The organism is Bordetella tumbae, from assembly GCF_054780995.1.
The window spans coordinates 57,259-114,184 of the sequence record NZ_BAAGVG010000008.1 but is presented as its reverse complement, the minus strand read 5'-3'; the positions used below and the strand labels follow the sequence as shown (position 1 = coordinate 114,184).

Sequence of the window (56,926 nt, the reverse complement as noted above, 5' to 3'; positions counted from 1 at the left end):
GAACGCGGCGAGATGGTGGCGATTGTCGGCGCCTCCGGTTCTGGCAAGAGCACGTTATTGCACATCCTGGGACTGCTGGATGTGCCGAGCGCTGGCGAGGTCACGGTTGACGGCGTCTCAGCCGCGGGGCTGTCCGAGGTCCAAAAAAGCGCCTTGCGTAATCGCAGTCTGGGGTTCGTGTATCAATTTCACCATCTGCTGTCGGAATTTTCTGCACTGGACAACGTCGCGATGCCCTTGATCGTGCGCCGCGAAAATCGTGACACGGCGCGCGAGGCGGCTCGCAAAGTGCTGTCGCTCGTGGGTTTGGCCGAGCGTGCCGAGCATTACCCAGGTCAGTTGTCCGGTGGCGAGCGTCAGCGTGTCGCGCTGGCGCGTGCGCTGGTCACACGGCCCGCCTGCGTGTTGGCCGACGAGCCGACTGGCAACCTGGATCGTGGCACCGCCCATAAAATGTTCGAGCTGCTGACCCAGGTGAATCGCGAGTCCGGCACGGCATTTGCTATTGTGACGCATGACATCGAATTGGCTGCGCGCGCGGATCGGCAATTGCTGATGGAGCGCGGGCAATTGGTTTCGGGGTAACCCACTCATCGGCACGAGGCTGCCATGTTGATCGACACACACTGTCATCTCGACGCCTCTGAATTCGATCCTGACAGAACGCAGGTGGCTGAGGCGGCATGGGCGGCCGATGTGCGCAGGATCGTGATTCCGGCGGTCGAGGTCGCAAATTTCGCTACTGTGCAGGATCTGGCCGCACAGATCCCGGGCGGCGCGTATGCCTTGGGTATCCATCCGCTTTACGTGAGCCGTGCCCAGGATGCCGATCTGGATACCTTGCGCCAAGCCGTGATCCGCGCGTTGGATGACCCCCGTTTCGTGGCGATAGGCGAGATTGGATTGGATTTTTTCGTCCAGGACATCGCATCAGGCGAGCCGCGCGAGCGCCAGGAATATTTCTACGATGCGCAGCTGGCCTTGGCCGCGGAGTTCGATCTGCCCGTGTTGTTGCACGTGCGCCGGTCGCAAGACATCCTGCTGAAATACCTGCGCCGTCGCACGGACGTGCGCGGAGGCATCGCCCACGCCTTTAACGGCAGTGAACAACAAGCGCATGCCTTTGTGGATCGCGGCTTTGCGTTGGGGTTAGGGGGCGCAATGACTTACCCGCGTGCCCTGCAGATCCGTCGTCACGCTGTGGATGTCGGGCTGGAGCATCTGGTCTTGGAAACCGATGCTCCGGATATTCCTCCTGCTTGGTTGTATGAGCCGCATCGGCGCAATTCCCCCGATCAATTGCCGCGTATTGCTCAGGTTCTAGCCGAACTGCGAGGGCAGAGTGTGTCCGACATTGCCGAGGCGACGACGGCAACAGCGCGACGGGTATTGCCTCGTTTGGCGCTTCAGGACTGACGTTCCTGCGAGCGGAAGGAACGGTAGCGAGTCTCCTATAGGCGATCAGCGCCTATGTACAATCCCGTGGAAAAATCTTTTATTGTCTCGGCGGCATGAGCGATATCTCCGAGCAGCAGGGGGGCGGGTCAGATGAATTTCAAAAGCCTCGAGGTCTTCTACTGGGTCGTCAATCTCAGCAGCTTTAACAAGGCTGCAGTCAAACTGCATACTACTCAGCCAGCGGTATCGCAGCGCATTGCCGCGTTGGAAACGGAGCTGGGCATCAAGGTGCTGGATCGCAGCGCTCGCGCTATTAAGCTGACAGCCAAGGGCCGAGTGCTCTATGACTACGCCGAGCGATTCATGGCATTGCATGCGGAGATGATGCTGAAAGTTGCAGAGGATCAAGCGGTGAGCGGCGTCATGCGGTTGGGTGTTGCTGAAACGATCGTGCACACATGGTTGGTAGAGTTTCTGGAACAGTGCCGTCAGCGGTATCCCAATCTGATTATCGATATTGTGGTGGACATCACGCCGACATTGCGTGAGGCGGTCAAGTCCGGTGAGTTGGACATGGCGTTTTTGCTGGGACCGCAACAGGACGGGGACTTGATTGAAACGGCGCTTTGCAGTTATGAACTGAATTTTTTGTCGGCGCCGTCGTTAAAGCTGGGCAAGGAACCTTTGTCCAATAGCGATGTGACGGCTCATCCATTGATTACCTTTCCCAAGCGGACCTATCCCTACACCTATCTTTATCAGGAGCTGACTACGCCTGAACACGGCTCTCCGCGGATCTTCACGAATTGGTCGCTGTCGACCATCGTACGCATGGCAGAGGATGGGTTCGGCGTTTGCGTGGTTCCTCGCCTGGCTGTGTTGAAAGAGGTGGAGCAGGGACGTCTCAAGGTGCGGCGTACGCAATTGAAGCTGCGGGATTTGAGCTTTGCCGTGGCTTACGCGCGGGGCAGTGACCAAGCGACCAAGGTCGCTTTGGCCGAGTTGGCCTGCGAGGTGGCCCGGCAGGCAGCTGCGGGACCGCGTCGCCGCCCACGCGCCAAGCCGGTCGAACGCTAGGGTTCATACATTAGTGCTTACCCTGATCGCCACTCACTTAGCTGAGCGGCTTGGTGAGGTTTTCCCTGGGAAAGTGGTTATGAATAAGCTTATCTTATTGATTTCCATCCAAAAACAAAATTTGTTGTTATAGGTGTGGCGGGCTGTAATGGCTGAGCAATTTCACATTCAGCCAGGAACAGTCTTGACCACTATCTCAACCACCCCAGACGTTTTTGCTGTGTCGCTTAGCGACATACAACAGGCCCACGAGCGCATTCGCCCGCACATCGTGCGTACGCCACTGTTGGAAAGCGCCGCGCTCAATGACTTGTTGGGCGCCCGCATTCTGGTGAAAGCCGAGTCGCTGCAAAATACCGGCGCGTTCAAGTTTCGTGGCGCCTGCAATCGGCTTCTGCAGCTCAGCCCTTCACAGAAACAGGCTGGCGTCGTGGCGTTTTCGTCGGGCAACCATGCGCTGGCGACATCTGCGGTCGCACGCACGCTGGGCGTTCCCGCGTCGATCATCATGCCTGCCGATGCGCCCAAAGCAAAAATCGAAGGTGCGCGAGCTAACGGTGCGAACGTTATTTTGTACGACCGCCTAAAAGACGATCGGGAGGCTATAGGTGCAGAGATCGCCGGCAAAACCGGCGCAGTCATTGTGCCGCCGTACGATGACCCCGACATCATGGCTGGGCAGGGCACGGTAGGTCTGGAACTGGTCGAACAAGCCCAGGCCTTGGGCGTGACGTTGGACGCGGTGATCGCTGCCAGCAGTGGTGGCGGTTTGGTGGCCGGCGTGGCAACAGCGGTCAAGGCTCTGTCGCCGCAGACTGCGGTCTATGCGGGTGAGCCAGCGGGTTTTGACGAGTTGGCGCGTTCGCTCGCTTCTGGCCAGCCCGAGAGCAATGCACCAGGCGCGCAATCGATTTGCGATGCGTTGCAAGTCGTACGCCCCGGCAAGCTGACGTTCCCTATCAATCTGCATTTTCTGGCGGGTAGTCTGGTCGTCAGTGATGACGATGTCAGGCGCGCAATGAAGATCGCCTATCAGCATTTGAAGCTGGTAGTCGAACCCGGCGGCGCCGTGCCGTTAGCTGCGTTATTGGCAGGCAAATTGGATGTGACCGGCAAGACCATTGCTGTCGTACTGAGCGGCGGCAATGTTGATGCCGCCATGTTTGTTGACGCGTTGACCGCTTGAGTGTACCCGCCATGTTGAATTCTGATTCCACTACTTATCATCGCGTCGCTCGCACGATCGACGATTTCATGCGTGTCGATTACACCGGCGTGGGCCTGATCGGCAATCTCTATAACGCGCTGCAAAAACGCCAGCCTGGTTATGCCTGCATGGGGGCGGCTGAGCGGCTAGTGCAGGCTGTTCAGCAAAGTAGAGGTCCAATCTTGATCGCTACGGGTTTTCCGGAGGGAGGCGGCGCGCCTGAAACCGATGGTCCGATTGGTGCGGCCTTGATGGCGCGCGCGTTTTTTCTCGGGCTGAGCCGCGAGACAGTGATCGTCATCGACGAAGATTGGGAGGAAATGATGGTTGCTACTTGCCGTGGAGCGGGTTTGGCGCCCATGCCGTTTCCACACGATGGCGTGATTAAACCTTTCGATTTCCTACGGCCTGTCTATATCAAGACAGTTCCCAAAGACAATCTTGGGGCGCACGCCATATGCGACGATCTGATCCGCATTACGCAACCCAGTGCGGCCATCGCGATTGAGCGGCCTGGCCGTAACGCCAAGGGCCTGTATCACGGCCTCGGCGGTCGACCCTTGGACGGTCTGGTTGCCAATTTGGACTATCTGTTCGATCAAGCCAAAGCCGCAGGAATTCCGTTCATTGGCATCGGTGACGGGGGCAACGAACTGGGCATGGGAGTGATTGCTGAAGACTTGCCGGGCTTTTCTCCCAAAGCAGCGGACACAGGTATTCCAGGGCGCGGTGGAGTTGCTGCCGTCACAGCGGCAGACTGGCTCGTCGTATCCAATGTGTCCAACTTTGGTGCTACCGGTGTTGTGGCGGCCTTGTCGGCATTGCTCGAGAACCCAGTGGTATTTCATTCTCCGGAGCTGGAAACGCGCAGTACTGAATTATGTGTGGCCAGTGGCGGAGTGGACGGCATGTTCATGGCGCCGGAGCCCGCGCACGATGGCATCGCGATGGAGGAATACGCAGGTATGGTCCGTGCGTTGCGAGGCAGCGTCATGCGTGCGCTCGGACATTCCATCAATTGGCAGGGCCACCAGGGCGACTGGAGGCAGTTGAAATGAGTACCGCCACGCTTTCCGCACGCTTGCGCGAATTGGGGATGACGCTGCCCTCCACAAATCCGCCACGCGGCGCATATGTGCCCGCCATGCGGGCGGGAGATCTGCTGTTTATTGCGGGCCAGGCGCCACGTCTGGATGGGGTGCTGAAGTTCTCCGGTCGCGTCGGCCGTGACATCAGTATCGAGGCCGGTCGTGAGGCTGCACAGATATGTGCGTTGAACGTGTTGGGCCATTTGGCGCACGCCTGCGATGACCAATTGGATCGCGTTGTGGCCGCCGTGCGCTTGGCTGGTGTGGTCAATTGTGCTGAAGACTTCACGGCGCATTCCCAGGTGCTGGACGGGGCCTCTGAACTCATTGCAGCCGTTTTGGGCGATCGTGGCCGCCATGCTCGTATTGCAACAGGCGCGTCTTCGTTACCGTCCGGGATGGCGGTCGAAGTCGAGGCTATTTTTCAACTCAAGTCATAAACGCGAGGCCCGGTTCGCCGGGTACCTATGCAACATTCTCAAGGGATAAACCATGCAGGCAACATTGAATCCACCTGTGCACGCGGGCCAGGCGACTGAGCGCAACGCGGTGTACCGCAAGGTCGCTTTACACATCATGCCGTTCTTGATGCTTTGCTATGTGGCCGCCTACCTGGATCGGATCAATATCGGTTTTGCCAAACTGCATATGCTGAACGACCTGGGTTTCAGCGACACAGTCTACGGATTGGGCGCGGGGCTGTTCTTCATTGGCTACTTGATCTTTGAAGTCCCCAGCAATCTGTTGATGATGCGCATTGGCGCCAAGAAAACAATCTCGCGCATCATGATTCTGTGGGGGGTGATCTCGGCCAGCTTTGCCTTTATCGAGACGCCCACTCAGTTTTATATTGCCCGCTTTTTGTTGGGAGCCGCTGAGGCCGGCTTTTATCCGGGCGTCATTCTGTACCTGACTTATTGGTTTCCTGCCAATAAGCGCGCCAAGATGGTGGCTTTGTTTGTCGGCGCTGTTCCTCTGTCAGGCATGATAGGAGCACCGCTATCGGGCGCTATCATCGAATTGGGGCACGGCGCGCACGCTCTATCCGGTTGGCAATGGATGTTTTTGATCGAGGCCGTACCGTCATTACTGTTGGGCCTGCTTTGTTTGAAGTATTTGGCGGACAGCCCCGCTGTGGCAACCTGGTTGTCATCCAGCGAGCGCGAACTGATCGAGGCCGACCTGTCGGCCGAGAAAGCGTTGGCCAAGAACGATAAGTCCACGGGTTCGCTGGCGGCAACACTGCGAGACCGTCGCGTCTGGAAAATGACCTGCATCTGCTTTTGCTCGGCCATTTGTTCTTATGGTGTGTCGTTCTGGCTACCGACACTGGTTCAGCAACTTAACGTCGGCGACGTCATGCATGTGGGGTTGTACACCGCTGTTCCCTTTACCGCTGCCTTTATTGTTATGTATTTGATCGGCCGCAATTCGGATCGTATGCGTGAACGTCGCTGGCATCTGGTGGGACCGTTCATGTGTGTATGCGCTGGTCTCATTGGTAGTGTCTGGTTCCACGATTCGATGGGCATGGCGCTTTTTGCTCTGACCATTGCGGCAATTGGTGCCTACAGCACGACCTCTATGTTGTTTACGATCCCAGGGCTCTTTCTATCAGGGGTTGGGATGGCGGCGGGGGTAGCGATGATTAATTGCTTTGGTGGATTGGGCGGATTCGTCAGTCCCTATGTCGTCGGGGTTGTGAAAGACGTGACAGGTAGTACGGATAACGGTGTAATTTTTATTGCCTGCATAGCGGTGATCGGTGCGGCGTTGACGCTGACGTTGCCGAAAACGTTGGTGAATCGTTGATTGTGCCAATACTGCCTTGATGTCAGGCATACGCAGAGTGTGCGGATGTCTGACTTTCTGGGAGACGAGTCAACAACCATTCTCAAACCCTGCATAGCAGATTTGTCATTCCTGGCATAGCCAGTTAAAAGACGGTCTCATATCATCCTGTCTAAGAAGGTAAAGCCATATCAGGAGAAACGCATGAAACTGCATTGGTCGCCACGCTCGCCGTTTGTACGCAAGGTCATGATCGTGTTGTACGAGGCCGGCATGGAAGATCAGGTGACGTGCGTACGTACGCCTGTTGCGATGGACAAACCCAATTTGGATCTGGTGCCGGATAACCCACTGATTAAATTGCCGACTTTGGTATTGGACGATGGCACAGGCATTTACGATTCGCGGGTGATCTGCGCGTATCTGGATGGGCTGGCAGGTACGGGATTATTGCCCAGCGAACCGAAAGCACGATTGACTGCCGAGCGCCGCCAGGCATTGGGTGACGGGTTTCTCGATGCACTGTTGCTGTATCGTCAAGAGCGCAATAAATCTCAGGAAAGGCAGACGCCCGCATGGCTGAGCGCTTTTGACTTGAAGGTGAGAGCGGTGTTGGCCGCTCTGGAAAAAGAGGCTCCCGAACTAGAGAAAACTCCTTTTGATTTAGGATTGCTATCGATAGGTTGCGCCCTGTCGTACATGGATTATCGGTTTGCCGATCTGCCATGGCGCGATGATCATCCTGCCTTGGCGGTTTGGCATCGCCGTTTCAGTGAGCGCCCTTCGGTCGTCCGCAGTCAACCAGACGATGCTGCAGTATGAGTGCCAGTGCAGCCAGGAGAATTCAGTGAGCCGTATTCCATTTCCCACGCCCGATACGATGAACGAGGCGCAGCGTGGCGTCTATGAACGTATCGTATCCGGGCCGCGTGGCCGATTGGTGGGCCCGTTGCGTGCTGCGCTGCACAACCCTGAGTTGGCGGAACGCTGGCAGGCCTTTGGCGCTTTGCTGCGATTCGGTACCAGCCTGCCGCCGCGCGTGAGCGAGTTGGCGATTGTCGTTACTGCACGGCGCTGGAACAGCCAGATCGAGTGGCATATTCATGCGCAGGCCGCGCTGGACGCCGGTATCGACGCCAGTGTCCTGGATGCCATCCGCGAACGGCGCGTGCCGGAATTTGAAACGGCCGCCGACGAGATCGTCTACGAATACGCGCGGCAACTGCAGGAAACCAGCCGCGTGGAGTCGGCTCTGCACGCAAAGGCGGTTGCACAATGGGGTGTCGCGGGTGTGGTCGAATTAACGGCCGTCATTGGCTACTACACGCTGGTATCGATGACCTTGAATGCGCATGAGATTCCCATGCCCGACGAGGCGCCGGAGCCATTGGACGTGCCGATCGCCTCTGGCCAACCGAGCTTGAGCACGTTGCCTCCTATCGTGAATCAGGATAAGCCATGATGCTCGAATCGCAGGCGATCTCGTACGTTCCCGAAACCATTGAAACCCCGCGTATGCCTGGCCGGCCGCGCCATGAATTGCCGGCGCAGGCGTGCGACACGCATTGCCATGTGTTTGGGCCGTATGACCGGTTTCCATTGCAGCATGCGTCATCGTACGCAGCACCGGATGCGCCCGCCGAGCGTTATCTGACGATGTTGGACACATTGGGTGCCCAGCGGGGCGTGTTGGTTCAGCCTGCGCCCTATGGGACAAATCCCGCAGCATTGCTGGATGCCCTCGCGCGTGGGCAGGGGCGTCTGCGAGGGGCCGCTGTAGCGGACGCCAGTGTCAGCGATACCGAGCTCCAGAAGATGGCCGACGCGGGCGTGCGGGCGTTGCGCTTTGTCGAGGCGAGAGACCCTGCTGGCCGGTTATTCCCAGGCAGCATAGGTTTTGAACAGGTGGCGGCACTGGCGCCGCGCATGAAGCAGTTTGGCCTGCATGCCCAGCTATGGGGACCTAGCGATGTCTATGAGCGGCATCTTCCGTCACTGGTACGGCTGGGTCTGCCGCTGGTGATCGACCATATGGGCAGCCTGGCGCCCGCACGTGGATACGCCGACACGGTGTTTCAACTGCTACGTGCGCAGTTGGCTGAGGGCACGATCTGGATGAAATTGAGCGTCTGCCGGGTCGGGGCAGCGCCTGATTATGCCGACGTCAAAGCACTGCACGATGCTTTTGTCGCTGCGAATCCGGATCAGGTCTTATGGGGATCGGATTGGCCCTATGTACGCATGGGCGAGAACGCCCCGGCTGCGGATGCGTTGATTGATCTGGCGTGGGACTGGCTGGAAACTGATGTGCTGCGTCAGAAGGTATGGGTAGATAATCCGGCGCATCTGTACGGGTTTTAATCTTGCGGCCAAGGCACGTACGGCTATGGACTGACGTGCCAGATACCCTCATCACCGATTTCTCGCACTAGCGCCTCGATTTGATCTGCGACCTCCTTGACCGTGCGGCCGGGGCCTTTGCTGCGAGCGTAAGCCATGGAAATAATCCGCCCCATGGTCGGGTTGCGCAGTGCGGCGACGCTGAGCCGTCCTTCGTGCACTTCCTGCCATACTGCATGCAGAGGCAGCACCGTGTACATGTTTTCGTGTTCCACGATAGACTTCATCAAGGGTAGCGAATCGGCCTCAATTAGCGGTGATATGGTAATTTTGCGTGCCCGCGCCAGGCCATCCAGCGTATTTCGCAAACCATTCGGCGCGCCCGGCAAAATGAACGGCAGGCCGTCCAGCGCATCGAAATCGATCTCAGCGGATTGCGTGAGCGGATCGTTCGCCGCGCCAATCAAATACGAGTCCACATAGGCCAGCGCTGTTTCCCCGGGCGGGCATTTTTCCGCATAACGATACAGGATCGCGATATCCACCCGGCTATCGGTGAGCCATTCTTCGATCTGCCCGCTGGAGCCCTCGAATATTCTCAGATGGACCTTGGGAAATTGTTTGCGCAGACGTGAGAATAGCCTGCGTATCATGGGGTGTGCAGTCGATGGCAGCAGGCCCAGCCTGACTTCGCCAGCGGGTTCTCGAGCCTGGCCATTGACCTCGAGCTCCAGGCGTTCGGCATCATCCAATAGTGTGCGAACGAGTGGAAAGAGCCGTTGCCCCACCTCAGACAAATGCACGCCGCGGCCGGTACGATTGAACAGGCGAGCATTGCACTCGCGTTCGAGCGCGTTGATGCGGCGGCTGAGCACGGACTGATCTTGATCCAGATGCAAGGCGGCCCGCGTGATGCTGCCCAATTCCGCAATGGCGATGAAAGCACGCCATTTATGCAGGTCGGCAGTCAGGTCCAGGCTTGGGCTAGTGGCTTTGACAGAGGGCATGGTCGTTCGGAGAGGCAGAGGGCGATCACACTATACGGCAGCCTGCAGCGGCGTGCAGCTTTGATAGTGCGCGCCCTAGTAGTCAGGGCAGTCTATTTACTGCAGGCCCAATTTTCCTCGGCGGATGACGTCTCCCCATTTCGTTGATTCGGCTTCCATGAGCGAGCGGTATTCGTCCGGTGTGGTGGCTGCAGGTACGGCGCCCTGGTCGATCATCTTGCGATGCAACTCGGGGTCGGCAAGTGATTCGGCAATCGCTGAGGCCATTTTGTTCACGATGTCCGTGGGAGTGCCCGTCGGGGCAATGACCCCATAGTTCGATTCAACCTGCACGCCGGGAAATCCCAGTTCTTTAGTCGTTGGGATATCGGGCAGGCCCTCAAAGCGTTCGGCGCTGCCGACCGCCAGCGCACGTAATTTGCCGGCCTTGATGAACCCCAGCACTGCCGAAGCATCGCCCAGAAATAACTGCACTTCATTGGCCAAGAGTGCAGTGACAGCCGGCGCGGCGCCCTTGTAGGGAATGTGTGCGATGTCGATACCTGTCTGCTGCTTCAGCAACTCGACCCCTAAATGCGGCGTGGTCACATTACCTGCCGAACCATAATTGTATTTCCCGGGATGCTGTTTCGCGGCGTCGACAAAGGCGGAGAGGGTGGTCTCTGGTAATGTGGGATTGACCACGAACACCATGGGAATACGTGCGACGAGCGAAACGTACTGGATCTTGGAAACATCGTAGGGCACCTTCATCACGTGGGGTAGTCCAGATATCGCCCCTGGAACGCCGAATCCAAACGTCGATCCGTCCGGTGTGGCACGGACGGTGGCATCTACACCGATGGTGCCCGAGGCGCCGGCCTTGTTTTCCACAACGATGGTTTGTCCCAGCTTTTTGCCCAGAGTAGGCGCGAGTAACCGCGCCAAGCTATCGACCGACCCTCCAGGCGGGTAGGGCACGATCAGACGTATCGGTTGATTGGGCCAGGGTTGAGCCGCCTGTGCGGAAATGGGTTGTGCTGCACCTAGTGCCAGGGCAAAAACGGCGGCCAGGATGGCGCGAGGGCTTGTCATTAGTCGTCTCCTTGTGGCGCGATCGTCGCGCGAGTTATGCCACGTCCAAACCCAGAACCTGTTTGGCGTAGATATTGCGTTGTATTTCGTTGGTGCCGCTGAAAATGGTGGCGGCCATGGCGTTGATATACGGGGCTAGTGCGTACACCTTGCCATGTGCCTCTTCGATTGCCGCGCCGCCATACTCTTCGGTGGCTTGAATCAGCAATGCGCCCAAGCGTTCGTGGGTTTCGGTCGCCCAGATTTTTAATAGCGATAGCTCGGGCGGCAACGGCTGGCCTGCCCGTGCCATGTCGGCAAAGACTTCGTACATTGCGGTCAGGTCAGCCGCATCCATGCGCAGTTCCGCCAATCTGTCGCAAAAGGCGGGATCCGTCAGCAAGCCTCGCTGGCGCGCGAGGTGGAATATCTGCTGCAGCGTGTGATTCGCATGCTTGGGGCTGCCGCTGAACAAGCGTTCAAAGCCGAGCAAGGCCTTGGCAATAGTCCAGCCGGCGTTGAGCTCGCCTACGAGGTTGCTGCGCGGGACACGGACTTGGTCAAAGAACACCTCGCAGAATTCTTCGTGGCCTGCCAGTGTCCGGATCGGACGGCGAGTGACGCCCGGTGTGCGCAGATCGACCAATAGGAAACTGATGCCTGCCTGTTTTTTGACTGTCTTGTCGGTACGCACCAACATGAACATATGTGTCGCATCCTGCGCCAACGTAGACCAGGTTTTCTGCCCGGTGACGATCAGGTCGTCGCCGTCAATGACCGCCTCGCAGCGGACCGCCGCCAGATCGGAGCCCGCATTCGGTTCTGAATATCCCTGGGCCCAGACGTCTTCACCTGACAGGATGCCGGGTAGAAACCGGTCGCGCTGTGCTTGAGTGCCGTAGCGAAACAGGATGGGCCCGAGCATGATCAGGCCTTGATCCGGGGCGCGTGCTACGCCGTAGCGTTCGGCTTCTTCGATGTAGGCGATCAGCCGTGCCGGAGACAAGGCCATGCCGCCATGCTCCAGCGGCCACGACGGTGCAATCCAGCCTTGGCGGGAAAGTGTGAAATACCAGTCTTTGATTTCACTCCAGTGCAAGCGCCGCGCCACATGGCGCAAGTGCGGCGGGTAATAGCGCCGGAAAAATCGCTGAAGCAGGGCGCGAAACTCTTCCTCCGGCATGGTGTTCCAGTCGGCATGGCGGGGAAATGCTTCGTCTATGATTGAGGTCTCGTGGTCCTCGTCGTCCGTTTGCGGGGGAACAGGCGTCAGCGCCTGAAACCGCTGCCGATGTGCCGTGGCGTTGCCCAGCCACGAGGCCAGATGCAGCACGTTGTTGAAATACAGACTGACGTCGCATTCGTCGGTGTATCCGATGGCGCCATGCAATTGCACCGCTTGGCGTCCGGCTTCCAGTCCGGCCTTGGCGGCGCGTGCTTTTACGCGGCTGGCGGTGGCTCGGATAGCAGCGCGATCACCGTGCTCGAGGCTGTTCAGCGCATTCAATAGACTCTTTGCCGCCAACTCGACTTGCAGCGTGGTATCAACGAGCCGGTGTTGCAAGGCCTGAAACGAGGCCAATGGTTTACCAAACTGTTGACGCGTATTCAGATAGGTTACCGTGTCCGCCAATACCTGACGAGCTGCGCCTATCAATTCGGCAGATTGCATCAGACGACTCAAGTCCAATGCCGTATCAATCGCGTCTGCCACGCCGTGCCGGGCTATCAATGCTTCTGGCGATACAGCAACGGATTCCAGTATCAAGTGGCAGGCTCGGCTGCCGTCTGCGCGCATATAACGGCGGACCTGAACGCCAGGTGTATGGGCCGCAACGTAAAACAGTGCGAGGTCTTGCTCGCCGTCGGCGGACACGAGCCAGCCGTCAACATCGTCGCCTGGGATGACATGGCGTTTTTCGCCATTGAGCACATAGGTGTTTTCGAGCCAGGTGACGTTGACACCGAACGCGCCGGCGGCTTCTTCGGTCTCCAACTGACCATCGGTTTCCTGCCACGCGAGTGCGACGATACGCTCACCGTTGCAGATGTCTTTCAACAACGATTCGCGGAACTGTGCGCCCTGCGGGTCCTCCAGGCGCGTCAGGACTGCGGCAGGCAATATGGCAGCGCTGATCAGAGGTTCGGGCAGTTGGGCTCGACCGGCTTCCTCCATCACGGTTGCCATCGCATGCCAGCCTAGACCCAGCCCTCCATGTTGTTCGGGCACTGCCAGCCCTAGCCAACCGACGTCCGCGATGGTGCGCCAATAGTCTCGGTCCAGTGGTGCATTCAGACGTTTACGCTTCTTTTGATCCAGCCGTTGCAGAAAGTCTCGTGCGCTATCGCGGATTTCTTCGATCAGAGAGGGGTCGGGGCAGGTCATACGATGCCGTCCTGTTGCAGTTGCGCGATCTCGTCTGAAGTGAGTCCGAGTTCATCAACCAGGACCTCGGCCGTGTGTTCGCCCAGTAATGGAGGTGGCCGGTTCGTTGTCACTGGCGTGCCGGAAAAATGAATCGGGTTGCGAATGAAAGGCATCGAGCCCAGGCTGGGATGCGGCATCTGTCCCACTACCTGCCGATGTTTGACTTGAGGGTCTTCGAAGACTTGATCCATGGTATAGATCGGGCCGCACGGCACCTTGGCCTGTTCCAGCGCGACGATCCAATCACCGACTTTTCTCGTGAGCATGGCCGGCTCTATCAGGCTGGAAAGCTCGGTCTGTGCCGCAGCGCGTTTGGGATTCGTGACAAAGCGCGGATCGTTGGCCAAATCAGGCAGGCCGATCACGCTGCAGAAACTTTGGAATTGGGTGTCGTTGCCAACGGCTACCATGAGATGCCCATCTGCGCAGGCAAAGGCCCTGAACGGAGCCGTGATCTGGGAAGACGACCCCGTACGCCTAGGCAGCGTGCCCGTTGCCAGATAGTTCATGCCGATATGCGACATCGCTGCGATCTGGGCGTCCAGCAATGCCAGATCGATGTGCTGTCCACGGCCGGAATGCTGATCGCGATGGTGCAGGGCAGCCAACATGGCGCACACGGCGTAGAACCCGGCAGTGAGGTCGGATACCGAATAGCCGGCCTTGACGGGGCCGGCACCTGGTTCACCGTCGGGGACGCCGGTCACGCTCATCAAACCGCTCATCGATTGAAAGATCGGGTCGTATCCGGGCATATGGCTATAGGGGCCATCCTGCCCGAATCCCGTAATCGAGCAGTAAATGAGCCGCGGATTCAGTTCCGATAGCGCCGCATAGTCCAAGCCATAACGGCGTAAGTCGCCGGCCTTGAAATTTTCAATCAGAATGTCCGCATTCTGCGCCAGGCGGCGAATCAAGTCTTGGCCTTGCGGGCGCGAAATATCGATGGTCAGCGACTGTTTACCCCGATTCATGGCTACAAACGACGATGTTTCACTGCCGGGGGTGCCATCAGGGCCTGGCATCTTGTAGCCCTGATGGCGCACGTCATCACCGCGGCCAGGACGTTCGACCTTGATGACGTGTGCACCGAAATCCGCCAGCATCTGCGCCGCCCAGGGGCCAGAAAACACACGGCTCAGATCCAATACTTTTACGCCGTCCAGCGCTCCTGACATGATGTCTCCTTGTTTGTTGGACGCGTGTCGAGCAAAACCCTATGCAGGCCTTGTCTCGTTACCCGTGAACGTTCTGCGTGAACGGATCGGATGTCTTACCGGCCTTGGAAAACCGGCGGGCGTTTTTCCAGAAAGGCGCGCCGCGCTTCTTGTGCATCTTCCGTTTTTGCGATGGCAGCCGTCATATCCTGTTCGTAGCGATAGCCATCGCGCAGACTCATTTCCTCAATGGCATTGAGCGTTTGTTTCGCCAGCACCGAGGCGAGCGGGCTCTTGGAGGCAAGCTCGCGCGCCAACGCCATGGCCTCGTCCATCAGTGTTTCGGCCGGCACGGCAGCCTCGACAATGCCCAATCTGTATAGCTCGTTGCCATCGACTCGCAAGCCCGTCAGCATCATGCGGCGCAGGCGCGAGTGGCTGAACAAGCGCATGCCGTGACGGCCGCCTCCCAATAGCCCGACATTGATTTCCGGCAGGCCTACCGTGGCAGTCGTCGCGGCAATCAGGATGTCGCAAGAAGCCACGATCGCCAGACCGGCACCCAAGGCCGGGCCATTAATCGCTGCGATGACCGGTTTGGCGCATTCCCGAATGGCGTGAAAACACTCCCGCGTCCTGCGCGAGTGCTGAGGCAGATCGCCCGGTCCTTTGATCGTGGCGGCACGGTTTTTCAGATCCGCGCCGGCGCAGAACGTCTTGCCTTGTCCCGATAGCACGACCGCTCTGACCTCTGGGGTCTCGGAGATGCGGTCCAGCACCCACGACAGCTCGTTCATCATCTCTGTCGAGAGTGCATTGACGGGCGGGTTGGCCAGGAGAATCACGGCGACACCGTTGTCCAGCGTGATATCCAGGGCGGTATAAGGACCTTGCAGAGCGGGGGGCATAGTCAAAGCTGTCTCCTTGTGATGGATCAGATAATTTTGCGGGCGCGCAAATCCTGGATACGTTCGGTACTCATCCCCAGTTCGTTGAGAATGTCGTCCGTGTGTTCGCCCAATAACGGCGGGGCACGATCCACACGCAAGTCAGAGTGGCCGAAACGCAGGGGGTTCATGACTTGAGGGACTGAGCCCGCGACGGGATGAGGCAGGTGGCGCAGCAGGGCGCGATGCTGCACTTGCGGGTCGTCGAAGACCTCGGCAACGTTGTTGATAGAGCCTGCAGGCACGCCTGCCTGCTTGAGCTTGTCCAGCCAATATGCTCGTGGCTGGCTTGCAAAGACGGCATCCAGTATCGGATCCAGGCTTTCCAGGTTTTTGACGCGCTGGCTATTGGTTGCATAGCGGGCGTCCTGGGCCAACCCTGGCTGTTCAATGACATCGCATAGCGTCACAAATTGCGCGTCGTTGCCGACCACAATGATGATGTCGCCGTCGGCGCAACTGAACGTGCGCTGCGGTTGAATGTTGGGGTGAGCGGTGCCGGTACGTTTGGGGATACGGTTACCCAATAGAAAGTTCATTGCTTGGTTAGCCAGCAGACCTACCTGCACATCCAGCATCGAGACATCGACGTACTCCCCTTGACCCGTCTGGGTGCGGCGCAGCAATGCCGCCACAATACCCAGTGCGGCGTAAACCCCGGTGCTGAGATCCACAATAGGAACGCCGACTTTCTGTGGGCCGCCGCCGGGTTTATCATCCCGCTCTCCGGTCACGCTCATCAAACCGCCCATGGCTTGGATGAGAAAATCATAGGCGGGCTCTGCTGCGCGGGGGCCGGTCTGCCCAAAGCCGGTGACAGAGCAGTAAATCAGCCGCGGATTGATAGCAGACAGCGCGGCATAGTCCAGGCCCAGGCGTGCGAGCGTACCGACTTTGTAATTTTCCAGAACCACATCGGCGTCGCGGCATAGTGTTTTGACGAGCTCTTGCCCCTCCGGGGTCTGCAGGTCAAGGGTGATGGAGCGTTTGCCGCGATTGGTCGCAATGAAATATGCCCCATCGCTGGTGTCCTCGCCCGCGTTGTTTTTCAGAAAGGGTGGCCCCCAGGATCGGGTATCATCCCCGCGCCCGGGGCGTTCTACCTTGATGACGTCTGCGCCCAGATCGGCCAGAATCTGGCTGGCCCACGGGCCTGCCAACACCCGACTGAGATCCAGCACTTTGATATTTGACAACAGCGCAGGCAAGACCCTCTCCTTGATTCCTGTAACGTGTTGCCAGTCTAGGAATTCCCGGTACGAGAAGGCAGGGGTCTGACAGACAAAGCTGTTATGTGCTTGGCGTCAAGAAGGGTCGATGATGAGCAATGGAGCCATAACGAGAGGCGTCCGGATATGAGGCCAGGACTTGAGTGCGTATCGCGCACCGTTGACCAGAATAAATTCGACCGCAAAGACCGGGGTGTCGCACATGAGGCAGGGTTTTTATACTGATCTCATCCCTTTAAGTCTATGGAGAGGCATACCGTTGAGAGCCACCGCCAAACGCGAACGACCTGCCTTGACCTGCAATTGGGCGGACATCGAACATTCGCTTGATACTCATGGACACGCCGTACTGCCCAGGCTATTGAACGCAGAGCAGTGCGAAGCCCTCGCTGCGCTTTACGCTAAAGACGACGCGTATCGCTCGCGCATCGTCATGGCTCGCCATGGGTTCGGGCAGGGCGAGTACAAGTATTTCGCTTATCCTTTGCCGCCGGTGATAGACCAACTGCGTCACGAGTTGTATCGCGGCCTGGCACCGATCGCGAATCACTGGAATCAGCAACTAGGGATCGATGTGCAGTATCCAGACGAGTTGGATGCCTTCTTGCAACGGTGCCAAGATGCCGGCCAAACCCGACCAACGCCACTGATGCTGCATTACACCGAGGGCGGTTACAACTGTTTGCATCGGGACTTGTACGGCGAACATGTTTTTCCGCTGCAGGCGACCATCTTGTTGTCCAGGCCTGACAAGGATTTCGTCGGTGGAGAATTCGTGATGACAGAGCTTTCAGCGCGAAGCCAACGCGTGGAAGTGGTGCAGTTACGCCAAGGGGATGCCGTGGTGTTCGCCGTCAATGAAAGGCCTGTGATGGGGAAACGAGGCACACGCAAGGGCGCGATGAGGCATGGCGTCAGTCGTATCCAATGTGGTGAGCGATACACCGCAGGTTTGATTTTTCATGACGCTCAATGAGCCAATGAGTATGCTGTGAGTGAGGCAGTTGCCTTCAACGTGTTATCGCCATGACCTAGATATCAGCCAGGTGATCCCGTTGCCGCTGCAAAACGTCATCAGCGTCCTCTCCCGTCAATTCTCGATATACAGATGGTGCTGTGGCGCCCTCTGTATTTATCAATAGCACGCGAGATGTTCCGTCTATTTTTAACCTGCCCGTTGCAATTTCCTGAGTGAGGATATTGCACAGACCGGCCAGCCCTGCAGCGCCTGATTCGCCCGAGACAACCGGAACGTCAGGGCAGCGGGCGAGGGCCGACATCGCGGTGACGGCTTCGTGATCCTCGATTGTGATGAAGGCGTCAATAGAACTCTCGAGAAAAGTCCAGGCCAATGGCGATGTTTCTCCGCATGCCAATCCTGCCATGACCGAGTCCACGGATCCGGTGGCCTTGGCTGCTCGGCCGAGCATGGCGCTTTGTTGCAGGCAGTCGGCCTGCGTGGGTTCAACGACGTATAGAGCGGGCCGTTTGTCACCGAGTTTTTCCCAAAAATAGCTGGCGATGCCTGCAGCAAGCCCTCCGACGCCTCCCTGTAAAAATACGTGGGTATAGCCCTCGTGTCCCCGCGCAATGTCTTGTTCAAAGATTTCGTCGGCGATGACGCCATAACCCTGCATCACATCCCTGGGAATGGTCTCGTATCCCTCATAGGATGTATCGGAAATGACTTGCCAACCGTTCTGGGTCGCCTGTTCGGCAGCGACATTGACGGAATCGTCATAGTTACCATTGATTCGAACGATTTGTGCTCCGAAATCAGCGATGGCGCGTTCTCGTTCCTCGCTGACATGGGCATGCAAGACGATGACGCAGCGGCACCCCGCATCGCGTGCTGCGGCCGCGAGGGCGCGCCCGTGATTTCCGTCTGTGGCGCTGATCACTGTTTCGCTCGCTAAGGTGCTGGCGTATTGTCCGCGCAGTACTTTAGCGGGATCCATGCCCTGGTCTTTATATTTGCACAATATGTACCGAATCAAAGCCGCGGGTGCGCCTAACGCTTTAAAGCTTGCTAGTGGCGAACGGACAGATTCGTCTTTCAGTGCCAACTGACCTATTCCAAGGCGGTCGGCCAGCATGGCCATGTCATAAAGCGGTGTCGGACCAGACCTGAGCCCTGTCCATGCTTGAAGCCATGTTCGAGTTTGACGCGCTGTCTCGATGTTCATCACGCGTTGCAGTGAGCTTGGATACGGGCTCAGTTTCGCATTGGGATTCAGATAGAGCATAGGTCTGGTGTGCTTTTGATGTATTGGATTTATCAGGGTACTGCGGATCAACCTTTCAACATTTCGGGAATGCTAACCACCTTGAGTATCTGCGCTCAACATGCATAGAGACCGTTTTCTGAAATCTTTACCCGGCTAGAGAATTCGTTTCCAGCCGTTTGTAGTAATACGTTGTCCCGCTCAACGTGCCATCAGGCATCAACGCATAGTCCGGCACGCTGCCTACGCGTTGCCAGCCCGCCCGCGCATACACGCGTTCCGCGTCCCCGCCCGTCGTGGTGTCCAGCACCAGCACGGTCTTGCCCTCATGTCGGGCGATCTGTTCAATCTCGGCCATCAATAGCGCGGCAATGCCTTGGCGGCGTGCGCGGCGGTGGACCAGCATTTTTGCAATGTCGGCGCGGTGCGGTTGATTCTCTGGCTGATCCATGATGAGCTGCACCGTCCCGACGACCTGCCCGTATGTGTCTTCTGCAACGAGTAGTACCCGTTCACCGCGCGCGACGCTATCCATCACGTTTTGCCAAAACCGTATCGCCTTGTCGCGCGATAGCGGCAGCATAAAGCTGACCGAGGCGCCGCCTTCTACGCAATCAATCAGAACGTCGGCCAAGCCTGGTATGCAGGCGTCGGCGTCATGGTCATCGACTCGGCGTATATTGATTGCGCTGTTCATGATGGTTTCCGGGGTTTATTAAACCCCAATCGAGCCAGTGCCACGAGATATCGCGCGGGCTTGTTGGTGGGGTTGTGGTAGACGATAGGGCTATCCAGGCGCATGGCGAGGCAGTCGCCACGTTTCAGTCGCCATTGTTGGGCGCCGACCGATATGTCCATGGTGCCCTCGATCAGCCAGACTTGCTGATAGATATCCGTATCGGGAATGGCGGTGTCATAGGCGACGCGTTGCCTGGCCGGAAACTCGACTTCCACCAGTTGGATGGGCGAAGGAAACGAGGGCGATAGATTGCGGCGGATGTAACCCGAGGACGGATCGGACCACGAATGCTGTTCGTCGGCACGCGACACCGGTGAGGGGGCGGCCTCGTTTTGACGCGCCTCGGGCTCGAACAGCGAGGCCAACGGCACATTCAGCGCCATCGCGAGTTTGTCGAGTACGGTGGCGGTGGGACTGCTTTGTGCCCGCTCTATCAGCGAGATAGCAGAGCGGCTGACCGTGCTGCGTTCCGCTAATTCGTCGAGAGACCAGCCCTGTGCATCGCGCAATTCGCGCAAGCGCCGGGCGATCAGGCTGTTGACGTCTTGAGGTGAGTCGGGCATTTCTACAATATTGGAATTTAATTTCTAGTATTCTAGAAATTAAAAGTGAGCCTTGTCAACATTACGTTGCTGGTTGCTGGAGCGCGAGTTTCATGAGGCTCTGCTCAATTTTCCGTTGCACTTGATCGAGACGACTTCGGCGTTTCGCAATATTCCCTCCAATCTGCGGGATTTACGGACGGACATTTCCATTCACTGCTTCTACCAACGATTTGGCTCAACTCCTATGCTGTGTGATTTGGGAGTCGGACATTACTGGTCGTTTGCTGTTGTTGGGGGTTGTCGCGGGGGCGGGATGGGTGCAGTGCTTGCCGGCATTGCCGCAGCAGCGATGGTTGGCGCCGATGGTACTGGCGTCGGCCGTTATTGCAGGGGTAGTGTGGTCCATCGCACGAATGGTTTTTTCAGGCGCGGCCGCGGTCGTGTCCACCCCACGATCTGCATTGCTGTGGCGTCTGGCCCGTTTAGGCATGGCGTCAGTGTTAGGTCTGTGCATCGGCGCAGCGTCAGCTATGTGGCAAGCTCAGCTCCGCTTGGACGATGCGTTGGCCGGGGCTCATCATGACGTGGTCAGCCGCTTGATTGTGAGGATCGTTGATTTGCCGCAGGGTGATGGAAAACATTATCGATTCATGGCGGATATTGATGAGCCTCGTCCCGAGGGCATCCCGTCGCGTATTGCCGTGAGTTGGCATGCACAGTCTGGTGCCCCATTGCCAGCGTTGAAACCCGGTCAGATCTGGCGCATGGCGTTGGTACTGCGTCAACCTCATGGTGCGCGCAATCCTCATGGTTATGACGCTGAGGGACGATTATTCGCAATGGGGATTCGCGCGACGGCGACGGTGCGTGGCGTGCCACGCTTGTTGGGGGACGAGCCTTGGCATAGTCCTGGCATCCTGATCGAGCGTGTCCGTCATTGGATGCGAGATGGCATGCAACAGGCGTTAGGGAACCGCCGTTATGCACCGGTATTGATCGCCCTGGCTATGGGAGATCAAGCCGCCGTTGAGCGTGTCGATTGGCAGATATTCAACCGCGCGGGCATCACGCATCTGGTGTCGATCAGCGGCATGCATGTCACCTTGATTGCGGCAGTGGGTGGGGTGGCGACGGCTTTTTTATGGCGGCGCGTGCGCTGGCGAACCGTGCGGGTGGCCGAGTATTTGCCTGCGCAGGTCGTAGGCGCAGCCGCTGCGTTGTGGGTCGCGTTGTTGTATTGCCTATTGGCAGGGTGGGGCGTGCCCGCACGCCGTACTTTTTTCATGCTGGCGGTAGTGGCCTTGGCTGCCATGGTGCGTTTGCCTTTGTCGCCCACGCGGATTCTGGCGCTGGCAGGTGCTGTGGTGTCGCTGCTGGATCCGTGGTCGGTGCTGGCGCCAGGGTTTTGGCTGTCATTTGGCGCTGTGGCGATCTTGTTGCGGGTAGGCGCATCAATGGATTCAGGCGGGCGGCGCGAGCGTCCCAATTGGAGGGGGCGGCTGCGCGCGATCCTCGTAGAGTTCGGCTGGGTACAGTCGGCAATCACATTGGGTCTGGTGCCATTGCTGGCCTATCTGATGCAACAGGTGTCTTTGGCATCGCCCTTGGTCAACGTGTATGCCATCCCTATCGTGAGTTTTCTGGTGACGCCACTGGCGTTGGCCTGTGCTTTATTGAGCACCATTCCCGGATTGCAATGGTTGGCTCATGGGGCCGGCGTTCTCGGGCATGTGATTTTCGATGCCATGATGCTGCCGGTGAAGTGGATGAGCACCTCGAACTGGGCCGTGTTGGATGTCGCCGCTGCACCATGGCCCTGGATGGCGTTGGCCTTGTTTGGCGTCGCGTGGGCCGTACAGCCGTATGGCTTGCCTTTGCGTACGGCCGCATGGTTGTTGATGTTGCCGATGTTGTGTTGGCGGCCTGAGCGGCCTGCGCCTGGATACTGGACGTTGACGGCGCTGGATGTGGGGCAGGGTAGCGCTATCGTGATCGAGACGGCGACACAAGTGTGGCTGTTCGATACGGGACCGATGACGCGGCAGGGGAACGATGCTGGAGAACGCGTTGTCGTGCCATTTTTACGTGCCCTAGGATATCGGGCGCTAAACGGACTCGTGGTGTCTCATGCAGACATGGATCATGCCGGTGGCGTGCGCAGCGTGTTGTCCTCGGTGGTTGTGGACCAATCCTATAGCTCATTTGATTTACCCGCGTTGATACGCAAGCAGGGTGCAGGCAAAGCGGCATCGGCGCTTTACGCCGAGATACGCATGCCTCAATCCATGCAACATTGTCAGGCTGGACAAGCATGGACCATAGACGGAGTGCAGTTTCGCTTTTTGCATCCCGATGCCGCGATAAAAACCGATGGCCCGGGCAATGCACGCAGTTGTGTGCTGATGATCCAAGGCAAAGCGCATACCGCATTGCTGCCTGGCGATATCGGCGTTGCGCAAGAGCGTCGTCTGGTACAGAGTCTGCCGCGTGTCGATGTCGTCATGGCGCCGCATCATGGCTCAGCGACATCGTCCGGTGAGGCATTGGTGAGGGCGGTCGATGCAAAGCACGTCATTGCGCAGGTCGGATACATGAACCGGTTCGGACATCCTGCAGCCGCGGTGCAAGCGCGTTGGCGCGAGGCAGGCGCGGATTTCTGGCGGACCGATCATCATGGCGCGACTGTGGCTATTTCTGACCCGAAAGCAGGGCTGCGCATCGAGACGCAGGCGCATGTATCGCGCCGATATTGGCATCGCGACCTGCCGTAGAGGATGTGCTTGTGTGCTACGCTGCCCATGCGCCTCATCCGGCGTCTCGATTAGAAAACATGTCCTATCGCACTACCATCTCTCTCAAGAGCACGCCCTCTATCAGGCAGTTGCGCGCGTTCGTGGCTGTCTATCACACCGGCAGTCTGTCGGCTGCTGCCGAGACCTTGGCATTGACGCAGCCGGCGGTGACGTTGCTGTTGAAAGAGCTGGAAGACAAACTGGGCATCAAGCTATTTGACCGCACGACCCGCTCTTTGCGCCGCACGCATGCGGCGACGGAGGCGATCACCTATGCAGAGCGTGCGCTGGCAGATTTGACGGCGTTAGGCGAGCGCATGTCGGACCTGGTCGATGTCAAACGAGGCAGGATCCGCCTGGCTGCCACCTCGACCGTTGCACAGACATTGTTGCCCGGGGTGATACGGCAATATCTGGATCAGTATCCAAACGTCCGGGTGTCCGTAGACGATTGTGCGCCAGGCGAATTTGTAGAACGCGTCCTGGGCGAGCAGGTCGATTTCGGTGTGGGCGCCCTGGAAGGACCTGTGCCAGGGTTGGCGCAAACTGTGTTTTTGAATGACACGTTATGTGCGGTGGCGACGTCGGACGAGTTTCTGGACGATCGGCCCATGACGTGGAAGCAATTGTCGGAATGGCCTGTCGTCGTGGTGCAGGCCGGATACGGTGTCAGGCGAGCGATTGACCGCGCGATTGCCGTCGCAGGCGTTGAACTGCAGATCGCGCAGGAAGTTTCTCTGTTAACGACTGCGCTTGCCATGGCGGCGAGTCGCCTGGGGGTCGCGATCATTCCGCAGTCCATGTTTGCGCGGACGTATTATCCGAACTTGGTGGGTCGCCGGTTGATACGGCCAGTCGTGCCGCGCGCGCTGGCCGTCGTGTGCAAGGAGAACCGGCAATTGTCACCGGCTGCGCAGGCGTTTGCAGATCTGCTGCCAGGCGCTGCCGCGCTCTAGCCAGCTTGGATGGACTCGAATTCCTGCACTTTCCGGTCTTATTTTTAGGCCTGCTCTGTCTCAGTGCTCTCTGGGCTGACTTCAGGCGGGCTCGACACCCAGCGCACGGGATAAAGTTTGCGCGCTTGCAATGACTTGCGGAGCGAGTTTTTTCACAGCCTCATCGTCCAGCCGGGTGGCAGGGCCGAATAGGCCAATCGACCCCGCGACGCCTTTGCTGTCAAAGAACGGGGCAGCGACCGCCACCGCGCCGGTGATCAATTCATTACGGCTGACGGCATAGCCGACTTGGCGGGTGTGCTCCAGTTCCTCTAGAAACTTGGCGCGGTCGATGGTGAGGCCGTTCAAATATTGATCCAGATTGCTTTGCGCATCAGGCTTGAATGCCAAGATCGCCCGGCCGGTCGCGCCGACGGCAATGCGTTCTTGATAGCCTACCCCGCGCTTGAAATTGAGCGGCTGCGGGCTGGGCATCTCCGCCAGGCACAGACGCATGTCGGAGCGTTCTACAAAGACGGCGACGGTCTCCTGCGTTTCCTGCCACAGCAGCCGCATGACGGGTTCGGCAATCGCCGTGATGTCCAAAGTCTCTGTCCAAATATGCGTCAGACGCGCGACCGCCGGACCAAGACGAAATCGCTGTGGATCGCCGGACGACGTAATAAAGCCTTTGGTCTCCAGCGTGTACAGCAGCCGGTAGAGAGTAGGGCGGCTCAGGGACACGCGTTGCAGCAATTCGGTGGCCGATAGCTGGGCATCCTGGCGCGTAAAGGCCAGCAGGATATCCAGCGCCCGGTTGACCGCCCGCACGCTGTCCGCGCCTTTTTCCCCCTTTTCTTCCGCCTCTGGGTTGGGCGCCGTTTTTCCTTCCAAAGCCATCTCCTGTTGCTAGAACACACAAGTCTACCTTGCCGGGCGTCATGGCCGCGGCCCAGCGGCATGCGACCTCGTGGCTCAAAAATTTTCTTGAATTGCTCAATTCTGTACGTATAATGAGATTGTTGTCCAACAGACGGACATAAAAATCAAAAAAGGAGACGGATTCATGAGGACTTCCTGTATGCGCAGATGGCTGGCGGCAATCGCACTGGCTATCTCGGCACCGGTCGCCGTGGCGGCCTACCCGGACCGCCCCGTCAATGTCGTGGTGGGATTCGCCCCAGGCGGTACCAATGACATCCTGGCTCGACTGATCGCCTCGAAACTGCAGGCCAAGCTCAAACAGCCGTTCGTGGTCGAGAACCGCGCGGGCGCCAACTCGATCATTGCGGCCGAGTATGTGGCGCGCGCCAAATCCGACGGCTACACGATATTTGTCGCCTCAAGCGGGGCACTGACGATTAACCCTGCCATTTATTCCAAGCTCGGGTACGACCCGCAAAAGGATTTCAAACCGGTGGCTTTGCTGGGGTCGTTCCCGCTGGTGGTGGTAGGCAATGCTTCCTTCAAAGGGGACAAGCTGGCTGACCTGAAGGCGGTGGCTGCCAGCAACCCGGACGGCGCTCTGACGCACGGGGTGGCGTCCTCGACGTTTCAGCTCGCCGCAGCGTACTACGCACGGCAAGTCGGTACACCCATGGTGCATGTGAGCTATCGCGGTACAGGGCCATTGGTCGCTGCGTTGTTAGGCAGCGAAGTGGATATCGGTTTTGTGGATGTAGCTGGCGTTATTTCGCAGATCAATGCGGGCAAGCTCACACCGCTCGCGGTGACGACGGCCCAGCGCTCCAGCGTACTGCCACAAGTGCCGACGATTGCCGAGGCGGGTCTGCCTGGCTATGACGTGCCCGTCTGGACTGGACTAGTCGTGCCGCGCGACACGCCTGATGAAGTGGTGACTGTGCTGCAGGCCGCACTAAAGGATGTTCTGACGGATCCGGACACGGCAGCGAAGTATCGCCCGCTGGGGATGGAGGTAGGAAATGTCGATGGCGCAGCCCTTCAGCAGCGCATTGCCGATGACATTACCAAATGGACCGAGGTGGCCCATACGGCCAACATCAAAGTCAATTGACGGAAGTGAAACATGAGCACAGTGCCTATTACTTTACTGTTCTCTGACGGCGCATCGCGGCGTATCGACGCCCAGTGCGGTCAGAGTGTTGTCGAGGCGGCCGCCGATGCCGGCTTGGGTTTGTTGACGGATTGCAGCAATGGGCAGTGTGGCACCTGTGTGGCGCAGTTGGTCAGCGGTCAGGTCGAACTGGGCAAATACGACCGGGCGGTCTTGCCGGACAGCGATCGTGAGGATGGGGCCATTCTCTGTTGCGTGAGTCGAGTGACCAACCCGTGTGTGGTCGAGTTGGGCTACGACTTGGCCGAAGCGACCGCTGAAGAAATGCCGCCGGTCATCGGGCTGGTGACAGCCCTGGAGCAAGTGGCCAGCGAGACCATGATGCTCGATATCGAGGTCGAGCAGGGCGTGGAATTTCAGCCGGGCCAGTATGTGCGCTTGCGTCCCGAGGGCGGTGATCAATGGCGTTCGTATTCGATGGCAGGTGTTTCGGGCGACCGGCGTTTGCGGTTTTATATCCGGTTGGTAGAAGGCGGCTTTTTCTCGACTTGGCTGCAAGGCAGCGCCGCTGTCGGCAGCCGGATCGAATTGACTGAACCTCATGGCAGTTTTTTCCTGAGAGACGAAGACAGGCCTCGGCTCTTTGTGGCCGGCGGCACAGGGTTGGCGCCGTTCTTGTCGATGTTGTCTTCGCTCGCAGACAACGCGCAGGCCCGCGCGATACCGACCACGTTGCTCGTGGGCGTGCGCACCGGCGCGCATCTCTTTGCGCTGGAACAGTTGCGCGCATTGCGTGCGGACTGGCCTGAACTGCAATTACGTATCGCCGCTGAATCCGAGCCTGCAGAGGATTGCCACCAGGGCTATGCCACGGATCTCATCGCGTCGCTGGACGCGGATCCGCGCGCCCGTGTTTATCTCTGCGGTCCTCCCGCCATGGTCGAGGCCGGACGGCAGGCTGCACAAGCCGCCGGCCTGTCGCGCCAGGACATGTTGTGCGAACGCTTTAACTGAACACCTTCTTTTTTGCAGGCAGGACTCTATCGTGAATAGCTCCGAATACAACCGCATGGTCGATCTGAAGCAGGGCATCATCAGCCGTGAGATCTTCTCCGACAAAGACATTTTTCAAGAGGAATTGGAAAAGATCTTTACCCGTGCCTGGCTGTTCGTCGGCCATGAAAGCCAGATTCCCAATCCCGGTGACTTTTATACCTCGCGCATGGGGGCCGAGTCGGTCATTTTGACGCGGGACAAGAAAAAACAAGTCCATGTTTTCTTGAATTCCTGCCGGCATCGCGGCATGAAAGTCTGCCAATACGATCATGGTAATACCCAGCTTTTCACGTGTCCCTATCACAGCTGGAGCTACACGACCGAAGGCAAACTCTTTGGCGTGCCGCAATACAAGGCCATTTACGATGGATGTCTGGAAAAAGAAAACTGGTCGTTGATCGAAGTCCCCAAACTTGCTTTGTACAAGGGCACCGTTTGGGCGAGTTGGGACAAGGATGCGCCCGATTTTCTGACCTATCTGGGTGATGCCAAGACACACCTGGATCTGGCGCTGGATCATCGCGATGGCAGCGAGGGCGGCTCCGAGGTCTTGGTGGGCGTGCACAAATGGATCATTCCCTGCAACTGGAAATTCGCCGCCGAGAATTTTCTGGGTGACACCTATCACAACGTGAGCCATCGTTCGGTGGATCTGATCGGTATCGGCCCCAGTGCCGAGGTAGGGGTGAAAGGTCGGCGCGACAACGAGCTGGAGTTCGCGCAGCATCTGTGGGTCAACTTCCCGGCGGGCCACGGTGTACATAGCGCCATCGTGCCCGAGAATGCGCCGTTCATTGATACGTTCCAGAACAATCCCATCATCGCCGAGTACTTCCGCCATTGCCACGAGGAACGCAAGCGCCGCTTAGGTGAAGAGCGCAGCCGGCTGGTGCCGTTCGTCGGCACGATTTACCCCAATCTTTCGTTCCACGGTAAACAGCCGCGCAGCCTGTGCGTCTGGCATCCGCATGGGCCCGAGGCTACCGAGGCATGGCGATTCTTCCTGGTGGACGCCAATGCACCACAAGAGGTCAAGGATTTCCTGCGCATGTATTACATGCGGTATTCCGGCCCGGCAGGCATGACCGAGCAGGACGATATGGAAAACTGGAACTACGCTACGGCCGGCAGCCGCGGTGTGATAGCCAAGCGCTATCCCTATAACTACCAGCAGTCGCTGGGTAAGGTCACTGCGGACGGCCCGGTGCCAGGCAATGTCAGCCTGCAAGTGAGCGAAGAGAACCCGCGTCAGTACTACCGCCGTTGGCGTGATTACATGAATGGCGCGGATTGGGACACGCTGCTGGGCAAGCACGACAACGGTCCGGCGAGTCTGGCGCAATGAACGGCCCTGTCACCATCGTTACGGGCGGCACCTTTGGGTTAGGGGCCTCGATCACGCTGAATCTCGCTCGTCGAGGACATCGTGTGCTGGCTTTTGGCCTGGCCTCGCCGCAGGTTTCCAGCACCGCGCAGGGGTTTGAGGACCTGCGCCGTCGCTTGGCAGACGAAGGTCTTGAACATGCCGTCGTTGTCATGCAAGCCGATGTGTCTAGCGAGGCTGATGTTGACAAGGTGATAGAACGCACGCTCGAAGCATTCGGGAAGGTGGATGGCCTGGTGAATAACGCGGCGATCGGACCATTGGGAACGGTATTGGACACTTCACCATCGATGGCCGATCAGATTCTGGCGGTGAACATCAAAGGGGTTTATCTGATGAGCCGGGCAGTGATTCCGATCATGCGGCGCCAAGGCGCGGGCGCCATCGTCAATATCGGCTCCGGCGCCGGCTATGGCAAACCCAATATGGCGCTGTACGCGGCCAGCAAAGGGGCAATGCTCGCGCTGTCGGCGGCGATGGCCTATGACCATTTTCATGACCATATCCGCGTCAATGTCGCCATCCCCGGTGGCGGCGGCATTGTCTCGGGCATGAGCGTGGGCCGATTTGGCGGCGATGTGGATGTATTCAAGAACCGGCCGGCAGCCGGTACCGCGGCAGGGCGGCCTGCCACCGGGGAAGACCTGGCCAACGCCGTGGCGTTTTTGCTGTCTGACGAGGCTGCCGCCGTATCCGGCACGGTGGTCGATGTCGGGTGCTTTGCCCATCAGGGAGGACCGGTGCCTAGCCGGCCCCAAGCGCATTGAGGATACTAAGATGAACGAGACTGTGACGGAAGCGACGGCGCGTGAACGTGCGCCCATCGTGCGGGATGCCCGCTATTACGAATTAAAGCGCGAGATCGAAGAGCATCTCTACGACGAGTGCGAGCTGCTGGATATGCGCTGCTTTGCGGAATGGCTGGATACCCTGGCTGACGACCTGGTGTATTTCATGCCGATGAACTTCAACATCAAGTTCGGTCGCCACGAGGACGGCGAGCGTACACGCATGGAGAAGGACATGAGTTGGTTCAACGAAGGCAAGTGGACGTTGACCAAACGGGCCGAGCAAATCATTACCGGCGTGCATTGGGCCGAGGAGCCGCTGTCGCGATTGTCGCGCATGGTCAGCAATGTGCAGCTTACCGATATTCGAGAGAACGCGGACGGACAACTGGAGGTTTACGTGCGCAGCCGTTTCCTGATGTACCAGAACCGTTGCGAGTATGAAGAGTACTTCTTCACTGGCCGTCGATACGACTGTTTCCGACGCGTGGGAGATACATGGAAACTCGCGCGTCGCGAGATCCACCTGCCCCAGAACGTGTTGTTGGCCAAGAACCTCACCATGTTTTTCTGATACCGCCCGACGATCGCATTCAGTAGGAGATAGGTCGTGATTAATTTCATGCAATTGCAGCCCGGCCAAAGGCTGAAGCTGCGGGATGGCCGCGTAGGCTCGGTTGTCGAGAATATGGGGGACGGTATTTGGGTCCAGGTCGCGATGACGGAAAGCGACGGCGACGAACCCGAATTGGTGCACTGCGAAGAAGTCGCAGGACTGGCCGACTCGGACTGACCCCTCTGGAAACCCTTGGTGGACGCGGCCTGATGTCCGCCAAGGATATGGGCTATCAAATAAATAAAATTTTCTTATAAATGAATAAAAAGAGCTCGTTTGTCCTGCGTAGAGGCGATTCCTACACTGCGGTGGTCTAACAACACCTTAGGTAGAAACGGATCATGAGTGGAGCACAACAACACAGCGTCATCGTCGTGGGGGCCGGCCCGGTCGGCCTGACCGTCGCGATGGATTTGGCCTCGCGCGGGGTGAGCGTCCTGGTGCTCGAAAAGCGCTATCGCGGCGAGGCGCCCAGCGTCAAATGCAACCATGTGTCGGCACGATCCATGGAGATCTTTCGTCGATTGGGCGTGGCGGGCGCTGTACGGGCGGCGGGCCTGCCCGACGAGTATCCGCATGACATCGCCTATCGCACCAGCGCCACCGGGATCGAGTTGACGCGCATCCCGATTCCCGGACGTGCTGGCCGAGTGCGCAAAGATCCGGGACCCGATACCGATTGGCCTACCATGGAGCCACCGCATCGTATCAACCAGATTTATCTGGAGCCCATTTTGTTCACTCACGCAGAGGCAATGCCCGGCGTGACAATTCAGAATCGATTCGAGGTCTCCGAAGTCACCCAAGACGAGCTGGGTATCCGTGTTCAAGGACGCGATCTCGATACCGGTGAAGCCTTGTCGTTTTCCGCAGACTATCTGGTGGGATGTGATGGAGGACGCTCCTATATTCGTACCGTGATCGGCGCGAATCTGGTGGGAGATGCGGTCATTCAACGCGTTCAATCCACCTATATCCGGGCGCCCAAGTTGTTGGAAATGTTCCGGTATGAACCGGCCTGGGCAACGTTTTCCTTGAATCCGAAGCGCTGCGGCAACATGTACGCGATCGACGGCAAGACGCTTTGGCTGGTCCATAATTATTTGAAAGACGACGAGGCCGATTTTGAATCGGTGGATCGGGATCTCAGCATCCGTCAGATCCTGGGCGTGGGCGAAGATTTCGAGTACGAGGTGATCAGCAAAGAGGACTGGTACGGACGCCGCCTGGTCGCCGATCGATTCCGGGATCGCCGAATCTTTATCTGCGGCGATGCCGCGCATTTGTGGGTGCCCTATGCCGGCTATGGGATGAATGCCGGTATCGCCGATGCCGCGAATCTGGCATGGGTGCTGGCGGCAGTGGTTCGGGGGTGGGGCGATGAACGCATGTTGCAGGCGTACGTCAGCGAGCGTCATCCGATTACGTCGCAGGTCTCGCATTTTGTCATGGATCATGCGCACGCTATGGCTACCGAGCGCCGCATCGTTCCTGAAAATATCGAAGCCCAAGACGAGGCCGGTGAAGCAGTGCGCCGCGAAGTGGGGCAGCGCGCCTACGAGTTGAACGTGCAGCAGTACTGCTGTGCAGGCCTGAATTTTGGGTATTTCTACGATCAATCGCCATTGATCGCCTACGACGGCGAAAAGCAGCCGGCTTACACCATGGGTAGCTTCACGCCGTCTACGGTGCCTGGCTGCCGTACCCCGCATTTTGTATTGCCCGACGGGCGTTCGTTGTATGACGCCATGGGAGCGGATTATTGCGTATTGCGCCTGGATCCCGATGCCGATGTACAGCCATTGCTGCAAGCGGCCGCGCAGCAGGGAGTGCCGATCAAGGTGTTGGATCTGGATCGCCGTGGCGCGCCCGAGGCGTATCGCCATGCGTTGTTGATTTCACGTCCTGACCAGCATGTGGCATGGCGGGGAGATGTATTGCCCGTCGATTGCACCGCATTGCTGGACAGACTCCGAGGGGTATTGAACTGAATCAGCCCAATAAAAAACCTATTTTCGGAGACAGGACAATGAAACTATCCAAATTTTTCGCGCAGTTGACGGCCGTGGTGGCAGTGTCGGCGGCAGCCAGCATGGCGGTAGCCGCGCAACCGCCGGTGACGTTGGTGGTGCCTTATGCACCGGGCGGCGCGACCGACATTCTTGCCCGCACGCTCGCACAGTCTCTTTCGCAAGAGCTGGATCGCTCGATGGTGGTGGAAAACCGCGCAGGCGGAGGCACGATCATCGGCGCACAGTTGGTATCGCGGGCCGAGCCAGATGGCAACACCCTGTTGATGGCGACCAGTACGACGTTGGCGATCAATCGCAGCCTGTACAAGTCTCTACCCTACAACCCCAGCGATTTCGCGCCGGTGGGCATGGTGGCCGAGGTGCCCTTGGTCATTGTGGTGTCGCCCTCGGTGAAAGCCAAGACGTTGCCGGAACTGGTGGCATTGGCCAAAGCGGATCCGGGGGCGTTGACCTTTGGTTCTGCCGGCAATGGCAGTCCTCAGCACTTGGCGGGGGAAATGTTCAAGACGGATACGGGAATATCTCTGACGCATGTGCCCTACAAGGGCACATCGGCCGCGTTGAACGATGTCTTGGGTGGGCAAGTGTCAATGATGTTCGCGGATCTGGCGCCGGTGTTGCCGCAGATCCAGGCCGGCAAGCTGCGTGCGTTGGCGGTGACCTCGGCAAAGCGTCTGCCCAATCTGCCCGATGTGCCGACGGTACGAGAGACACAGGTGCCCGGGACCGCAAATTTCGAGGCAGTCGCCTGGCAGAGTCTGGTCGCCGCGCCGGGGACACCCGAGGCGACTACCCAAGCCTATAACACCGCGTTGAACAAGGTGTTGAACGATCCTGCCGTCCAAGAAAAATTCCTGGCCTATGGCGTCTCGATACGCACAAGCACTCCACAGGAATTGAAAAGCTATATCGAGACCGAAAGTGCCCGCTGGGCAACCGTCGTGAAAGCCTCTGGCGCCACGGTGGAGTGATCCTGGCCGGTAAATTTTTTCATTGAATACGGAGGCCCGAGATGCCGCATTTTCCGTTTTACGACGATCCGCCATATCGCCTGTCGGGCGTGGTGTATGGCGCGTTGTTGAATCCTCGTTCTGTGCTGGAGCAGATCGGTGCCGCCGCGCACGAGCCTCCATACAAAGCGCCGCCGAAAGGGCCCGTGCTGTATATGAAGCCACGCAACACGCTGGCCGAAAGCGGCAGTCAGGTGGACATTCCTGAACAAGAGCAATCGCTACGCATCGGCGCGACAGTAGGCCTGGTCATCGGGCGTACCGCATGCCGGGTCGCGCCGGAGCATGCGCTCGACTACCTGAGCGGCGTCATGCTGGTCGCGGATCTGACTGTGCCTCATGAGACCTTCTATCGCCCATCGGTGCGGTTCGTCGCACGGGATGGCTCTTGTTTCTTGGGGACTCGCATTGCGTCCGGCGTTGATCCGGACGCGGTGTCGATAGATGTCTCGATAGACGGTGGTGTGGCCACGCAGATAACGATGAGCGACATGGTGCGTCCTGCGGCGCGTTTACTGGCCGACGTTACCGACTTCATGACGCTCTCTGCAGGCGATGTGCTGCTGTTGGGCACCCGTATAGACGGGCCGCTGCTGCGTCGCGGGCAACGTTTCATGTTGCGCGCGGAGGGCTTGGGACAATTGGAGGGACACGCACGATGAGAACCGCACGCGTTGCATATGGTGGCGCCATTCACACCGCCACTCCCCACGACGATGGACTCAGGTTGGCAGACGGCCGTGTGGTGTCGGAGGACGCCGTGGTGTGGCTGCCGCCCGTAGCCGTCGGGACGTTGATCGTGTTGGGCTTGAACTATGCGGATCACGTCAAGGAGCTGTCCAAAGAACTGACCGTGACGAGCAAGGACGAGCCCCTGGTGTTTTTTAAAGGGCCCGGTGCGGTGATCGGCCATCGCGGACAAACCCGGCGGCCTCGTGACGCCACATTCATGCACTACGAATGTGAGCTGGCCGTCGTGATCGGCAAGCCGGCACGTGGGGTGCGGGCTGCTGACGCCATGGCCCATGTCGCGGGCTACACCGTGGCGAATGATTATGCGATACGCGACTACCTGGAAAACTGGTATCGGCCGAATCTGCGTGTGAAAAACCGCGATACCTGCACCGTGCTGGGGCCGTGGCTCGTCGATGCAGCAGACGTACCCGATCCTCATGCCTTGTCTCTGTCAACACGCGTCAACGGAACGGTGACGCAACAGGGCAGCACCGCAAACATGATCAACGATATTCCGGCTTTGATCGAGTATCTGAGCAGCTTCATGACGCTGTTACCGGGCGACGTCATTCTCACCGGCACCCCGGATGGTGTCATCAACGTGAACGAGGGCGATGAAGTGGTGTGCGAGGTCGAGAGCATCGGCGCTCTGGAAAACACCATCGTCGGCGATTCCGTATTTGGTCGATAAGGAAGGAAAAAAATGCACATTCAACATCTGATCGACGGCAAGGCTGTCGAGAGCAAGCAGTATTTCGAGACGATCAACCCCGCTACACAGGAAGTCCTGGCCGAAGTCGCCGCTGGTGGCGAGGCCGAGGTGCATGCGGCCGTGAGCGCCGCCAAGAACGCCTTCCCGAAATGGGCCGCCACTCCCGCGCCAGAGCGTGCCCGCCTGATCCGTAAATTAGGCGAGCTCATCACTGCCAATGTGCCCGAGTTGGCCCGCACCGAGACGAATGATTGTGGACAGGTGATCGCGCAGACTGGCAAGCAGTTAGTCCCGCGCGCCGCGGACAATTTCTCGTATTTCGCCGAGATGTGCACTCGGGTCGATGGTCATACGTACCCGACGCCGACGCATCTGAATTACACGCTTTTCCATCCGGTGGGCGTCTGCGCCTTGATCAGCCCATGGAATGTGCCGTTCATGACGGCCACCTGGAAGGTCGCACCCTGCCTGGCCTTTGGCAACACTGCCGTGCTGAAGATGAGTGAACTCTCGCCGCTGACAGCGGCGCGGTTGGGCGAGCTGGCACTGGAGGCGGGAATTCCTGCGGGTGTCCTGAACCTGGTGCACGGCTATGGCCGCGATGCGGGCGAGCCGCTGGTGGCGCATCCCGATGTGCGTGCCGTGTCGTTCACGGGCTCGACCGCGACGGGCAATCGCATCGTGCAGGCGTCCGGGCTGAAAAAGTTCAGCATGGAGCTGGGCGGCAAAAGTCCTTTTGTGATTTTTGACGATGCGGACATGGATCGCGCCCTGGATGCCGCGATTTTCATGATTTTCTCCAATAACGGCCAACGTTGCACGGCGGGCAGCCGCATTTTGATTCAGCAGAACGCCTACGCGGATTTCGTACAGAAATTCACTGAGCGCGCGCGCCGTATTACTGTGGGCGACCCGCTGGACGAGAAAACCATTGTCGGCCCGTTGATCAGCAAAGCGCATCTGGCCAAGGTTCGCGGTTATATCGAGCTCGGCCCGAAAGAAGGCGCGACCCTGTTGTGTGGCGGGTTGGATCAGCCGTCCTATGCGCCAGACCTGCCCGAGCGTGTACGCAATGGCAACTATGTATGGCCCACGGTTTTTGCCGATGTCGACAACCGCATGAAGATCGCGCAAGACGAGATCTTTGGCCCCGTCGCCTGCCTGATTCCCTTTCGCGACGAGGCGCATGCGATCGAGTTGGCCAACGACATACAGTATGGCTTGTCCAGCTATGTGTGGACGGAGAACATCGGCCGTGCACACCGCGTCGCCGCGGCGATCGAGGCTGGTATGTGCTTCGTCAATAGCCAGAACGTACGCGATCTGCGCCAACCATTCGGCGGAACCAAGGCCTCGGGCACCGGTCGCGAAGGCGGGACCTGGAGCTACGAAGTCTTCTGCGAACCGAAGAACGTAGCGGTATCGCTCGGTGGCCATCACATTCCTCACTGGGGAGTCTGACGATGGGAAAGCTAGCCCTGGCCGCCAAGATCACACACGTGCCCTCGATGTATCTGAGTGAATTGGATGGCCCGAACAAAGGATGCCGCCAGGCCGCCATTGACGGCCATATCGAAATAGGCCGACGCTGCCGTGAGCTGGGTGTAGATACGATTGTCGTGTTCGACGTGCACTGGTTGGTGAACAGCGAATACCACATCAATTGCGCACCCCGTTTTTCCGGCTGCTATACCAGCAACGAGCTGCCGCATTTCATCAAGAATCTCTCGTATGAGTATCCCGGGAATCCTGAGTTGGGTCATTTGATCGCGGATGTTGCTAACGAGCAGGGGATTGCCACACGTGCGCATAGCGACACCACGTTGGAAATGGAATACGGCACGCTGGTCCCGATGCGCTACATGAACCAGGACCAGCATTTCAAGGTCGTGAGCATCTCCGGGTGGTGCGTGTGGCATGACCTGCCCACGAGCGTGCGCTTTGGGCGTGCGGTGCGTCAAGCGATAGAAGAACGCTACGACGGCACGGTCGCCATTCTGGCCAGCGGCTCGCTCAGCCATCATTTCGCCGAGAACGGCACCGCGCCAGAGTATATGCATAAGGTCTGGGATCCGTTTCTGGAACAGGTCGATCGCCGTGTCGTCGAGTTGTGGGAACGCGGCGATTGGCAGACCTTTTGCCCCATGCTGAATCTGTACAACGAGAAATGCTGGGGCGAGGGCGGCATGCACGATACCGCCATGCTGCTGGGCGCGCTCGGATGGACGGACTATAGGGCGCCTGCCGAGGTCGTGACGCCGTACTTCGGCAGCTCGGGCACAGGGCAGATCAATGCGATCTTTCCCGTAACGCCGCTAGGAGGCTGAGATGCCGCATTTGGTGATGCTTTATTCCGGCAACCTGGAACGTGAGCTGGACATGAGCGCGGTATGCCGCGCTCTGGCGGGCGCGATGCGCGAGGTAAAGGATGATGCTGGAAAGCCCGTTTTTCCAATAGGCGGAATCCGTGTGCTGGCGTACCCGGCGGCGTATCACGCGATCGCCGATGCCGGTGAGGCGGGCCGCGCGGCGGGTGAGTCAGGCGAGTATGGCTTTGTCTATCTCAATTTGCGTATGGGACGCGGCCGTACACCGGAAACCATCGAACACGCCGGACAGGCGATCACTGCGGTGGCCAAGGAACAACTGAGTCCGTTGATGGCGAGAGGCAGAGTCGGGCTGACGTTTCAGATAGATGTCGGGCCGGAGGTATTCGACGCCAAGTTCGGAAACCTGCACCCGCTGTTTCAACAAGGAGGCAAATGATGTTGAGCGATACCCTGATTCAATCGCTGGCCGAATCGCTGCACGAATCGGAAAAAAGCCGGGTGCAAGTTGAGCATTTCTCCAAACGCTATCCGGAGATGACCCTGGAAGACGGCTATCGGATCAGCCGCGCCTGGGTCGCGTTGCAGCAGGCAGAGGGACGCAAAGTCATCGGCCACAAGATTGGCTTGACCTCGCGCGCGATGCAGCAGGCGAGCCAGATCGATGAGCCGGACTTCGGCACCTTGCTGGACAGCATGCTTTTTACGTGTCAGCCGGGACGTGTACTGGATCTGCCCATGGACCAGTTCATTGCGCCACGGGTCGAGGTCGAGTTGGCGTTTGTGTTGAAACATCCTCTGGCTGGGCCTGATGTCACGCTCGAGGACGTTTTGTACAACACGGACTACATCACGCCGGCCATCGAGATCATCGATGCCCGCATAGAGCAGCTCGATCGTCACACGAAGGTAATGCGCAAGGTGTTCGACACGATCAGCGACAACGCTGCGAATGCCGGTGTCGTCATTGGCGGCAAGCGCGTCAAACCCGGGGCGGTGGATCTACCTTGGTGTGGCGCGGTGTTGCGGCAAAACGGGGTGGTGGAAGAAACGGGTCTGGCCGCAGGCGTTCAAGGCCATCCCGCCGTTGGCGTGGCATGGTTGGCAAACAAGCTCGCACCATGGGGCGAGCGCCTGGAGCCCGGGCAGATCGTGCTTGCCGGCTCCTTTACTCGTCCGGTGGCCGCGCGTCGCGGAGATGAATTCGAGGCCGATTACGGCGCGCTCGGCAAACTGCAGTTCCGCTTTGTGTGAGGGATGGCATGGATATCGCGCGTAATACTTTCAAGGAAGCCATCCGCGAGGGAAAGCTGCAGATAGGCTTGTGGGTAGGGTTGGCGGATGCCTATGCGGCCGAGGCACTCGCCGGGACCGGATTTGATTGGCTGTTGATCGACGGGGAACATGCGCCCAACGATGTGCGTCAGGTGCTCGCTCAGTTGCAGGCGGTTGCCCCTTATCCCGTACATCCTATCGTCCGTCCGGTGATTGGCGATGTTCCGCTGATCAAGCAGATATTGGATGTCGGGACGCAGACCTTGTTGATTCCGGTGATCGAATCCGCAGAGCAGGCCGCGCAAATGGTGGCGGCTACCCGGTATCCGCCACGAGGCATTCGGGGCGTAGGCAGCGCATTGGCCCGGTCCTCGCGTTGGAACCAGATTCCCGAGTATCTGCACAAAGCGGACGAGCAGATGTGCGTACTGCTGCAGGTCGAAACCCGGGCTGGACTGGATGCATTGGACGAGATCGCGGCAGTGGACGGTGTCGATGGCGTGTTTTTCGGACCGGCGGATTTGTCGGCTTCTCTGGGACATCTGGGGCAGCCGAATCATCCCGACGTGCAAAACGCCATTGTCGAAGGGATCAAGCGAGTGCGAGCAGCCGGTAAAGCGGCGGGCATTCTGTGTGCCGATACCGAGTTGGCCAAGCGCTATATCGAAGCCGGCGCGGTGTTTGTGGCTGTAGGAGTTGATACGACGCTGTTGGTAAAGGCCGCGCGACAGCTAGTAGGTGAGTTCAAGGGTGTTGCGCCCGTTAGTACATCTCAATCGGTGTACTGAGCAGATGAGGACGTTTGTAAACACGGAGGACTATCGTCGAGAGGCGTCCCGTCGCCTGCCAAGGATCGCCTTTGATTATCTGGATCCCGGCGCAGAGGATGAGATCACGTGCCGGATGAACCGGGAACAGCTGGCAGCGATTCAGTTTCAACCCAGAGTACTGAGAGGAACGTCGCTGGGCGAGATCGATTTGTCGGTGGAAACCTTCGGGAAAGCGTCGAGACTGCCTCTGGTGATTGGCCCTACTGGTTTTGCCGGGTTGTTCTGGCCCAACGCGGATCTGGGACTGGCAGACTGTGCGGCCGCAGCAGGAATCCCATTTGTGCTGTCGACGGCATCGACGATGTCTATCGAGGACGTTGCGAGACGCAGCAACCCAGCTGGCAGTCGGTGGTTTCAACTCTATTTGCTCAAGGACCAGGCCGCGACGGCGGCGATGCTGCAGCGCGCCTGGGACGCCGACTATGAGGCGATCGTCCTGACAGTCGATACGCCTTGCGCGGGAAAACGCGAGGCGAGCATTCGAGGGGGAGCTCGTCTGCCATTGCACTTGGACGCACGCAAGATCCTGGATTTCGCAAGACATCCGCTATGGACGATCCAGATGCTTCTGAACGGCGAACCCCATTTGGCGAATTTTCCGTATTCGCGAAAAACGCCCTTCATCATGGAAGAGCATCTGAAACGAGGAATCGGCTGGGACGATATGGCCTGGTTGCGCAAGAACTGGGATCGGCCGTTGATCGTTAAGGGTATCCAGTGCGTGGAGGATGCGCTGCTGGCGCGGGACATGGGTGCCGACGCCATCGTGGTGTCGAATCATGGCGGTAGGCAGCTGGATGGCGCGCAGAGCCCGATGCGGATACTGGCGGAAATCGTGCGCGCGGTGGGGTCCACCGTAAAGGTCATGATCGATAGTGGCTTTCGCCGCGGCAGCGAGGCCGTGAAAGCGTTGGCCATGGGCGCGCACTGTGTCTGGCTGGGGCGCGCCACGTTATACGGTATCGCCGCGCGCGGGCCGGCAGGCGCGGCGGATGTTCTCAAGATTTTTGAAGATGAAATGCGCAGGGCGATGACTTTGCTTGGCGCAAACAAAATCAAAGAACTCGATGGGTCTTTGATCAAGGGCGCGTGAGCGTCGATTCTAAAAATCAGTAGTCACAACAACACGGAGACAAGATCGTGAAAATTAAAGTGTGTATTCATGCGGTGATAGGAATGTCGTTGCTCTGTAGCGCAGGCGTGGCCAGTGCACAGGCTTACCCGAACAAGCCCATCACATTGATTGCCCCCTTTGCGCCGGGTGCCTCCGCGGATGGCGTGGCGAGGCTGATCGCGCGGCAACTGTCGCAGTCCCTGGGGCAGACCGTGATCGTGGAGAATCGCGCAGGCGCAGGCGGAACAACCGGCCTGATCGCCCTGGCGCATGCAAAGCCGGATGGCTATACCCTGGGTATTGGCGCGACCGGCGCGATTTCCGTCAATCGGCATTTGCCGGATGCTGCTCCTCTGAACCCCGATACGCAATTGAGTGCGGTGTCGAAAGTGGCGGATATCCCTCTGGTGTTGGTCGCCAGCGGGAAATCTGGCCTGAAAAGTCTGAAAGAGGTGATCACTGCTTCGCATCAACCCGGCGGATTGAGCTATGGCACATCAGGCCAGTTCACATCGCATCATTTGGCGGGCGAACTCTTCGCCTCACAGGCCAAAGCAGATATGGTGTCCGTCGCATATCGAGGCAGCGCACCTGCATTGACGGATGTAATGGCCGGACAGATACCGCTGGCTATTGTGGATTTGACGTCTGCCATCGGTGCGATCAAGGCCGGCAAAGTAACGGCGTTGGCCGTGACGGGTGCCCGCCGTGCGTTAGACGCACCCACGGTTCCCACGATTGCCGAATCGGGATTTCCGGAATATTCCGCAGGCGGATGGCTGGGTGTGTTCGCCCCGGCCAAGACACCTGACGACATCGTGAATAAAGTGTCATCACAACTAAAAACGATATTGGCCGACCCCAAAGTCAAATCTGAGTTTTCAACGTTGGCTGTAGAACCGGCCTACCTTGGTCCCAAGGAGTTCTCCGCTTATATCAATGAGGAGACTCAAAAGTGGGGCGGCGTGGTCAAGGCCGTAGGAGCCATGTGACGCACACTAAACAAGGATCAGAAGGTGCGTTGCCCGAGGTGAAGTGAAATAGCTTTTTTTTGAACGATATACATGAAAATGCCCCGGTTCCGTATGGTCCCGGGGCATTCTTTTGAGGCCGTGTATGTGATCGGCGGGGTTTTAAGTTGATGTGATGGTCATGTGATTGTCAGTAGCGGCATTTGCGCTTTGTGTCGTCGGGTGTGAGCCTGCGGCATTCTTGTCTGCAGCATTGTCGCGCCGCGTCAGCAATACTAGCAATGCGATGGCAAAGAAGAAAAACGAATAGTGCGCAGGAGCAAATTTGCTGCCGGTCACCTGTTGGATATAAGTAACGAAGAACAGCGAGAATCCGCCAAAGATCGTAGCGGCCACGTTGTAGGAAATCGACAGCCCCGTGGCGCGGACCTGGGGAGGAAACATCTCCGACAAATAGGTGGGACTGGGTGCATAGGCTGCAGCAATCAACACCGCGAACCAGAGTTCGACGAGCAAAAGTGGAACAAACCGCGGATTGTCCAGGATATAGCTATATGCCGGATAGATCGTGATGACAAACAAGAGCAGCGACCAGACCATGATGCTCTTGCGGCTGCGTCGATCGCACAACAGACCAAATAGCGGGATCAGCACCATCCGCAGGGCCACGGCGATAAACAAGGCGAGAAAGGCATCCTCCTGGCTCATGCCCAGCGTTTGTTTGGCATAGAGCGGCAGATAGGTGATGATCACATAAGACATGACATTGATGGCGGCGCTGAGAGCGGTCGCGCCGAACAGATCCGTCAGATGTTGATTCCACAGCACGTTGAACGGAACGTGTTGTTTCTTGGTCTGGACGAATTCGTCGGCCTCGTGAAGATGGCGCCGGATGTACAGGCCCACAGGCCCGATCAACAGACCCAGGAAAAATGGCAGGCGCCATGCCCAGGCATCGACCTCGGCCTGGCTGTAGAACTGAAATAGCAGCGCGCCGACGATCGTCGACAGCAAAGCACCGGAAGCTTGTGCAAACATCTGCCAGCTGCCGTAAAAACCCCTGCGATGCGCCGGGGCGCATTCGATCAGGTATGACGTTGCCGTGCCGAATTCACCGCCGGCGGAAAAGCCTTGAATCAATCGAGCACAAGCGACCAGCAATGTCGCCCAGATCCCGGCCTGGGCGTAGGTCGGCGCAAATGCGATCATGGCCGTGGAAATGAACATCAGGCCGATGACCAGCATCATGGCAGGCTTACGACCCACGCGGTCCGCGTAGATTCCCAGCAGGATCGCGCCCAGCGGGCGGGCCACGAATCCGATGCCGACGCTCAACGTAGTGAGCAGAATCGCCGCCTTGGGGTCGTCTTGGGGAAAGAAATTACGGCTCAAGGCAGCGGCGAGAAAGCCGTAGACGATAAAGTCATACCACTCGAGCGCATTGCCTATCGTGGCAGAGAGAATCACTTTCCACGGTTTCTGTTTGTTCACCGTTGAGGTCGTTGCGTGGATATGCATGTTTGTCCCTAAATTAGAATTTTCTTGACGAATAATCGCCGTCGCAAATTCTGGATTTTGGGCACTCAGAGCGTCAATCGCGTCACAGTGATCGCGATGAGAATTTGGAATACTGGAGACGGTGTACCGCGTAGCTGCTGGCCAAACCTGGCCGGCAAAAGAGATGATCCGTGGCCTTATGTGCGCTGGCTATTGCGCGCTGCGTCAATCCTCACAAAGGACGAAATCATGGCACTCAACCGTTGGGCCTCCCGGCTGAGTTTGCGGCCTGATTTGTAGACAAGCGCGACTTTGTACTTGGCGGCGGGCTCATTGAGTTTGATCGCCTTGAGTTTGCCTTTGACGAGCGGATGTTGCAGTACAACACCCGGCAACCGGGCGAGATAATCGGAATTCAACAATAGCGATACCGCATCAAACAGCGACGACGAATAAGCAGCGACCTTGGGGCGGCCAATATTGAAGTTGTCGAACAGTTCGACCAGACTCGCGTCGCCGGTTTTCTCGTCCGGCGCGCCGCCCACGACAATCCAATCGTAGGCCGTCAATGCGCTGACGCCGACCACGTCGTTCAGCGGATGGCCCGCTCTGGCCAGGATCACGGGTTCGCCGTCATACAGGGGCTCGACGTGAATGTCGTCTGACAGTTCGGGTGATGATGAGGGTGGGATACGAATCAGCGCCAATTCGATACGGTTATCGCGCAGCTGCACGAGCAGGTCGCTGGTGATCGAATGCGTGATGTGGAGCGCGACATTGGGATTGCTGCGCCGAAAATCGCTGAAGACCGTGGGGGCCAGCCTGAGCGCGGGGTCAATGGATACGCCCACATTGATAGTGGGACGCAGCCGTTCGCTGGTTTGCAACAGCCAGGCCGACGCCCGGTCAGCCTCCAGCACCACGGCGCGGGCCATGGGGGCAAAGGCTTCCCCCTCGGGCGTGAGTTGCAGACCCTTGGCGTCGCGCCTGACAAGGATGGCCGAATAGTCGTCTTCCAACTTGGCCACGCTCTTGGTCAGCCCCCCTTGAGAAACGTTCAGTGATCGTGCCGCCGCGCGAAATCCGCCGTGTTCTATCACGGCGAGAAAGTCGCGAAGTTGCTGCAGTGTCATGGCCACGCCAATCATCCTTTAGAGAGGGAGCGATAGCGCGATCATACGACGTCCAAGGCGATTGCCGTTAGGAATCACGATAGCCGAGTTGCCGTTGACGTGGGCGGCCGCAGATCGGGAAGATGCCATACCGGTCGCCGTATTCCATTCACCCGATAAGCTCGATGTTCAGGAGCAGGGCATCGAGGAATCCGGCTTTACTCTCCGAATAATAATGGTGTCGTTACATGTCATATGCTCCGAATGTTCCCGATCATATTGCCGGCCTGAAGGCCTACGTACCGGGTCTGCCGATCGAGGACCTGGCCAGACGCTTGGCCATGCCGGTCGAGAAAATCGCCAAGCTCGCCTCAAACGAAAACCCATTGGGTGCCAGCGAGCTGGCATTGGCGGCCATGCGGGAAGCGGCCATAGACCCGTCGCTGTATCCGGATAATGACTGCACCTTGCTACTCGATGCATTGAGCGAGGCGCTGAATGTCGCGCCAGGCCAGATTGTGATTGGTGCTGGTTCAGAGAGCGTGCTTGGCATTGCGGCGGCAGCCTTTCTTTCTGCCGAGCGGTCAGCGGTTTACACGCAATACTCATTCCAGGCATTCGTGAATGCTGTCCAGCGCGTTGGCGCAGAGGCCATCGAGGTGCCGTCGCCGAATTTCACTGTTTCGACATCGGCGCTCCTGGACGCGATTCGTCCCAATACGTCGATGATCTATTTGGCGAACCCGGGCAATCCTACTGGGACTAGACTGCCACAGCAAGAAATCGCCGATTTTATGGCTCGAGTACCGGCGCAGATTGTTGTCGTGTTGGACGAGGCGTACTTTGAATACGTGCCTCAGGACGATGGGCCGACCTCGCTCGAATTGGTAGAGCGGTATCCCAATCTCATCGTTACCCGCACCTTTTCAAAGGCTTATGGCTTGGCAGGGCTGCGGGTCGGCTACGGCGTTGCCCAACCAGCAGTAATCGCCATGCTGCGCCGTCTGCGCGCGCCTTTCTCGGTGACCGCGATGGCGCAAGCCGCTGCCATTGCCGCACTATCAGATACCGAATTTCTGGACCGGACCGTCAGCGTTAACGAGCTCGGGCTCAAGCAACTGTATGCCGGCTTTGACGAGCTGGGACTGCGGTATGTGCGATCGTTCGCCAATTTTGTCCTGGTAGACGTGGGCAATGGCGCTGCGATGGCCAAACAACTGGAACAGCATGGATTGATCGTCCGGCCGGTGGGGGGATATGGCTTGCCTGCGTGGCTGAGAACTTCCGTCGGGTCCGAGCAGAACAATGAACGGTTGTTGCGCGCGTTGCAGGTGGAGGTCAGCCTAGTCCATGATTGACGAACGATATCTCCATGATTGGAGCGGTACGCGATATGGGCAGCCGCTATCGCTGGAAAAACCCGGCAGCGTGACGAGCCTGGCGCAATGGCTGAAGCGTTGCAACGAAGACGGGTCCCCCGTTGCGTTGCAAGGCGGCCGCACAGGCGTGTCTGGTGGCGCTGCGCCGGGCGATGGTGAGCACATCCTCTCTCTCGAAAACCTGCGCGAGGTGATCAGCTTTGACCGTCAGGCGGGAGTGATCGTCGTGGAGTCGGGAATGATCCTCGCCGACGTACAAGCGCTGGTGGAGGAGGAGGGCTGGACCCTGCCTCTGGATCTGGGGTCCCGGGGATCCTGTCAGATAGGCGGCAATGCGGCCACAAATGCAGGCGGTTGCAGGGTCATCAAGTACGGCAACATGCGCAATATGGTGCTGGGCGTCGAGGCCGTATTGGCTGATGGCTCGGTCATCGGGCCTCCGAACGTATTGGTGAAGAACAATGCCGGCTACTCGTTGACGCAGTTGCTTGTCGGCAGCGAAGGCACGCTAGGAGTCATCACGAAAGTCGCGCTCCGATTGGTCCCTACGCCACCTGTACGGCTGGCTGCGTTATTGGCGGTCGCGCCTCAGATTGGCGTAGATGAGTTGCTGCGTTGTTGCCGGGTCGGGTTTGGCGAGTCGTTGTCCGCATTCGAGGTCATGTGGCCCGAGTACGTCGAGGCGGCATTGTCCGAAAAGGCAGACGTTCGGCGTTTGCCAGAAGGATTCGATGGCATGCGTGCTGTATTGATCGAAGTCGAGGGTCAATCAGAGACCGCGATCGGCGCACAGCTAGAGGAAGTGCTCTCACAGCTCTACGACAAAAATATCGTTCGTGACATCGTCCTGCCCAGTTCGATCAAGGACGGACAGGCATTGTGGGCGATTCGCGAGTCGGTGGGAGAAATTCAACGAGATATCCGCCCCTATGCAGGATTTGACCTGGGCATGCCGGCAAGCCAATACGATGCGTTCGTCACAGCGGCGCGCAGCAATCTGGAATCAACGGGCCTGCCCATCAAGTCGTATTTCTTTGGCCATGCAGGAGACGGCAATCTCCATGCGGTCATCGGACCGTGCCCGACAGATGACGTTCGGGCATGCGTAGAGGCAGCGTTATATGACCTGTTGCCGGCCTACACCACCACCGTGACAGCGGAGCATGGGGTGGGCCGCAAGAAAAAATCCATGCTTGGCCGCGCCCGTACCCAGGCCGACATCGGCGCAATGATCGCAATCAAACGCGCGCTGGATCCCAAGAACATCCTTAATCCCGGAAGAATTTTTGATCTCTAGGCCGTGTGGGCCTGGTCGAGACAATTCATCGCTAGCAAGCAGGAGCAATTAGATAATGACAATGACAGGTGGACAGGCGTTGGCCGGCAGTTTGATTGAGCACGGCGTAAAAGATCTTTTCCTGATTCCCGGAATCCAATTGGACTGGGCCGTGGACGCACTGCGTCAGCGCGCCTCGGAGATCAATCTATTCGTGCCCAGGCATGAGCAGACGACCACATACATGGCGGATGGCTACTACCGCGCCTCGGGAAAAATCGGCACCGCGATGGTGGTGCCTGGGCCCGGCGCATTGAATACGGGCGCGGGATTGGCAACTGCCTACGCATCCAATTCGAAAGTCCTGTTTGTTACGCCTCAGATCCACTCTGAAGGCGTTGGCAAGGGGTATGGGCTGCTCCATGAAATCAAGGACCAGACAGGTTTCGTGGCTGGACTGACGAAATGGAATACGGTGGTTGAATCAGCCGATCGTATCTCCGTGACGTTCGATGAAGCCTTCGCCCAGTTGGAATCGGGCCGCCCGCGTCCCGTCGGCGTAGAGGTGCCACATGATTATCTGCATACCACGGTGGATCAGAGCCATACCGGCAAGGCGGCGGTAACCGACAAGACAGCCAGGCCCGTCGATGCAAAATTGCTGGACGCCGCCGCGACGTTGATCAATTCGGCGAAATTTCCGATCATCTATGCGGGCGGCGGAGTCAGCAACCCAGAGGGCGGAAAAGCGCTGCAGGCGTTGGCAGAGAGGATCGGCGCGCCCGTGGTGGCCAGCGATAACGGACGCGGCGCGCTCAGCGACAGGCACCCGCTGGCGATGAACTCTCTGGCGGGCCGCGCGGTCTTTCAGCACGCGGACGTCGTGCTGGTCGTCGGCAGCCGTTTTATCGACGCCATGACGCCTACCGCCTCCTGGCCTGCTGGCGATGGTGTGCGGTATGTCTATATCAATATCGATCCCGCCGACGTTACTGCTCCCAGAGTGCCGGACATCGCTTTGATTGCCGATGCCGTCGACGTGTTGCCGCAGCTCGCCGAACGGCTCAAGCCCAGGCAGTCCATCAAGGAAACCGACGCCCTGTCAGTCAAGCGTTGGGCACAGGATCAGATCAATGCGATCACGCCCCAGGCACAGTATGTACATGCCCTCAGAGAGGCGATGCCTGATGATGCGATCTTTGTGAATGAATTGACCCAGATCGGCTACCTGGCACGAATTGCGTTTCCTGTATATGAGCCTCGTACTTATATCGGTCCCGGCTATCAGGGCACCTTGGGTTACGGATTCCCTGTCGCGCTTGGCGCAGCGGTGGGGGGAGGCGGGCGCAGGGTGGTCTCCATTACTGGAGATGGCGGCTTCGGTTGGAACCTGCAAGAGCTGGCCACAGCGAAGCGCTACAACCTGCCCGTGACGCTGATCGTGTTCAACGACGGGCACTACGGGAATGTTCGCGCTATCCAGCGTCGAACGTTCGATGCGGAAGTCGCCGTCGAATTGGCCAATCCCGATTTCGGTTTGTTGGCAAAGGCGTTTGGCGTGAATTTTGAGCAAGTCGATACGCCCGACGCATTGCGGTCTGTGGTTCAGCAATCGATGACCGCACAAGGCCCCGTCATGGTCGAGGTCAAAATCGGCGTGGTGCCCAGCCCATGGCACTTGCTGCGCCTGCAGCCGATGAAAGGCATGGCAGGGCCAGCAGCACCCGCTAATCCACTTGATGGAGTCTTTTGATGCGCTACGAACAGTTTTATCTGGGGGGGCGTTTTGAGGCTTGCACAGGAGCGGCCGCGTTGCCTGTGTGCAATCCGTCCACAGAGGCCATTACTGCACATGTCCAATCTTGCTCCGCGCAGGATCTGGATCGTGCCATACAGTGTGCAGCCGATGCGCTACCGCAGTGGTCTCGTTCCACACTCGACGAGCGGCGTGCCGCACTACAGAAGCTGGCTGCCGCATTGCAACAGCGGTCATCCGACGTGGTGGACAGTTTGGCTCGTGAAATGGGTTGCCCGGTCTGGTTGGGTGAGATGATGCAATTACCTATGGCGATGAAGGGCCTGGAATTCGCTCGCGACGCTTTGGACCAGGTCGTATGGCAGGAGCGTGTAGGCAATGGGTTGGTAGAGCGCATTCCTGTCGGCGTGATCGCTGCCATTACGCCGTGGAATTTCCCGGTGCATCAGATTGTTGCCAAGGTCGCCGCCGCGATCGCGGCGGGCTGCACTGTCGTGTTGAAGCCGAGCGAGCTCGCGCCCGGTGCGGCGTGGGCGTTCATTCAAGCGTGCCACGATGCCGGCTTGCCACCGGGTGTGGTGAACTTGGTGTGGGGTGATGCGAATATCGGCAGACAACTGGTCATTCATCCGCAGGTCGATCAGATCAGCTTTACCGGCAGCACCGCCGTGGGACGCGCCGTCTCGGTCGATGCGGCCAATGCGTTCAAACGCGTCACGCTGGAGCTGGGGGGCAAGTCGGCAGCGGTTTTGCTGCCCGATGCGGATCTGGACAAGGCCATTCCCGTGGCCCTGCGCATGGCGGTCGCCAACTCGGGCCAAGCCTGTGTCAGTCAATCCCGCCTGATCGTGCCCCGCGAGAGCCTCGGTCAGATTGAAGAACGTCTGACCGGGTTGCTAGGCGACTGGTCCATCGGTGACCCGCTTGATCCGGCTACCCGATTAGGTCCCGTGGCGAACCAGCGGCAATTCATTCGTATTAATCGTTTGGTCGAGCAGGCCCTGGATCAAGGCGCCAGACGGGTCGCCGGTGGGACGGGCAGGGCAGCGGGCTTTACAAAGGGTTGGTTCTGCCCCGTGACCATCCTGTCGGATATCGATCCGGATTTCACGATTGCGCAGGAGGAAGTCTTTGGCCCGGTACTCGCGGTCATGCCCTATGATTCGGAGTCGCAGGCATTAACGTTTGCCAACGCCACGCGTTACGGGCTGTCTGGCGCCGTATGGTCCTCGGATCAGGATCGTGCCACGCGTTTTGCCCGTGAAATGATCACGGGACAAGTCATCATCAATGGCGCACCCCAGAATCTGGCCACGCCGTTTGGTGGCAGGCGTGATTCTGGGTTGGGACGCGAAAACGGCCGGTTCGGGGTGGAGGAATGTTTGACGTATCGTTCGCTGCACGGTGCTTGATGTTTATAGACTCGACCCGCCGTCCACCACTAACAGCGTTCCCGTGACGTAGGCGGCTTCGTCAGAGGCCAGGAATAACGCAGCATTTGCGATGTCCCAAGGCGTCCCTTGGCGGCCCATGGGGCATCGCGAATCCCGGAATTCATGGCCTTTCGCGGCCTCTGCCTCACTGGCGTAGAGCGCGTCAGCGTGTGGCGTCCGTATCATGCCTGGGACGATGCAATTACAGCGGATCTGTTCATTGGCATATTGCCGGGCAATGACGCGCGTCATGTGGTTGAGCCCCGCTTTCGCCGTACTATAGGACAGAAATTGCATTGGGCTCCACTTCAGGCTGGCCGTAGAAGAGACGTTGATGATCGAGCCGCCTGCACGCTGACGCATATACGGTACAACGGCGCGGGACATGGCCATTGTGCCGCGCAGATTGACGGCCATCACCTGATCCCATTCTTCGTCTTTGACAGCGAGCAGATCGCCCTGAATCTCTATTCCTACATTATTGTGCAGAACGTCGATGCCGCCGTGACGGCCTGCGATATTCCTCACGACCTCGTCGATCTGCGGGGTGTCAGTGACGTCGAGTGCCAGCGCAACAGCTTCGCCGCCTTCTGCACGAATCATGTCAGCCGTTTCTTGGGCAGCATCCAGCGATCTGTCCGTACAGATCACTTTGGCGCCTTCTCGGGAGAATCGTATGGCACAGGCTGCGCCGTTGCCCACCTGATCAGCCGTGGTAAAGGATTTCTTTAGCGTTCCTGCGCCTGACACCAGGGCGATCTTGCCTGCTAGTCTCATTTCTTGTCTCAACGTGTTTGGGACTGCGGGATGCGCATTCATTAATCGCGCGTGAATTCAGCACCGCCCTTTGGCCTGATATAGCGGGGAATAGGCAGACCAGCTTTTTCTGCGGCAGCGAGAATGGAGTCTTCAATCGCGCCGGCATCCCGGATATTGGCAAACTCGTTATCGACGAAATTGATATTGGCACCGAACACCACCATGAAACCCTCTGCGTGCTCTGTTGCGTCTTCGGGCACTGCGAACGTGTGCACGGACCCACCGGGCTCATAGAGATAGCTGCCCGCCGTCTGCGGATCATTTGGATACTCGAGGTAGTTCCATTGACCCTTCGTGGTAAAGAAATGAACCACGCCAGTATGGAAATGCGTGGGCAGCCGAGTGCCTGGAGCGAACTTGCCATAGAGCACCCAGACACCGTTTTCCCGGTCGAGAAACAGCGGAATGATGGATGAACCGGGTGCGGCACCTGGCAACTCGACGCCGTCAGCAATATTGACGCTCAGCAGACGATCCTGATGGGTGATGGTGTTGGGTAATGCCATGACTGCTCCTTGGTGAAAAATGAATCAACTAGGCGGTGCGGCGGGGGCGCATGATTCGCGCAGTATCAATTGCGTTTTGATGGCAATGCGGTCGCTGGAGGCGGCGGGCAACTGCCGGTCCAGATGCTTGAGAACCAACTGTGCTGCGCAGGTCCCCATGACTTCCAGATCCCAGCTCAGCGATGTGATGGTGGGGCTGAAAAGTTGAGACAGGTCGGTGTCCCCGATGCTGATGACGCTGACGTCTTGCGGAACTGAGTAGCCGGTATGGCGGATGGCCTGGAGGACCCCTGAGAGAATCCGCGTGCCGAGACAAAGGAATGCAGTGGGACGCTCGGCCTGCGACAGCAGGGACATCGCTTCGGCAAAGGCGAACTGCATGGCAGAGCGCTCGGCTCGAATCAAGGCCGGGTCGGGCGTCAGGCCTCGGGCCTCGAATGCCTTGCGGAATCCCGCAATCCGTTCTTTACCCGTTCGGAGTTCTGTGCCAGGCGTCAGCAGGGCAATCCGGGTGTGTCCCAGATTCAATAAATACTGTGTGGCCTGAAAGGCGCCGGCATTATGGTCTACCAGGACGCCGACCGAGCCGGCCGCAAAATCACGATCCAGGGCGACGACGGGCAGATCCTGAGTCAGTTTTTCAATGAGCTCGGCTGATTCTCTCTCGCAGGGCCCCAGAATCAAGGCATCGACACGTCTGCCGCGGAAAATCTCGATCAGTGATTCTTCCCGCTTGCGTTCATTGTGTGTGCTGGCAACGAGCAAGGAATATCCCTCTGCCTGCAAGGCAGCCTCGGCGGCGGTAATGATCCGCGCATAGAGAGGGTTGGCCAAATCGGACACGAGCAAACCAATGACACCGGACGAGCGGGTGCGCAGGCTGCGTGCGACGACGTCCGGCTTGTAGTCCAGCTCACGCACGGCTTGGTTGACCGCGGCGATGGCGGCATCGCTCACGCGGCCTGTACGATTGAGTGCGCGTGAGGCCGTGCCTAGGGAAACGCCGGCTTTTTTCGCGACATCGCGGATAGTGATACGGTCTTTCATGTTCGCATTTGCCCGTGCCAAAATTGGCTAACATACACTGTCTTCAGGCCTGTGACATACCTTATGACCGTTGGCGAATGGGGGCCGAACCATCCCAGCCCTCGCTCGCTTTCCTGATCTCATCGAAATATTCGCCTTTGCCGCCTTTCATCTCCGAGATCTCGATCATGCCGCTGGGCAGGTCCGGATGAACGAAATAGGCGAAACGGCCTCTTGTTCCCATTTGTCCGCCATGGCCCTCCACGTAGCCGTGCTGCAGCAGCCTGGCGGTAAAGGCATCAAACTCATTCAGCGTCCAGTACGCGATGTGCTGCGCGCATTCGCCTGCCTGCTTGAGCGAGTCCATATACAGTGAAGGCGCATCGTCACGTTGCTGGATGAGTTCGATTTGCAGGTCGCCGGAGTTAGCCAGTGCGATGGACAGCCGGGGCGGTTGAGAGGCTTTGCCGTAGTATCGAAACTCCGTCGTCCCGACCTCTTCTTTGTAGAACCAGGGGCCAACACCGAGCACATCCGACCAATGCTTCATGGCTTTTTCGATGTCTCGCACCACGTAGCCGACCTGGCGTGCGCTTTTGAAGAAAATACTCATATCAGTCTCTTTAATTCATGTGGGCGCCGCCGTTGATATCCAACGTCGTGCCGGTGACATAACTGCTCAGGTCGCTCGCCAGGAACAGACAGCCTCCGGCGATTTCGTGGGGGCGTCCCGCTCGTTGTAATGGCCAAATCTGAGCGGCCTGATCTTTGCTCTCGTCGGATCGACCGGTACGGGAAAAGTCCGTCGTAATGAGCCCTGGAGCGATCGCATTGGCGCGGATGTTGTGGGCGCCGAACTCTCTGGCCATGGCTCTTGTCAACCCTTGCACACCGGCTTTGGCAGCGCAATAGTGTGCGCCGCCAAAAACACCGCCGCCATTCTGTGCGGATAAAGAGGAGATGCTGACAATGCTGCCAGCGGATCTCTCGATCATGATCGCCACGGTGGCTTTGCTGAGGTTGAAAACACCCTTGAGGTTGACGCGGATGAGGCGGTCAAAGTCGTCATCAGCGATGTCTTGGAAGACGGTTTTTTGTGTGATGGCCGCATTGTTCACCAAGATATCGATGCAGCCAGCCGACCATGTTCGGACACTATTGACCGCTCGTGCGCATTGTTCAGGATCGCCAACGTCGCACGTCAATGGCAATAGGCTGGACTCATCTGCGCCCAGGTCGTGCGCGCATTCTCTGATCGCATCTTCATTCAGATCGAGTATGGCGACCCGTGCGCCATGCTCCAGGAACAGGCGTGCGGTGGCTTTGCCAATTCCTTTGGGATGCGATGCGCCGGAGATAATTGCGACACGGCCTTCGAGCAGTTTCATAAGCGTTGGGTAACGAGAACTAGGGAAAGGAGTGAGGGTCCGCCGGTTTATTGCGGTTTGATTCCGGCCTCTTTGGCCACAGCGCGCCAGGCCTCGATGTCTGCCGCATTGGCTTTTTCGTGTTTGGGCCCGGATATATAGTTCGCGGTGATTCCCAGGCCAAGGAGTTTCTGGACAACGTCCGGCTCTTTCAGAACCTTTTCCAATGTCGAGGAAAGCCGCTGGACGACGGGGGCAGGGGTGCCGGCGGGGACATACATTGCCCAGTTCAAATCCCGGTCGAAATCAATCCCCTGTTCCTTGTAGCTGGGTACGTCCGGTGTGCTCGGGGATCGCTTGGTACAGACTGCCAGGGCCTTTACCTTGTGCTGCGTGACCATGGGCGTGGCCGTAGCCATGTCGACAAAGCCCAGATCTATATGACCGCCGATCACGTCGGTCATGACTTGCGTGGTTCCTTTATAGGGCACATGCGTGAGTTTGACGTTGCCTTTCTGCGCCATGACCTCGCCGCAGAAATGGCCTGTCGAGCCGACTCCCCAGCTCGCATATTGCACGGGTTCTTTCCTGGAGTCCGCGAGCTTGCGCAGCTCGGCAACGTTGTTGGCGGGGAAGTCGTTGTTGGCGATGACGATGATCGCCGAGTTTCCGATCGCGCCTAATGAGGTAAAGCTCTTGATGGGGTCATAAGGCAGATTCTGGTAGACCAATGGGGACAGCACATGTGTGGTCATTCCGCCGATGGTGATGGTGTAACCGTCAGGTGCGGATCTGGCCACAGTCGCTATCCCGATGGTTCCGCCCGCCCCGGGCTTGTTTTCCACAATGACGGGTTGCTTGAGTTCGGCGGCGAATCGTTCGGCGAGAATGCGCCCCAGCGTATCTCCGCCTCCACCGGCGGAGAACGGCAAGAGCATACGAATCGGACGATCGGGGTAGTCGGCATGTACGGCGCCGGATATGAACAAGCCCGCCATCATGACAGCGGCAGATAGTTTCTTCATTTTTTTTGTCTCCTGATAGGTCGTTTTTCCGTGCGCTCGTTGAGGCCCGTTTATGTCATGCTCGATAAGTGATAGGCGACGCCGCCTCCTTTGACAGCGTCGGATGAGCTTTACAGCAGCCCTAGCGAACGCAGCTTTGCGTTCTGACAGCTATAGGGACGTTCGCAAATGATTCTGTCGGAATCTGGCGCAAATTCGAATGTGGCTGCCATGCGGACGCGAAAGGTGCGTCCCGTCGGCTCGTACGTTTTGCCGTCTACGGAGAAGGGGCCTTGGTGGGTTCCCGTAAGCCAGAACTCAACCAGGACTGTGTCGGTTCCCTCGGCTGCGGCAACCGCGATGATCTCGTTTTTCAGATCTGGAAAGGCGGCACGGGAGGAGTGAAAGTAGCCCATCACCTGATCGACGCCGTCAAACGTTGCGCCGCTTGAGTGCATTTCGTATCGGGGGTGCTCGAAGGTGTCGATGACCTTATCCCATTCCTGTACGCATTCGAGCGCCATGTGATCGATCACGGTTTGTACACGGGCCGCCTGAAGTGCCTGATTCATTGTCTGCCTTTGATTGATATGGTGGAAACGTTTCCACAAATTATCGCGGCGTTTTTATTGGTGTAAAACTAGGGATAACCATAATTTTGCGGAAACGATTTTATAAATGGGATTCAGAGGCAGCCTAGTGATGACGCAGGAGGGTAGTGGGGGATATGACGGGAGGACTGCGATATACCTGAGATAAGATGTCTGCTCCCCCAAACGGTCAGGAGTCTCCATGCTGGAACCCAGATTCGATTACGTCACCTGCGCCAGTCCCGCGGGATTGCATCGCATGGCTTACACGGAATGGGGGGATCCCGATAATGATCGCGTTTTGCTCTGCGTACACGGATTGACCCGTACGGGCCGGGACTTTGATTCCCTGGCTCGGAGAATGGCAGGCGATTTCCGGGTGGTCTGCCCGGACGTGGTGGGGCGGGGCCGTTCTGACTGGTTGCCCACGCCTGCGCTCTATAGCGTGCCGCAGTACGTGTCGGACATGGTGACCTTGATCGCGAGGCTACGGCCCGCCTCGTTGTTGTGGGTGGGAACGTCGATGGGGGGCTTGATCGGGTTGGGCTTGGCCGGCATTGCCACCTTTGCCCGCATGATGCATGCCGTGCAGCCGCGTCCCGAGGCATGGCCGGCCGATCAGGATATTCGCTTTGATCGGATGGTGTTAAACGACGTAGGGCCGAGGTTGAGTCCCGAGGCCTTGGGCCGCATCGGTCAATATGTCGGCCAGCCTGTCGAGTTCGAGTCTTTTGCTCAGGCGGTGCACGCCGTGCGCGAGGTGTCAGCGACGTTTGGGCCGCATACGGACGCGCAATGGGAAGACCTGACGCGTAACGTGTATGTCCAGCGCGGCGATAAATGGGTCAAACACTACGATCTGAATCTGGCTGTGCCTCTGGCGTCGCAGGCAGCCGAGGCGTATTCCACGGGAGAGCAGTTACTGTGGAACGCCTATGATTCCCTGGATTGTCCTGTTCTGATTGTGCGAGGCGCTGAATCGGATTTGCTGAGCGAAGTGACTGCCCAGGAGATGCTGGCGCGCAACGCCCGGGCTAGCCTGGTCACTGTAGCGGGCGTGGGGCATGCGCCGACGCTCATGGACGATGCGCAGATCGATCCTGTGGCGAGTTTCTTGCGCGGACAGCCGGTATCGTCGTGATAGGTGGCGCGCCGGCGTTTACCGAGGTAAACGCGATGCAACGGTGTTGCCGCAGTTGAAATGATGTGGCGGTATTCCTTCGGTACACGCGACGTGGGGGCCGTTCCTTGGGTGAAAGCAGCATGAGACTTATTTGGGCAACAGCGACGGCTCCAGCGTCGCGAGCACATCATCACACCTGGCGCGATACAGCCGTGCGGGCCGGTGACCCTCGGTCTTTGTCCGGCCCGTTTCCTCCAGCGCGTTCATTTCCTGAATTCTGCGGATGAATCCGCGGGGCTCCAGCGTGCCCCCCAGCAGTTGTTCATATACCGCTCGCAGTTCCGAAATCGTGAATTCGGCAGGCATTAGATGGATAGGCAGCGCCGAATAACTGGTCTTGGATTGCACGCGCTCGACGGCGCAACGCAAGATCGAGGAATGATCAAAGGGCAGTGTGCGCTTTGCGACCTCGTTGACGGGTTCCCATCGGAATTTATCGCTGCCCTGAGGCGCGATGTGCGGCGCCACCAATGCGTAATAGACGATGGATGCAGACCAGCCACGCGGATCGCGCGCCGCGCCCGTGAACGTGGCGAGTTGCTCGAGATAGGGACTTTGTACGCCGGCCTTTTCCTGCAGGACCCGCATCGCAGTGTGTTGAGCGTCGTGATCGGTCTGAGGACGCACAAATCCCCCCGGCAGGGCCCATGCCTGGAAAAAGGGCTCTTGCGGATTGTCACGCCGGACCAGGCCGACCTGAAGGTAGCGATCCAGTAACGTCAGCAGTACGACATCGACGGTCAGGATCGGAGTAGGGTGTGATGTGGGAGAAAGATCGCTCATAGCCAGGCCAGAATGGGATGTCAGGATATTAACGGCGAAAACGCGGTATGTCACATATTTCTACATGAATAGGCCTACATAACTTATGGCAAATATGCCGTAAGTATGTATAATTTGATCAACCTATCCAGATGCCTTTGTGGAGAACCGTCGTGAGCCAGCAGATTCACCTTTTGATCATTGATCCTCAGAACGATTTTTGCGATTTGCCGGCCAGTGCGCGGCCGCAGGTGCAGGGGATAGCGGCGTCGCCCGCTTTGCCGGTGTCTGGTGGCGACCAGGACATGAAACGGTTGGCTGATTTTGTGACCCGGATGGGGGCGCGTCTGCGCGACATTACGATCACGCTGG

56 protein-coding genes (2 of these 56 running past the window's edge) are annotated in these 56,926 nt (G+C 58.4%); 36 read left to right on the top strand and 20 right to left on the bottom strand.

Annotation, left to right across the window (positions count from 1 at the left end):
* From lolD to ACYVI2_RS06435, 10 genes are all read left to right on the top strand, one after another.
* Nucleotides 1-585: the 3' portion of a lipoprotein-releasing ABC transporter ATP-binding protein LolD gene (gene lolD, locus ACYVI2_RS06480; RefSeq protein ID WP_415820298.1), read on the top strand. Its footprint begins 123 nt before the window's first position; the window shows 585 of its 708 coding nt (coding positions 124-708); its start codon lies off the left edge, out of view; it ends in the stop codon at nt 583-585.
* Between the two features lie 24 nt (nt 586-609).
* Nucleotides 610-1,416, top strand: coding sequence for a TatD family hydrolase (locus tag ACYVI2_RS06475; protein WP_415820299.1), 807 nt, complete (start codon nt 610-612; stop codon nt 1,414-1,416).
* A 132-nt stretch (nt 1,417-1,548) separates the two neighbouring features.
* The gene (locus ACYVI2_RS06470) at nt 1,549-2,475 is read left to right on the top strand and encodes a LysR family transcriptional regulator (protein WP_415820300.1); all 927 of its coding nucleotides are present in this window, start codon (nt 1,549-1,551) and stop codon (nt 2,473-2,475) included.
* Between the two features lie 184 nt (nt 2,476-2,659).
* On the top strand, nt 2,660-3,661 hold the full coding sequence (locus ACYVI2_RS06465; protein WP_415820301.1) for a threonine ammonia-lyase: 1,002 nt from the start codon (nt 2,660-2,662) through the stop codon (nt 3,659-3,661).
* Nucleotides 3,662-3,672: 11 nt separating this feature from the next.
* Nucleotides 3,673-4,740: a DUF4392 domain-containing protein gene (locus ACYVI2_RS06460; RefSeq protein WP_415820302.1), complete on the top strand. Its 1,068-nt coding sequence runs from the start codon at nt 3,673-3,675 to the stop codon at nt 4,738-4,740.
* A complete protein-coding gene (locus ACYVI2_RS06455) occupies nt 4,737-5,210 on the top strand; it encodes a RidA family protein (protein ID WP_415820303.1) in 474 nt (157 codons plus the stop codon). The genes ACYVI2_RS06460 and ACYVI2_RS06455 overlap by 4 nt, the downstream gene beginning before the upstream one ends.
* A 52-nt stretch (nt 5,211-5,262) precedes the next feature.
* A complete protein-coding gene (locus ACYVI2_RS06450; protein ID WP_415820305.1) occupies nt 5,263-6,582 on the top strand; it encodes an MFS transporter in 1,320 nt (439 codons plus the stop codon).
* Nucleotides 6,583-6,765: 183 nt separating this feature from the next.
* Nucleotides 6,766-7,383, top strand: coding sequence for a glutathione S-transferase family protein (locus ACYVI2_RS06445; RefSeq protein ID WP_415820306.1), 618 nt, complete (start codon nt 6,766-6,768; stop codon nt 7,381-7,383).
* A gap of 25 nt (nt 7,384-7,408) precedes the next feature.
* Nucleotides 7,409-8,023 carry a carboxymuconolactone decarboxylase family protein gene (locus tag ACYVI2_RS06440; RefSeq protein WP_415820307.1) on the top strand — a complete coding sequence of 205 codons (615 nt, stop codon included), beginning with the start codon at nt 7,409-7,411 and terminating at the stop codon, nt 8,021-8,023.
* Nucleotides 8,020-8,922 carry an amidohydrolase family protein gene (locus tag ACYVI2_RS06435; protein WP_415820308.1) on the top strand — a complete coding sequence of 301 codons (903 nt, stop codon included), beginning with the start codon at nt 8,020-8,022 and terminating at the stop codon, nt 8,920-8,922. The genes ACYVI2_RS06440 and ACYVI2_RS06435 overlap by 4 nt, the downstream gene beginning before the upstream one ends.
* Nucleotides 8,923-8,945: 23 nt before the next feature.
* On the opposite strand, the gene ACYVI2_RS06430 is transcribed toward ACYVI2_RS06435, so the two are convergent.
* The 6 genes from ACYVI2_RS06430 to ACYVI2_RS06405 form a co-directional block, all read right to left on the bottom strand.
* Complete coding sequence (locus ACYVI2_RS06430; protein WP_415820309.1) at nt 8,946-9,908, bottom strand: LysR family transcriptional regulator; 963 nt, start codon at nt 9,906-9,908, stop codon at nt 8,946-8,948.
* A 96-nt stretch (nt 9,909-10,004) separates the two neighbouring features.
* Nucleotides 10,005-10,982, bottom strand: a complete 978-nt coding sequence (locus ACYVI2_RS06425) for a Bug family tripartite tricarboxylate transporter substrate binding protein (protein WP_415820311.1) — start codon at nt 10,980-10,982, stop codon at nt 10,005-10,007.
* A 34-nt stretch (nt 10,983-11,016) separates the two neighbouring features.
* On the bottom strand, nt 11,017-13,347 hold the full coding sequence (locus ACYVI2_RS06420; RefSeq protein WP_415820312.1) for an acyl-CoA dehydrogenase: 2,331 nt from the start codon (nt 13,345-13,347) through the stop codon (nt 11,017-11,019).
* Nucleotides 13,344-14,567: a CaiB/BaiF CoA transferase family protein gene (locus tag ACYVI2_RS06415; protein ID WP_415820313.1), complete on the bottom strand. Its 1,224-nt coding sequence runs from the start codon at nt 14,565-14,567 to the stop codon at nt 13,344-13,346. Before ACYVI2_RS06415 ends, ACYVI2_RS06420 begins: the two co-directional genes overlap by 4 nt.
* 95 nt (nt 14,568-14,662) lie before the next feature.
* Nucleotides 14,663-15,454: an enoyl-CoA hydratase/isomerase family protein gene (locus ACYVI2_RS06410; RefSeq protein ID WP_415820389.1), complete on the bottom strand. Its 792-nt coding sequence runs from the start codon at nt 15,452-15,454 to the stop codon at nt 14,663-14,665.
* 26 nt (nt 15,455-15,480) lie between these two features.
* Entirely contained in the window at nt 15,481-16,701 is a 1,221-nt protein-coding gene (locus ACYVI2_RS06405) for a CaiB/BaiF CoA transferase family protein (RefSeq protein WP_415820314.1), read from the bottom strand.
* A gap of 280 nt (nt 16,702-16,981) precedes the next feature.
* Between ACYVI2_RS06405 and ACYVI2_RS06400 the strand changes: the two genes are divergently transcribed.
* Complete coding sequence (locus tag ACYVI2_RS06400; protein ID WP_415820315.1) at nt 16,982-17,698, top strand: 2OG-Fe(II) oxygenase; 717 nt, start codon at nt 16,982-16,984, stop codon at nt 17,696-17,698.
* Between the two features lie 55 nt (nt 17,699-17,753).
* Here ACYVI2_RS06400 and ACYVI2_RS06395 read toward each other — a convergent pair whose 3' ends face one another.
* The 3 genes from ACYVI2_RS06395 to ACYVI2_RS06385 all read right to left on the bottom strand — a co-directional run bounded on the left by ACYVI2_RS06395 (nt 17,754) and on the right by ACYVI2_RS06385 (nt 20,249).
* Entirely contained in the window at nt 17,754-18,968 is a 1,215-nt protein-coding gene (locus tag ACYVI2_RS06395) for a diaminopropionate ammonia-lyase (protein WP_415820390.1), read from the bottom strand.
* 127 nt (nt 18,969-19,095) lie between these two features.
* Nucleotides 19,096-19,644, bottom strand: a complete 549-nt coding sequence (locus ACYVI2_RS06390) for a GNAT family N-acetyltransferase (RefSeq protein ID WP_415820316.1) — start codon at nt 19,642-19,644, stop codon at nt 19,096-19,098.
* A complete protein-coding gene (locus ACYVI2_RS06385) occupies nt 19,641-20,249 on the bottom strand; it encodes a helix-turn-helix domain-containing protein (RefSeq protein WP_415820317.1) in 609 nt (202 codons plus the stop codon). Before ACYVI2_RS06385 ends, ACYVI2_RS06390 begins: the two co-directional genes overlap by 4 nt.
* A 344-nt stretch (nt 20,250-20,593) precedes the next feature.
* On the opposite strand from ACYVI2_RS06385, the gene ACYVI2_RS06380 reads away from it, so the two are divergent.
* Complete coding sequence (locus ACYVI2_RS06380; protein WP_415820391.1) at nt 20,594-23,002, top strand: DNA internalization-related competence protein ComEC/Rec2; 2,409 nt, start codon at nt 20,594-20,596, stop codon at nt 23,000-23,002.
* Between the two features lie 59 nt (nt 23,003-23,061).
* On the top strand, nt 23,062-23,979 hold the full coding sequence (locus ACYVI2_RS06375; RefSeq protein WP_415820318.1) for a LysR family transcriptional regulator: 918 nt from the start codon (nt 23,062-23,064) through the stop codon (nt 23,977-23,979).
* An 81-nt stretch (nt 23,980-24,060) separates the two neighbouring features.
* On the opposite strand, the gene ACYVI2_RS06370 is transcribed toward ACYVI2_RS06375, so the two are convergent.
* Nucleotides 24,061-24,852 (bottom strand): IclR family transcriptional regulator, encoded by a 792-nt coding sequence (locus tag ACYVI2_RS06370; protein WP_415820319.1) that lies wholly within the window; start codon nt 24,850-24,852, stop codon nt 24,061-24,063.
* 172 nt (nt 24,853-25,024) lie between these two features.
* Here ACYVI2_RS06370 and ACYVI2_RS06365 point away from each other — a divergent pair, with 172 nt between their 5' ends.
* The 17 genes from ACYVI2_RS06365 to ACYVI2_RS06285 all read left to right on the top strand — a co-directional run bounded on the left by ACYVI2_RS06365 (nt 25,025) and on the right by ACYVI2_RS06285 (nt 40,865).
* The gene (locus ACYVI2_RS06365; RefSeq protein WP_415820320.1) at nt 25,025-25,993 is read left to right on the top strand and encodes a Bug family tripartite tricarboxylate transporter substrate binding protein; all 969 of its coding nucleotides are present in this window, start codon (nt 25,025-25,027) and stop codon (nt 25,991-25,993) included.
* A 12-nt stretch (nt 25,994-26,005) separates the two neighbouring features.
* Nucleotides 26,006-27,007, top strand: a complete 1,002-nt coding sequence (locus ACYVI2_RS06360; RefSeq protein ID WP_415820321.1) for a 2Fe-2S iron-sulfur cluster-binding protein — start codon at nt 26,006-26,008, stop codon at nt 27,005-27,007.
* A gap of 31 nt (nt 27,008-27,038) precedes the next feature.
* Nucleotides 27,039-28,394, top strand: coding sequence for an aromatic ring-hydroxylating oxygenase subunit alpha (locus ACYVI2_RS06355; RefSeq protein WP_415820322.1), 1,356 nt, complete (start codon nt 27,039-27,041; stop codon nt 28,392-28,394).
* Nucleotides 28,391-29,200 (top strand): SDR family NAD(P)-dependent oxidoreductase, encoded by an 810-nt coding sequence (locus tag ACYVI2_RS06350; RefSeq protein WP_415820323.1) that lies wholly within the window; start codon nt 28,391-28,393, stop codon nt 29,198-29,200. The genes ACYVI2_RS06355 and ACYVI2_RS06350 overlap by 4 nt, the downstream gene beginning before the upstream one ends.
* Nucleotides 29,201-29,210: 10 nt before the next feature.
* The gene (locus ACYVI2_RS06345; RefSeq protein WP_415820324.1) at nt 29,211-29,795 is read left to right on the top strand and encodes a 3-phenylpropionate/cinnamic acid dioxygenase subunit beta; all 585 of its coding nucleotides are present in this window, start codon (nt 29,211-29,213) and stop codon (nt 29,793-29,795) included.
* A gap of 36 nt (nt 29,796-29,831) precedes the next feature.
* A complete protein-coding gene (locus ACYVI2_RS06340; protein WP_415820325.1) occupies nt 29,832-30,014 on the top strand; it encodes a hypothetical protein in 183 nt (60 codons plus the stop codon).
* Between the two features lie 164 nt (nt 30,015-30,178).
* Complete coding sequence (locus ACYVI2_RS06335) at nt 30,179-31,828, top strand: FAD-dependent oxidoreductase (RefSeq protein WP_415820326.1); 1,650 nt, start codon at nt 30,179-30,181, stop codon at nt 31,826-31,828.
* A gap of 38 nt (nt 31,829-31,866) precedes the next feature.
* Nucleotides 31,867-32,841, top strand: a complete 975-nt coding sequence (locus ACYVI2_RS06330; RefSeq protein WP_415820327.1) for a Bug family tripartite tricarboxylate transporter substrate binding protein — start codon at nt 31,867-31,869, stop codon at nt 32,839-32,841.
* 41 nt (nt 32,842-32,882) lie between these two features.
* Nucleotides 32,883-33,542 carry a fumarylacetoacetate hydrolase family protein gene (locus ACYVI2_RS06325; RefSeq protein WP_415820328.1) on the top strand — a complete coding sequence of 220 codons (660 nt, stop codon included), beginning with the start codon at nt 32,883-32,885 and terminating at the stop codon, nt 33,540-33,542.
* Entirely contained in the window at nt 33,539-34,306 is a 768-nt protein-coding gene (locus tag ACYVI2_RS06320) for a fumarylacetoacetate hydrolase family protein (RefSeq protein ID WP_415820329.1), read from the top strand. Before ACYVI2_RS06325 ends, ACYVI2_RS06320 begins: the two co-directional genes overlap by 4 nt.
* A 12-nt stretch (nt 34,307-34,318) precedes the next feature.
* On the top strand, nt 34,319-35,788 hold the full coding sequence (gene hpaE / locus ACYVI2_RS06315) for a 5-carboxymethyl-2-hydroxymuconate semialdehyde dehydrogenase (protein WP_415820330.1): 1,470 nt from the start codon (nt 34,319-34,321) through the stop codon (nt 35,786-35,788).
* A 2-nt stretch (nt 35,789-35,790) separates the two neighbouring features.
* The gene (gene hpaD, locus ACYVI2_RS06310) at nt 35,791-36,654 is read left to right on the top strand and encodes a 3,4-dihydroxyphenylacetate 2,3-dioxygenase (RefSeq protein WP_415820331.1); all 864 of its coding nucleotides are present in this window, start codon (nt 35,791-35,793) and stop codon (nt 36,652-36,654) included.
* Between the two features lies 1 nt (nt 36,655).
* Complete coding sequence (locus ACYVI2_RS06305) at nt 36,656-37,093, top strand: 5-carboxymethyl-2-hydroxymuconate isomerase (RefSeq protein ID WP_415820332.1); 438 nt, start codon at nt 36,656-36,658, stop codon at nt 37,091-37,093.
* Entirely contained in the window at nt 37,093-37,908 is an 816-nt protein-coding gene (gene hpaH, locus ACYVI2_RS06300; protein WP_415820392.1) for a 2-oxo-hept-4-ene-1,7-dioate hydratase, read from the top strand. Before ACYVI2_RS06305 ends, hpaH begins: the two co-directional genes overlap by 1 nt.
* A gap of 8 nt (nt 37,909-37,916) precedes the next feature.
* A complete protein-coding gene (gene hpaI, locus ACYVI2_RS06295) occupies nt 37,917-38,717 on the top strand; it encodes a 4-hydroxy-2-oxoheptanedioate aldolase (RefSeq protein WP_415820333.1) in 801 nt (266 codons plus the stop codon).
* A 4-nt stretch (nt 38,718-38,721) separates the two neighbouring features.
* Nucleotides 38,722-39,852 (top strand): alpha-hydroxy acid oxidase, encoded by a 1,131-nt coding sequence (locus ACYVI2_RS06290; RefSeq protein WP_415820334.1) that lies wholly within the window; start codon nt 38,722-38,724, stop codon nt 39,850-39,852.
* Between the two features lie 47 nt (nt 39,853-39,899).
* The gene (locus tag ACYVI2_RS06285; protein WP_415820335.1) at nt 39,900-40,865 is read left to right on the top strand and encodes a Bug family tripartite tricarboxylate transporter substrate binding protein; all 966 of its coding nucleotides are present in this window, start codon (nt 39,900-39,902) and stop codon (nt 40,863-40,865) included.
* 141 nt (nt 40,866-41,006) lie between these two features.
* Here ACYVI2_RS06285 and ACYVI2_RS06280 read toward each other — a convergent pair whose 3' ends face one another.
* The gene (locus ACYVI2_RS06280; protein WP_415820336.1) at nt 41,007-42,362 is read right to left on the bottom strand and encodes an MFS transporter; all 1,356 of its coding nucleotides are present in this window, start codon (nt 42,360-42,362) and stop codon (nt 41,007-41,009) included.
* Nucleotides 42,363-42,538: 176 nt separating this feature from the next.
* On the bottom strand, nt 42,539-43,474 hold the full coding sequence (locus tag ACYVI2_RS06275; RefSeq protein WP_415820337.1) for a LysR family transcriptional regulator: 936 nt from the start codon (nt 43,472-43,474) through the stop codon (nt 42,539-42,541).
* Between the two features lie 227 nt (nt 43,475-43,701).
* Between ACYVI2_RS06275 and hisC the strand changes: the two genes are divergently transcribed.
* From hisC to ACYVI2_RS06255, 4 genes are read left to right on the top strand one after another with little or no spacing between them, the layout of a single operon-like run.
* Nucleotides 43,702-44,811 carry a histidinol-phosphate transaminase gene (hisC, locus tag ACYVI2_RS06270; protein WP_415820338.1) on the top strand — a complete coding sequence of 370 codons (1,110 nt, stop codon included), beginning with the start codon at nt 43,702-43,704 and terminating at the stop codon, nt 44,809-44,811.
* Complete coding sequence (locus tag ACYVI2_RS06265) at nt 44,804-46,129, top strand: FAD-binding oxidoreductase (RefSeq protein ID WP_415820339.1); 1,326 nt, start codon at nt 44,804-44,806, stop codon at nt 46,127-46,129. Before hisC ends, ACYVI2_RS06265 begins: the two co-directional genes overlap by 8 nt.
* A gap of 55 nt (nt 46,130-46,184) precedes the next feature.
* Nucleotides 46,185-47,861 carry a thiamine pyrophosphate-dependent enzyme gene (locus ACYVI2_RS06260; protein WP_415820340.1) on the top strand — a complete coding sequence of 559 codons (1,677 nt, stop codon included), beginning with the start codon at nt 46,185-46,187 and terminating at the stop codon, nt 47,859-47,861.
* Entirely contained in the window at nt 47,861-49,276 is a 1,416-nt protein-coding gene (locus ACYVI2_RS06255; protein WP_460490278.1) for an aldehyde dehydrogenase family protein, read from the top strand. Before ACYVI2_RS06260 ends, ACYVI2_RS06255 begins: the two co-directional genes overlap by 1 nt.
* A 3-nt stretch (nt 49,277-49,279) precedes the next feature.
* On the opposite strand, the gene ACYVI2_RS06250 is transcribed toward ACYVI2_RS06255, so the two are convergent.
* The 7 genes from ACYVI2_RS06250 to ACYVI2_RS06220 all read right to left on the bottom strand — a co-directional run bounded on the left by ACYVI2_RS06250 (nt 49,280) and on the right by ACYVI2_RS06220 (nt 54,591).
* Nucleotides 49,280-50,074, bottom strand: coding sequence for an SDR family NAD(P)-dependent oxidoreductase (locus tag ACYVI2_RS06250; RefSeq protein ID WP_415820342.1), 795 nt, complete (start codon nt 50,072-50,074; stop codon nt 49,280-49,282).
* A 41-nt stretch (nt 50,075-50,115) separates the two neighbouring features.
* Nucleotides 50,116-50,622: a 2,4'-dihydroxyacetophenone dioxygenase family protein gene (locus ACYVI2_RS06245; protein ID WP_415820343.1), complete on the bottom strand. Its 507-nt coding sequence runs from the start codon at nt 50,620-50,622 to the stop codon at nt 50,116-50,118.
* 24 nt (nt 50,623-50,646) lie between these two features.
* Nucleotides 50,647-51,669, bottom strand: a complete 1,023-nt coding sequence (locus tag ACYVI2_RS06240; RefSeq protein ID WP_415820344.1) for a LacI family DNA-binding transcriptional regulator — start codon at nt 51,667-51,669, stop codon at nt 50,647-50,649.
* Between the two features lie 61 nt (nt 51,670-51,730).
* Nucleotides 51,731-52,261: a VOC family protein gene (locus ACYVI2_RS06235; RefSeq protein ID WP_415820345.1), complete on the bottom strand. Its 531-nt coding sequence runs from the start codon at nt 52,259-52,261 to the stop codon at nt 51,731-51,733.
* Between the two features lie 10 nt (nt 52,262-52,271).
* On the bottom strand, nt 52,272-53,036 hold the full coding sequence (locus ACYVI2_RS06230; protein ID WP_415820346.1) for an SDR family NAD(P)-dependent oxidoreductase: 765 nt from the start codon (nt 53,034-53,036) through the stop codon (nt 52,272-52,274).
* 47 nt (nt 53,037-53,083) lie between these two features.
* A complete protein-coding gene (locus ACYVI2_RS06225) occupies nt 53,084-54,040 on the bottom strand; it encodes a Bug family tripartite tricarboxylate transporter substrate binding protein (protein WP_415820347.1) in 957 nt (318 codons plus the stop codon).
* A gap of 110 nt (nt 54,041-54,150) precedes the next feature.
* The gene (locus tag ACYVI2_RS06220; protein ID WP_415820348.1) at nt 54,151-54,591 is read right to left on the bottom strand and encodes an ester cyclase; all 441 of its coding nucleotides are present in this window, start codon (nt 54,589-54,591) and stop codon (nt 54,151-54,153) included.
* 220 nt (nt 54,592-54,811) lie between these two features.
* Between ACYVI2_RS06220 and ACYVI2_RS06215 the strand changes: the two genes are divergently transcribed.
* On the top strand, nt 54,812-55,750 hold the full coding sequence (locus ACYVI2_RS06215; protein ID WP_415820349.1) for an alpha/beta fold hydrolase: 939 nt from the start codon (nt 54,812-54,814) through the stop codon (nt 55,748-55,750).
* 129 nt (nt 55,751-55,879) lie between these two features.
* Here the strand turns inward: ACYVI2_RS06215 and ACYVI2_RS06210 are convergent, their stop codons facing one another.
* On the bottom strand, nt 55,880-56,575 hold the full coding sequence (locus ACYVI2_RS06210; RefSeq protein WP_415820350.1) for an NUDIX hydrolase: 696 nt from the start codon (nt 56,573-56,575) through the stop codon (nt 55,880-55,882).
* 152 nt (nt 56,576-56,727) lie between these two features.
* On the opposite strand from ACYVI2_RS06210, the gene ACYVI2_RS06205 reads away from it, so the two are divergent.
* On the top strand, nt 56,728-56,926 hold the 5' portion of the coding sequence (locus ACYVI2_RS06205; RefSeq protein WP_415820351.1) for a cysteine hydrolase family protein. Its footprint extends 659 nt past the window's final position; only the first 199 of its 858 coding nucleotides appear in the window; the start codon lies at nt 56,728-56,730; the stop codon falls past the right edge of the window.

Bases quoted from the DNA above. Each gene is read 5' to 3' on its own strand.
- ACYVI2_RS06475 (WP_415820299.1), top strand. From the start codon at position 610: ATGTTGATCGACACACACTGTCATCTCGACGCCTCTGAATTCGATCCT.
- ACYVI2_RS06470 (WP_415820300.1), top strand. From the start codon at position 1,549: ATGAATTTCAAAAGCCTCGAGGTCTTCTACTGGGTCGTCAATCTCAGC.
- ACYVI2_RS06460 (WP_415820302.1), top strand. From the start codon at position 3,673: ATGTTGAATTCTGATTCCACTACTTATCATCGCGTCGCTCGCACGATC.
- ACYVI2_RS06455 (WP_415820303.1), top strand. From the start codon at position 4,737: ATGAGTACCGCCACGCTTTCCGCACGCTTGCGCGAATTGGGGATGACG.
- ACYVI2_RS06450 (WP_415820305.1), top strand. From the start codon at position 5,263: ATGCAGGCAACATTGAATCCACCTGTGCACGCGGGCCAGGCGACTGAG.
- ACYVI2_RS06445 (WP_415820306.1), top strand. From the start codon at position 6,766: ATGAAACTGCATTGGTCGCCACGCTCGCCGTTTGTACGCAAGGTCATG.
- ACYVI2_RS06435 (WP_415820308.1), top strand. From the start codon at position 8,020: ATGATGCTCGAATCGCAGGCGATCTCGTACGTTCCCGAAACCATTGAA.
- ACYVI2_RS06430 (WP_415820309.1), bottom strand. From the start codon at position 9,908: ATGCCCTCTGTCAAAGCCACTAGCCCAAGCCTGGACCTGACTGCCGAC.
- ACYVI2_RS06425 (WP_415820311.1), bottom strand. From the start codon at position 10,982: ATGACAAGCCCTCGCGCCATCCTGGCCGCCGTTTTTGCCCTGGCACTA.
- ACYVI2_RS06420 (WP_415820312.1), bottom strand. From the start codon at position 13,347: ATGACCTGCCCCGACCCCTCTCTGATCGAAGAAATCCGCGATAGCGCA.
- ACYVI2_RS06415 (WP_415820313.1), bottom strand. From the start codon at position 14,567: ATGTCAGGAGCGCTGGACGGCGTAAAAGTATTGGATCTGAGCCGTGTG.
- ACYVI2_RS06410 (WP_415820389.1), bottom strand. From the start codon at position 15,454: ATGCCCCCCGCTCTGCAAGGTCCTTATACCGCCCTGGATATCACGCTG.
- ACYVI2_RS06395 (WP_415820390.1), bottom strand. From the start codon at position 18,968: ATGCTCTATCTGAATCCCAATGCGAAACTGAGCCCGTATCCAAGCTCA.
- ACYVI2_RS06390 (WP_415820316.1), bottom strand. From the start codon at position 19,644: ATGAACAGCGCAATCAATATACGCCGAGTCGATGACCATGACGCCGAC.
- ACYVI2_RS06385 (WP_415820317.1), bottom strand. From the start codon at position 20,249: ATGCCCGACTCACCTCAAGACGTCAACAGCCTGATCGCCCGGCGCTTG.
- ACYVI2_RS06380 (WP_415820391.1), top strand. From the start codon at position 20,594: ATGGTACTGGCGTCGGCCGTTATTGCAGGGGTAGTGTGGTCCATCGCA.
- ACYVI2_RS06375 (WP_415820318.1), top strand. From the start codon at position 23,062: ATGTCCTATCGCACTACCATCTCTCTCAAGAGCACGCCCTCTATCAGG.
- ACYVI2_RS06365 (WP_415820320.1), top strand. From the start codon at position 25,025: ATGAGGACTTCCTGTATGCGCAGATGGCTGGCGGCAATCGCACTGGCT.
- ACYVI2_RS06360 (WP_415820321.1), top strand. From the start codon at position 26,006: ATGAGCACAGTGCCTATTACTTTACTGTTCTCTGACGGCGCATCGCGG.
- ACYVI2_RS06350 (WP_415820323.1), top strand. From the start codon at position 28,391: ATGAACGGCCCTGTCACCATCGTTACGGGCGGCACCTTTGGGTTAGGG.
- ACYVI2_RS06345 (WP_415820324.1), top strand. From the start codon at position 29,211: ATGAACGAGACTGTGACGGAAGCGACGGCGCGTGAACGTGCGCCCATC.
- ACYVI2_RS06335 (WP_415820326.1), top strand. From the start codon at position 30,179: ATGAGTGGAGCACAACAACACAGCGTCATCGTCGTGGGGGCCGGCCCG.
- ACYVI2_RS06330 (WP_415820327.1), top strand. From the start codon at position 31,867: ATGAAACTATCCAAATTTTTCGCGCAGTTGACGGCCGTGGTGGCAGTG.
- ACYVI2_RS06325 (WP_415820328.1), top strand. From the start codon at position 32,883: ATGCCGCATTTTCCGTTTTACGACGATCCGCCATATCGCCTGTCGGGC.
- ACYVI2_RS06320 (WP_415820329.1), top strand. From the start codon at position 33,539: ATGAGAACCGCACGCGTTGCATATGGTGGCGCCATTCACACCGCCACT.
- hpaE (WP_415820330.1), top strand. From the start codon at position 34,319: ATGCACATTCAACATCTGATCGACGGCAAGGCTGTCGAGAGCAAGCAG.
- hpaD (WP_415820331.1), top strand. From the start codon at position 35,791: ATGGGAAAGCTAGCCCTGGCCGCCAAGATCACACACGTGCCCTCGATG.
- ACYVI2_RS06305 (WP_415820332.1), top strand. From the start codon at position 36,656: ATGCCGCATTTGGTGATGCTTTATTCCGGCAACCTGGAACGTGAGCTG.
- hpaH (WP_415820392.1), top strand. From the start codon at position 37,093: ATGTTGAGCGATACCCTGATTCAATCGCTGGCCGAATCGCTGCACGAA.
- hpaI (WP_415820333.1), top strand. From the start codon at position 37,917: ATGGATATCGCGCGTAATACTTTCAAGGAAGCCATCCGCGAGGGAAAG.
- ACYVI2_RS06290 (WP_415820334.1), top strand. From the start codon at position 38,722: ATGAGGACGTTTGTAAACACGGAGGACTATCGTCGAGAGGCGTCCCGT.
- ACYVI2_RS06280 (WP_415820336.1), bottom strand. From the start codon at position 42,362: ATGCATATCCACGCAACGACCTCAACGGTGAACAAACAGAAACCGTGG.
- ACYVI2_RS06275 (WP_415820337.1), bottom strand. From the start codon at position 43,474: ATGACACTGCAGCAACTTCGCGACTTTCTCGCCGTGATAGAACACGGC.
- hisC (WP_415820338.1), top strand. From the start codon at position 43,702: ATGTCATATGCTCCGAATGTTCCCGATCATATTGCCGGCCTGAAGGCC.
- ACYVI2_RS06265 (WP_415820339.1), top strand. From the start codon at position 44,804: ATGATTGACGAACGATATCTCCATGATTGGAGCGGTACGCGATATGGG.
- ACYVI2_RS06260 (WP_415820340.1), top strand. From the start codon at position 46,185: ATGACAATGACAGGTGGACAGGCGTTGGCCGGCAGTTTGATTGAGCAC.
- ACYVI2_RS06255 (WP_460490278.1), top strand. From the start codon at position 47,861: ATGCGCTACGAACAGTTTTATCTGGGGGGGCGTTTTGAGGCTTGCACA.
- ACYVI2_RS06250 (WP_415820342.1), bottom strand. From the start codon at position 50,074: ATGAGACTAGCAGGCAAGATCGCCCTGGTGTCAGGCGCAGGAACGCTA.
- ACYVI2_RS06245 (WP_415820343.1), bottom strand. From the start codon at position 50,622: ATGGCATTACCCAACACCATCACCCATCAGGATCGTCTGCTGAGCGTC.
- ACYVI2_RS06240 (WP_415820344.1), bottom strand. From the start codon at position 51,669: ATGAAAGACCGTATCACTATCCGCGATGTCGCGAAAAAAGCCGGCGTT.
- ACYVI2_RS06235 (WP_415820345.1), bottom strand. From the start codon at position 52,261: ATGAGTATTTTCTTCAAAAGCGCACGCCAGGTCGGCTACGTGGTGCGA.
- ACYVI2_RS06230 (WP_415820346.1), bottom strand. From the start codon at position 53,036: ATGAAACTGCTCGAAGGCCGTGTCGCAATTATCTCCGGCGCATCGCAT.
- ACYVI2_RS06225 (WP_415820347.1), bottom strand. From the start codon at position 54,040: ATGAAGAAACTATCTGCCGCTGTCATGATGGCGGGCTTGTTCATATCC.
- ACYVI2_RS06220 (WP_415820348.1), bottom strand. From the start codon at position 54,591: ATGAATCAGGCACTTCAGGCGGCCCGTGTACAAACCGTGATCGATCAC.
- ACYVI2_RS06215 (WP_415820349.1), top strand. From the start codon at position 54,812: ATGCTGGAACCCAGATTCGATTACGTCACCTGCGCCAGTCCCGCGGGA.
- ACYVI2_RS06210 (WP_415820350.1), bottom strand. From the start codon at position 56,575: ATGAGCGATCTTTCTCCCACATCACACCCTACTCCGATCCTGACCGTC.